This window comes from Methylobacterium pseudosasicola, from assembly GCF_900114535.1.
In the GTDB taxonomy this organism is placed as follows: Bacteria; Pseudomonadota; Alphaproteobacteria; order Rhizobiales; family Beijerinckiaceae; genus Methylobacterium; species Methylobacterium pseudosasicola.
On the sequence record NZ_FOTK01000031.1, the window covers coordinates 1 to 55,286 of the forward strand.

General features: G+C 68.7%; 55 protein-coding genes and 2 pseudogenes (1 of these 57 running past the window's edge). 27 read left to right on the plus strand and 30 right to left on the minus strand.

Going from position 1 to position 55,286, the window contains the following annotated elements; genetic code table 11:
* Window positions 1-116: 116 nt before the first annotated feature.
* The 16 genes from folK to BM228_RS24130 form a co-directional block, all read right to left on the minus strand.
* The gene (gene folK, locus BM228_RS24055) at window positions 117-587 is read right to left on the minus strand and encodes a 2-amino-4-hydroxy-6-hydroxymethyldihydropteridine diphosphokinase (RefSeq protein WP_092044567.1); all 471 of its coding nucleotides are present in this window, start codon (window positions 585-587) and stop codon (window positions 117-119) included.
* Entirely contained in the window at window positions 584-961 is a 378-nt protein-coding gene (gene folB, locus BM228_RS24060) for a dihydroneopterin aldolase (RefSeq protein ID WP_092044569.1), read from the minus strand. The genes folK and folB overlap by 4 nt, the downstream gene beginning before the upstream one ends.
* A 2-nt stretch (window positions 962-963) precedes the next feature.
* Window positions 964-1,800 (minus strand): dihydropteroate synthase, encoded by an 837-nt coding sequence (gene folP / locus BM228_RS24065; protein WP_092044570.1) that lies wholly within the window; start codon window positions 1,798-1,800, stop codon window positions 964-966.
* A 139-nt stretch (window positions 1,801-1,939) separates the two neighbouring features.
* Window positions 1,940-2,302, minus strand: coding sequence for a hypothetical protein (locus BM228_RS24070; protein ID WP_092044572.1), 363 nt, complete (start codon window positions 2,300-2,302; stop codon window positions 1,940-1,942).
* Complete coding sequence (locus BM228_RS24075) at window positions 2,283-2,993, minus strand: hypothetical protein (protein ID WP_092044573.1); 711 nt, start codon at window positions 2,991-2,993, stop codon at window positions 2,283-2,285. The genes BM228_RS24070 and BM228_RS24075 overlap by 20 nt, the downstream gene beginning before the upstream one ends.
* Complete coding sequence (pqqE, locus tag BM228_RS24080) at window positions 2,990-4,135, minus strand: pyrroloquinoline quinone biosynthesis protein PqqE (protein WP_092044575.1); 1,146 nt, start codon at window positions 4,133-4,135, stop codon at window positions 2,990-2,992. Before pqqE ends, BM228_RS24075 begins: the two co-directional genes overlap by 4 nt.
* Window positions 4,132-5,217, minus strand: coding sequence for a pyrroloquinoline-quinone synthase PqqC (pqqC, locus tag BM228_RS24085; RefSeq protein ID WP_092044576.1), 1,086 nt, complete (start codon window positions 5,215-5,217; stop codon window positions 4,132-4,134). Before pqqC ends, pqqE begins: the two co-directional genes overlap by 4 nt.
* A 181-nt stretch (window positions 5,218-5,398) precedes the next feature.
* Window positions 5,399-6,298, minus strand: coding sequence for a pyrroloquinoline quinone biosynthesis protein PqqB (pqqB, locus tag BM228_RS24090; RefSeq protein WP_092044578.1), 900 nt, complete (start codon window positions 6,296-6,298; stop codon window positions 5,399-5,401).
* Window positions 6,299-6,332: 34 nt separating this feature from the next.
* Window positions 6,333-6,422, minus strand: coding sequence for a pyrroloquinoline quinone precursor peptide PqqA (gene pqqA, locus BM228_RS24095; protein WP_007564431.1), 90 nt, complete (start codon window positions 6,420-6,422; stop codon window positions 6,333-6,335).
* Window positions 6,423-6,643: 221 nt separating this feature from the next.
* Complete coding sequence (locus BM228_RS24100) at window positions 6,644-7,348, minus strand: response regulator transcription factor (protein WP_092044579.1); 705 nt, start codon at window positions 7,346-7,348, stop codon at window positions 6,644-6,646.
* Window positions 7,345-8,979, minus strand: a complete 1,635-nt coding sequence (locus BM228_RS24105) for a sensor histidine kinase (RefSeq protein ID WP_092044581.1) — start codon at window positions 8,977-8,979, stop codon at window positions 7,345-7,347. Before BM228_RS24105 ends, BM228_RS24100 begins: the two co-directional genes overlap by 4 nt.
* 46 nt (window positions 8,980-9,025) lie before the next feature.
* Window positions 9,026-9,232 carry a hypothetical protein gene (locus BM228_RS24110; RefSeq protein ID WP_092044656.1) on the minus strand — a complete coding sequence of 69 codons (207 nt, stop codon included), beginning with the start codon at window positions 9,230-9,232 and terminating at the stop codon, window positions 9,026-9,028.
* A 140-nt stretch (window positions 9,233-9,372) separates the two neighbouring features.
* Window positions 9,373-10,167 (minus strand): formylmethanofuran dehydrogenase subunit C, encoded by a 795-nt coding sequence (locus BM228_RS24115; RefSeq protein WP_092044582.1) that lies wholly within the window; start codon window positions 10,165-10,167, stop codon window positions 9,373-9,375.
* Window positions 10,168-10,170: 3 nt separating this feature from the next.
* Complete coding sequence (fhcD, locus tag BM228_RS24120) at window positions 10,171-11,118, minus strand: formylmethanofuran--tetrahydromethanopterin N-formyltransferase (RefSeq protein ID WP_092044584.1); 948 nt, start codon at window positions 11,116-11,118, stop codon at window positions 10,171-10,173.
* 27 nt (window positions 11,119-11,145) lie between these two features.
* Window positions 11,146-12,777: a formylmethanofuran dehydrogenase subunit A gene (locus tag BM228_RS24125; RefSeq protein WP_092044585.1), complete on the minus strand. Its 1,632-nt coding sequence runs from the start codon at window positions 12,775-12,777 to the stop codon at window positions 11,146-11,148.
* Window positions 12,771-13,850 carry a molybdopterin-binding domain-containing protein gene (locus tag BM228_RS24130; RefSeq protein ID WP_092044587.1) on the minus strand — a complete coding sequence of 360 codons (1,080 nt, stop codon included), beginning with the start codon at window positions 13,848-13,850 and terminating at the stop codon, window positions 12,771-12,773. The genes BM228_RS24125 and BM228_RS24130 overlap by 7 nt, the downstream gene beginning before the upstream one ends.
* 301 nt (window positions 13,851-14,151) lie before the next feature.
* Here BM228_RS24130 and BM228_RS24135 point away from each other — a divergent pair, with 301 nt between their 5' ends.
* The 8 genes from BM228_RS24135 (at window position 14,152) to BM228_RS24170 (ending at window position 22,187) form a co-directional block, all read left to right on the plus strand.
* Window positions 14,152-15,138 carry a beta-ribofuranosylaminobenzene 5'-phosphate synthase family protein gene (locus BM228_RS24135; protein WP_208612087.1) on the plus strand — a complete coding sequence of 329 codons (987 nt, stop codon included), beginning with the start codon at window positions 14,152-14,154 and terminating at the stop codon, window positions 15,136-15,138.
* Window positions 15,139-15,230: 92 nt separating this feature from the next.
* On the plus strand, window positions 15,231-16,124 hold the full coding sequence (locus BM228_RS24140; protein ID WP_092044588.1) for an NAD(P)-dependent methylenetetrahydromethanopterin dehydrogenase: 894 nt from the start codon (window positions 15,231-15,233) through the stop codon (window positions 16,122-16,124).
* A gap of 22 nt (window positions 16,125-16,146) precedes the next feature.
* The gene (locus BM228_RS24145) at window positions 16,147-17,295 is read left to right on the plus strand and encodes an ATP-grasp domain-containing protein (protein WP_092044590.1); all 1,149 of its coding nucleotides are present in this window, start codon (window positions 16,147-16,149) and stop codon (window positions 17,293-17,295) included.
* Entirely contained in the window at window positions 17,295-18,269 is a 975-nt protein-coding gene (mch, locus tag BM228_RS24150) for a methenyltetrahydromethanopterin cyclohydrolase (protein WP_092044592.1), read from the plus strand. Before BM228_RS24145 ends, mch begins: the two co-directional genes overlap by 1 nt.
* A 268-nt stretch (window positions 18,270-18,537) precedes the next feature.
* Window positions 18,538-19,446, plus strand: coding sequence for an ATP-grasp domain-containing protein (locus BM228_RS24155; protein ID WP_092044594.1), 909 nt, complete (start codon window positions 18,538-18,540; stop codon window positions 19,444-19,446).
* Window positions 19,443-20,276: a triphosphoribosyl-dephospho-CoA synthase gene (locus BM228_RS24160; protein ID WP_092044596.1), complete on the plus strand. Its 834-nt coding sequence runs from the start codon at window positions 19,443-19,445 to the stop codon at window positions 20,274-20,276. The genes BM228_RS24155 and BM228_RS24160 overlap by 4 nt, the downstream gene beginning before the upstream one ends.
* A gap of 239 nt (window positions 20,277-20,515) precedes the next feature.
* A complete protein-coding gene (gene fae / locus BM228_RS24165; RefSeq protein WP_058190399.1) occupies window positions 20,516-21,025 on the plus strand; it encodes a 5,6,7,8-tetrahydromethanopterin hydro-lyase in 510 nt (169 codons plus the stop codon).
* 343 nt (window positions 21,026-21,368) lie between these two features.
* Complete coding sequence (locus BM228_RS24170; protein ID WP_092044597.1) at window positions 21,369-22,187, plus strand: prephenate dehydrogenase; 819 nt, start codon at window positions 21,369-21,371, stop codon at window positions 22,185-22,187.
* Between the two features lie 75 nt (window positions 22,188-22,262).
* Here BM228_RS24170 and groL read toward each other — a convergent pair whose 3' ends face one another.
* Window positions 22,263-23,906, minus strand: coding sequence for a chaperonin GroEL (gene groL / locus BM228_RS24175; protein ID WP_092044599.1), 1,644 nt, complete (start codon window positions 23,904-23,906; stop codon window positions 22,263-22,265).
* Window positions 23,907-23,978: 72 nt separating this feature from the next.
* On the minus strand, window positions 23,979-24,269 hold the full coding sequence (groES, locus tag BM228_RS24180) for a co-chaperone GroES (RefSeq protein WP_007567860.1): 291 nt from the start codon (window positions 24,267-24,269) through the stop codon (window positions 23,979-23,981).
* A 210-nt stretch (window positions 24,270-24,479) separates the two neighbouring features.
* Between groES and BM228_RS24185 the strand changes: the two genes are divergently transcribed.
* From BM228_RS24185 to BM228_RS24195, 3 genes are all read left to right on the plus strand, one after another.
* A complete protein-coding gene (locus BM228_RS24185; protein WP_092044600.1) occupies window positions 24,480-25,466 on the plus strand; it encodes a CorA family divalent cation transporter in 987 nt (328 codons plus the stop codon).
* Between the two features lie 197 nt (window positions 25,467-25,663).
* Complete coding sequence (locus BM228_RS24190; RefSeq protein ID WP_092044602.1) at window positions 25,664-27,124, plus strand: methyl-accepting chemotaxis protein; 1,461 nt, start codon at window positions 25,664-25,666, stop codon at window positions 27,122-27,124.
* Window positions 27,125-27,301: 177 nt separating this feature from the next.
* Window positions 27,302-27,712 carry a DUF3455 domain-containing protein gene (locus BM228_RS24195; protein WP_342030179.1) on the plus strand — a complete coding sequence of 137 codons (411 nt, stop codon included), beginning with the start codon at window positions 27,302-27,304 and terminating at the stop codon, window positions 27,710-27,712.
* A 7-nt stretch (window positions 27,713-27,719) separates the two neighbouring features.
* Here BM228_RS24195 and pdeM read toward each other — a convergent pair whose 3' ends face one another.
* From pdeM to BM228_RS24210, 3 genes are read right to left on the minus strand one after another with little or no spacing between them, the layout of a single operon-like run.
* Window positions 27,720-28,433: a ligase-associated DNA damage response endonuclease PdeM gene (gene pdeM / locus BM228_RS24200; protein ID WP_092044605.1), complete on the minus strand. Its 714-nt coding sequence runs from the start codon at window positions 28,431-28,433 to the stop codon at window positions 27,720-27,722.
* A gap of 41 nt (window positions 28,434-28,474) precedes the next feature.
* Window positions 28,475-31,159 carry a ligase-associated DNA damage response DEXH box helicase gene (locus BM228_RS24205; protein ID WP_092044606.1) on the minus strand — a complete coding sequence of 895 codons (2,685 nt, stop codon included), beginning with the start codon at window positions 31,157-31,159 and terminating at the stop codon, window positions 28,475-28,477.
* Complete coding sequence (locus BM228_RS24210; protein WP_092044608.1) at window positions 31,156-32,112, minus strand: alpha/beta hydrolase; 957 nt, start codon at window positions 32,110-32,112, stop codon at window positions 31,156-31,158. Before BM228_RS24210 ends, BM228_RS24205 begins: the two co-directional genes overlap by 4 nt.
* Before the next feature lie 201 nt (window positions 32,113-32,313).
* Between BM228_RS24210 and BM228_RS24215 the strand changes: the two genes are divergently transcribed.
* Both BM228_RS24215 and BM228_RS24220 read left to right on the plus strand, forming a co-directional pair.
* Window positions 32,314-32,658 carry a DUF6460 domain-containing protein gene (locus tag BM228_RS24215; protein ID WP_092044609.1) on the plus strand — a complete coding sequence of 115 codons (345 nt, stop codon included), beginning with the start codon at window positions 32,314-32,316 and terminating at the stop codon, window positions 32,656-32,658.
* A 42-nt stretch (window positions 32,659-32,700) separates the two neighbouring features.
* Window positions 32,701-34,077, plus strand: coding sequence for an MATE family efflux transporter (locus BM228_RS24220; protein ID WP_092044611.1), 1,377 nt, complete (start codon window positions 32,701-32,703; stop codon window positions 34,075-34,077).
* A 75-nt stretch (window positions 34,078-34,152) separates the two neighbouring features.
* On the opposite strand, the gene BM228_RS24225 is transcribed toward BM228_RS24220, so the two are convergent.
* Complete coding sequence (locus BM228_RS24225) at window positions 34,153-34,491, minus strand: hypothetical protein (protein ID WP_092044612.1); 339 nt, start codon at window positions 34,489-34,491, stop codon at window positions 34,153-34,155.
* A 220-nt stretch (window positions 34,492-34,711) separates the two neighbouring features.
* On the opposite strand from BM228_RS24225, the gene BM228_RS24230 reads away from it, so the two are divergent.
* The gene (locus tag BM228_RS24230; protein WP_092044614.1) at window positions 34,712-35,605 is read left to right on the plus strand and encodes an HpcH/HpaI aldolase/citrate lyase family protein; all 894 of its coding nucleotides are present in this window, start codon (window positions 34,712-34,714) and stop codon (window positions 35,603-35,605) included.
* Between the two features lie 400 nt (window positions 35,606-36,005).
* Here the strand turns inward: BM228_RS24230 and BM228_RS24235 are convergent, their stop codons facing one another.
* Window positions 36,006-36,917, minus strand: coding sequence for an MBL fold metallo-hydrolase (locus BM228_RS24235; RefSeq protein ID WP_092044660.1), 912 nt, complete (start codon window positions 36,915-36,917; stop codon window positions 36,006-36,008).
* A 174-nt stretch (window positions 36,918-37,091) separates the two neighbouring features.
* Here BM228_RS24235 and BM228_RS24240 point away from each other — a divergent pair, with 174 nt between their 5' ends.
* The 3 genes from BM228_RS24240 to BM228_RS24250 all read left to right on the plus strand — a co-directional run bounded on the left by BM228_RS24240 (window position 37,092) and on the right by BM228_RS24250 (window position 40,315).
* Window positions 37,092-38,432 carry a histidine kinase gene (locus BM228_RS24240; RefSeq protein WP_092044615.1) on the plus strand — a complete coding sequence of 447 codons (1,341 nt, stop codon included), beginning with the start codon at window positions 37,092-37,094 and terminating at the stop codon, window positions 38,430-38,432.
* Between the two features lie 9 nt (window positions 38,433-38,441).
* Window positions 38,442-39,104, plus strand: coding sequence for a response regulator transcription factor (locus tag BM228_RS24245; RefSeq protein ID WP_092044617.1), 663 nt, complete (start codon window positions 38,442-38,444; stop codon window positions 39,102-39,104).
* Window positions 39,105-39,481: 377 nt separating this feature from the next.
* Complete coding sequence (locus BM228_RS24250; protein WP_092044618.1) at window positions 39,482-40,315, plus strand: alpha/beta fold hydrolase; 834 nt, start codon at window positions 39,482-39,484, stop codon at window positions 40,313-40,315.
* Window positions 40,316-40,522: 207 nt separating this feature from the next.
* Here the strand turns inward: BM228_RS24250 and BM228_RS24255 are convergent, their stop codons facing one another.
* Window positions 40,523-41,926 carry an MFS transporter gene (locus BM228_RS24255; protein ID WP_139234177.1) on the minus strand — a complete coding sequence of 468 codons (1,404 nt, stop codon included), beginning with the start codon at window positions 41,924-41,926 and terminating at the stop codon, window positions 40,523-40,525.
* Between the two features lie 80 nt (window positions 41,927-42,006).
* Between BM228_RS24255 and BM228_RS24260 the strand changes: the two genes are divergently transcribed.
* On the plus strand, window positions 42,007-42,921 hold the full coding sequence (locus BM228_RS24260) for a LysR family transcriptional regulator (protein WP_139234178.1): 915 nt from the start codon (window positions 42,007-42,009) through the stop codon (window positions 42,919-42,921).
* 103 nt (window positions 42,922-43,024) lie between these two features.
* Window positions 43,025-43,435, plus strand: a complete 411-nt coding sequence (locus BM228_RS24265; protein WP_092044623.1) for a GFA family protein — start codon at window positions 43,025-43,027, stop codon at window positions 43,433-43,435.
* A gap of 9 nt (window positions 43,436-43,444) precedes the next feature.
* Here BM228_RS24265 and BM228_RS35505 read toward each other — a convergent pair.
* Window positions 43,445-43,736 (minus strand): annotated as a pseudogene (locus BM228_RS35505) (IS6 family transposase); the annotation flags it as partial.
* Between the two features lie 267 nt (window positions 43,737-44,003).
* Here BM228_RS35505 and motA point away from each other — a divergent pair.
* The 3 genes and pseudogenes from motA to BM228_RS24280 all read left to right on the plus strand — a co-directional run.
* The gene (gene motA, locus BM228_RS24270; protein WP_092044624.1) at window positions 44,004-44,867 is read left to right on the plus strand and encodes a flagellar motor stator protein MotA; all 864 of its coding nucleotides are present in this window, start codon (window positions 44,004-44,006) and stop codon (window positions 44,865-44,867) included.
* Window positions 44,868-44,889: 22 nt separating this feature from the next.
* Window positions 44,890-45,750 (plus strand): flagellar motor protein MotB, encoded by an 861-nt coding sequence (locus tag BM228_RS24275; RefSeq protein WP_092044626.1) that lies wholly within the window; start codon window positions 44,890-44,892, stop codon window positions 45,748-45,750.
* Between the two features lie 246 nt (window positions 45,751-45,996).
* Window positions 45,997-46,755, plus strand: a pseudogene (locus BM228_RS24280) (phytanoyl-CoA dioxygenase family protein); the annotation flags it as partial.
* On the opposite strand, the gene ftrA reads toward BM228_RS24280, so the two are convergent.
* A complete protein-coding gene (gene ftrA, locus BM228_RS24285) occupies window positions 46,703-47,776 on the minus strand; it encodes a transcriptional regulator FtrA (RefSeq protein ID WP_208612088.1) in 1,074 nt (357 codons plus the stop codon). The pseudogene BM228_RS24280 and the gene ftrA overlap by 53 nt on opposite strands.
* A gap of 91 nt (window positions 47,777-47,867) precedes the next feature.
* Here ftrA and BM228_RS24290 point away from each other — a divergent pair, with 91 nt between their 5' ends.
* The 4 genes from BM228_RS24290 to BM228_RS24305 all read left to right on the plus strand — a co-directional run bounded on the left by BM228_RS24290 (window position 47,868) and on the right by BM228_RS24305 (window position 49,899).
* Window positions 47,868-48,296, plus strand: coding sequence for a rhodanese-like domain-containing protein (locus tag BM228_RS24290; RefSeq protein ID WP_092044630.1), 429 nt, complete (start codon window positions 47,868-47,870; stop codon window positions 48,294-48,296).
* 163 nt (window positions 48,297-48,459) lie between these two features.
* Entirely contained in the window at window positions 48,460-48,879 is a 420-nt protein-coding gene (locus BM228_RS24295) for a VOC family protein (RefSeq protein ID WP_092044632.1), read from the plus strand.
* A gap of 42 nt (window positions 48,880-48,921) precedes the next feature.
* On the plus strand, window positions 48,922-49,386 hold the full coding sequence (locus tag BM228_RS24300) for an SRPBCC family protein (protein WP_092044633.1): 465 nt from the start codon (window positions 48,922-48,924) through the stop codon (window positions 49,384-49,386).
* Window positions 49,387-49,416: 30 nt separating this feature from the next.
* Window positions 49,417-49,899 (plus strand): VOC family protein, encoded by a 483-nt coding sequence (locus tag BM228_RS24305; protein WP_092044635.1) that lies wholly within the window; start codon window positions 49,417-49,419, stop codon window positions 49,897-49,899.
* Here the strand turns inward: BM228_RS24305 and BM228_RS24310 are convergent.
* The 4 genes from BM228_RS24310 to BM228_RS24325 all read right to left on the minus strand — a co-directional run bounded on the left by BM228_RS24310 (window position 49,884) and on the right by BM228_RS24325 (window position 54,216).
* Complete coding sequence (locus tag BM228_RS24310) at window positions 49,884-50,159, minus strand: hypothetical protein (protein WP_425284988.1); 276 nt, start codon at window positions 50,157-50,159, stop codon at window positions 49,884-49,886. The two genes, BM228_RS24305 and BM228_RS24310, sit on opposite strands and share 16 nt — an antisense overlap.
* Window positions 50,156-52,453 (minus strand): FdhF/YdeP family oxidoreductase, encoded by a 2,298-nt coding sequence (locus tag BM228_RS24315; protein ID WP_092044638.1) that lies wholly within the window; start codon window positions 52,451-52,453, stop codon window positions 50,156-50,158. The genes BM228_RS24310 and BM228_RS24315 overlap by 4 nt, the downstream gene beginning before the upstream one ends.
* A gap of 339 nt (window positions 52,454-52,792) precedes the next feature.
* Window positions 52,793-53,869, minus strand: coding sequence for a quinone-dependent dihydroorotate dehydrogenase (locus BM228_RS24320; protein WP_092044640.1), 1,077 nt, complete (start codon window positions 53,867-53,869; stop codon window positions 52,793-52,795).
* Window positions 53,866-54,216: a DUF952 domain-containing protein gene (locus BM228_RS24325; RefSeq protein ID WP_092044663.1), complete on the minus strand. Its 351-nt coding sequence runs from the start codon at window positions 54,214-54,216 to the stop codon at window positions 53,866-53,868. Before BM228_RS24325 ends, BM228_RS24320 begins: the two co-directional genes overlap by 4 nt.
* Before the next feature lie 614 nt (window positions 54,217-54,830).
* Between BM228_RS24325 and BM228_RS24330 the strand changes: the two genes are divergently transcribed.
* On the plus strand, window positions 54,831-55,286 hold the 5' portion of the coding sequence (locus tag BM228_RS24330) for a S24 family peptidase (RefSeq protein WP_007567824.1). 177 nt of this gene lie beyond the right edge of the window; the window shows 456 of its 633 coding nt (coding positions 1-456); its start codon is at window positions 54,831-54,833; its stop codon lies off the right edge, out of view.

The window sequence follows — 55,286 nt, forward strand, 5'->3', positions numbered from 1 at the left end:
CCAGAACGGCCGACCAGACACACCCCAATCCGTCTGATGATCCTCTCATCCCAACGACTTGGGCACACAACAAACACCTTAAAAGGGCTGGGGCTCGGACCTTTTGAATCCCGAACTCAGACGCGCGTGATGCCGCTTTGATCGAGCTTGGCCAGGGCGTCCACGACGCGCTCGCCGGCGATGACGAGGTCCGGGGCGATCTCCGCCAGGGGCACCAGCACGAAGGCCCGCTCGCGGACGTGACGGTGCGGGAGCACGAGGCGGTCGTCGTCCACGGCCGCGCCTTCATAAGCCAGCACGTCGATGTCGATGACCCGCGGCCCCCAGCGCTCCGCGCGCAGCCGGCCAAGATCGCGCTCGACCGACAGGCACGCATCGAGCAGCCCGTGCGGATCGAGATCCGTGTCCACCGCGACCGCGCCGTTGAGGAACCAGGGCTGATCCGTCTTGCCCCAGGGCGGTGTCCGATAGTCGCTCGACCGCGCGACCACATGGATCCCGGGCGTCGCGGCGAGCCCTGCGACCGCGCGGTCCAGCATCTGCGCCATGTCGCCGATATTGCTGCCGATGCCGAGATAGGCCCTCACGCGCGGTCTCCGCGATGCCGGGTGATCGCGACGCTGACCCCGTCGAGGATCGCCGGAACCGGCGCGCTCGGCTTGTCGATCCGCACCGTGATCGCCTCCACGGGCGCAAAGCGTTCGAGGATCGTGCTCGCGATGGCCTCGGCCAGAGCCTCGATCAGGTTGAAGCGCCGCTCGGTGGCAATCTCCACGGCGATCTGGGTCAGGTCGGCGTAGCTCACCGTATGCGCGACATCGTCGGAGCGGCCGGCCGGCGCGAGATCGAGCCGCGCGTCGAGCGAGATGTAGAAGCGCTGGCCGAGCACGGCCTCCTCAGGCAACACGCCGTGGCGCCCGAAGACGGCGATGCGCGCGACGCCGATGCTATCCGCCGGCATGCTCATCGGGCCTCCGGCCGCATCACCGCATCGACCACCCGCATCGCATCGATATGGGCAGCCACATCGTGGACGCGCACGATGTCGGCCCCGAGCGTCGCCGCCAGGGTGTGCGCGGCGAGCGACCCGAAGAGCCGGTCGGCCGGCTTGGTGTCGCGGTCGTGCAGGCGCCCGAGCAGCGACTTGCGCGAGACGCCGACCAGAATCGGAAAGCCGAGCGCCCGAATCTCAGGCAGGCGCCGCAGCGCCTCCAGATGCTGCGACCACGTCTTGCCGAAGCCCGCCCCCGGATCGAGCACGATGTCGCCCTCCGGAATGCCGGCGCGGCGGGCGATGTCGAGGGAGCGCTCGAAGAAGGCCCGCATGTCGGCGACGATGTCGATCTCGGGGTCGATCGTCTCGCGGTTGTGCATGATCACCACCGGAGCGCCATGCGCGGCAGCCACGGCGGCGATGTCGGGCTCGCGCTGCAAGCCCCAGACGTCGTTGACGATGTGAGCGCCGGCTTCGAGCGCTACGCGGGCCGTGGAAGCCTTGTAGGTGTCGATCGAGATCGGCACGGAGAGGCGTGGCGCCACCGCCCGGATCACCGGCAGGACGCGGGCCTGCTCCTCCTCGGCCGGCACCGGAACGTGGCCGGGGCGGGTCGATTCACCGCCGATATCGAGGATCGCAGCGCCCTCGGCCACCAGCCGCTCGGCCTGTGACACGGCCTCGGCCTCGCCGGCGAACAGACCGCCGTCTGAGAAGGAATCCGGGGTGACGTTCAGGATGCCCATCACCAGCGTGCGGGCCCCGAGGCCGGGCAGCAGGTCGGACAGGCTGGGGGAGGGGGGCACGAATCGGGTCCCGTTCGCACATGCGGTTCGGGACCCGGTGTGATCGAAACGACTGGCCAGCGCAACGCCGGCCATCATCACGGATGCATGCTGATTTCGGAAAATCGGATTCGACGTTTCCGCAGCATGCTTCAAGTCATCAGCCGCGATAGCAGCGGATCTCGGCCTCGGCCTGGGCGCGGCGCAGATCGGCGACCTTGTCGTCGAAGATCTTGGTCGACTTGAACTCGTTCGCTCGGTTGCCGATGCCCTGGCGCATGGACAGGACCGTGCTGGCCTGTACGTACTTGTCGTAGGGCAGGATCGCGGCAAGCTGATCGACCGAGCAGGTGCAGCGCTCCATGCTCTCGCGGGTCTGGCCGTTTGCCGCCATGCAGCCGAACACGTAATCGACCCGCGCGTCGGTGGGGTAATCGTTCTCCTCGGCCGCCCAGCCCGCCATGCCCGACACGGCGAGGGCGAGGGCGGCGAGCGCGCCGCGTTCAGCCAGCCTTCTGATCATAACTCAGTTTCTCCTCGAGCAACTCGCCGCCCTCCTGGTTCTTCGACGACGCCTCGATGGAGACGATCTGGCCGGGAACCTCGGGCGCGGTGATGAAGGTGTAGGTCATGTTGTCCATGCCGCGCATGCGCTGTTCCATGGCATCCTTGGCGAAGGGCTGGATCTCGACCTTCCAGCCATCGACCTCGCGGCCGCCCAGGGCGACCTTCGTCGGCGTCACGGTCGCGCCCTCGCGTAGCCCCTTGCGGATCGCGAGCTTCAGGTAGCGCGGGTTTGCCTCAAGCACCTTCGCGAGCCCCCGGAGATGGTTCTCCAGGAACAGCGAGACCACTGGGTTGCCGCTCATGTCCTCGAACGGGCCGGCCGGCATCCGGTTAAGGCCGGAGAACATCACCACGCTGATGTCGCGGGCCTCCGGACTCTTGCCCGGCTCCAGCTTGAGCGTGACCGTATCCGACAGGGGTGCCCCGAACGGCCCCTTGGAGATACCCGAACGGCGCAGGTAATCGTAGGTGATCGTCGAGCCGGGGGCCGCATTCTTCATGTGCGGCTGGTCGAACAGGAGATCGGCTGCCGAGGGCGGAGCCGCGGCATTGACCTGCGTGACCGCGCCGGGCTTGGGCGCATCCTCGGCAAGGGCCGGCATCGCGGCCAGCACCAGCGCGACGGCTGTCGTGGCGAGAAGCTTCACGAGTTGACGTCCTCCTTGAACGGCGACCGGACGTTGCTGCCGATCGTCCGATACACGTAATCCGGCGGGGTCTCGGCCGCCTCTTCGACCGCAAGCGCCCGCACCTTGGCATGGAGCGGCGAGAGCGAGCAGGCCGGGTCGGTGGCCGCGGCATCGCCGGCCAGCGCCAGAGCCTGGCAGCGGCAGCCGCCCCAATCCTTCTCACGCCGGTCGCAGGAGCGGCAGGGCTCCTGCATCCAGTCGGTCCCGCGATAGGCCGTGAAGGCCGGCGAATCCCGCCAGATCTCGCCGAGCGAATGTTCGGTCACGTGCCAAAATTCGAGGCCGGGGATCGTCTCGGCCGCGTGGCAGGGCAGGACCTTGCCCTGGGGCGTGACGTTCATCAGCTTGCGGCCCCAACCGCCTGCGCAGGCCTTGGGGTATTTCGCGTAATAATCCGGCACCACGAGGTCGATGACGAGCTGACCTTTCAGCCGCTCCCGGGCGGCCTCCACGATCCGGATCGAGGCATCGACCTGCGCCTTGTCCGGCATCAGGGCGGCGCGGTTGACGTAGGCCCAGCCGTAATACTGCGTGTGCGCCACTTCGAGCCGCTTGGCGCCCATCTTCACGGCGAGGTCGATGAAGCCCTCGACCTCGTGGATGTTGCCGCGGTGGATCACCGAATTCAGCGTCAACGGCAGACCGAGCTCGACCACCTTGGCGGCGAACTCGAATTTCTGGGGCTGGGCGTTCTTCAGGCCGCCGATTTTTTCCGCGTTCTGGGCATCGACGCCCTGCACCGAAAGCTGCACATGGTCGAGCCCGACGTCGTACAGGGCCTGGAGCTTGCCCAGCGCGCCGCCCACACCGGAGGTGATCAGGTTCGAGTAGAGACCGAGATCCGCGCAGGTCTTGGTGATCTCGACGATGTCGTTGCGCGCCGTCGGCTCGCCCCCCGACAGGTGGACGTGGAGCACGCCGAGACCGGACGCCTCCGTGAGGACGCGCTGCCACGTCGCCGTGTCCAGCTCGCCGGACCGGCGGTCGAGCTCCAGCGGGTTGGAGCAGTAGGGACAGCGCAGGGGGCAGCGATGGGTCAACTCAGCGAGCAGACCCACCGGTGCCGGCACGTCCGGCCGGTTCGGCGTCAGTGCGTTCATCGCTCCAGAACCCGTTTCTCCGCCAAGCCGTCCAGCATCACGAGGATGTCGGCCTCGATGGCCCGCGGATCGGCCACATAGGTCCGGCCCAGCTCATCCGCGATCGCCGCGACGCTGCGGTTGCCGTCCACCAGCTTGAGTACCGCCACGGCGTTGTCGTCGAGGTCGAAGGTCCGCTCAGGGGCGAGCAGGACGTGTTTGCCGCGGGTCTCGTCGTGCCGCAGCCGCACGCCGCGCGGCAGGCGCGGCCGGTCGTCGGCCACCATCTTGCGGACGCCGCCACTCGCCTGAGCGGCCGGTGCCTCGGCGACGAGGCCGGTTCCGGGCGTCCAGGCATCCGGCGGGATCATCCCGGGAGCAACATAGGCGAAGTACAGGGCGTCGAGCTGGGTCCAGAGCACGTTGCACTTGAAGGTCAGCGCCGCCATGGCCTGGCGCTGCAGCTCCGGGGTCGTCGCGTGCGTCTTCACGTAGTCGAGGGCGAAGTCGGCGTCGCGGGGTGCCTGGGTGAGGCGCTTGTCGAAATAGGCGAGTGTGTCCTTCGTGATGAAGTCGTAGTTCTTCAGCATCCCGGCGACGCGCTCGGAGATGATGGTCGGCGAGAACATCTCGGTCAGCGACGAGGCGATCGCCTCCAGCAGGCTCTTCTCGGCGACGAAATGGACATAGGCTTCCACCGAGAACTTCGTCGCCGAGAGGATGCCGCGGGTGGAGAGCACGTAGTCGCGCTCGAAGCCGACGCCCTCGGCGAGCTTCAGCCAGCGCTCGATGCCACCGTCGCCCGGATGGTCGCCGTCATGGTCGACGATGCGCTGCCGCCAAACCCGCCGCAGGGACGCATCCGTCATCCGGGCGAGGACGGCGGCGTCCTTCACCGGGATCATCGCCTGGTAATAGTAACGGTTGAGCGCCCAGGCCCGAACCTGATCCTTCGAGAGCTTGCCGTCGTGCAGGAGCCGGTGGAACGGATGCAGGATATGGTACCGGCGCGCCCCGATGTCGCGGAGGGCCGCCTCAAGCTCGTCGGGGCTCAAAAGGCGCTGACTGTCGGCGGCATCGGGCGTTGGGAAGACTGCGTTCATGGCGTTTCCGGAATCCGTTCTCGGGTCGCGTTTCCTGTACTCCGATCCCGCCCTCATTGAGAGGCGCGTCCAGAAAGCCAGAGAGGATCTTTCAGGGCGCGGCCCCGGCGGAGCGAATGCCCGGGTTCAGGATCAATATAGGGCCGGCGCGGTCTGCACCCAACGGCCGGTCGAACATGTCTCAGAGGGCGAGGCTCAGCCCGTCATGCGCCACAATCCAGCCGGCCGCCTCGACATCAGCCCGTTCCGGCGAGCCCTCGACCAGGACCGGGTTGGTGTTGTTGATATGGACGAAGACCCGGCGCCCGATGGCGGTCCCGGCCAGTGCGTCGATCGAACCGTTCTCACCGCGCATCGGGACATGGCCCATGCGCCAGCCCGTCTTGGTGCCGACGCCGGCGCGAATCATGTCGTCATCGTGCAGGACCGTGCCGTCGAACAGCAGCGCGTCCACGCCCGAAATCCGGTCCCGGAGACCGTCCGTCACCCGGGCACAGCCAGGAATGTAGGCAAGGCGCCGGCCGTTCGATTCGATCAGGGCGCCCACGGTGGTCTCGGTCTCGGCGCCGATCTCCATCGTCTCGTCTTCGAGCCAGAGCGGCACCTTGCCGGGCACCGGAAACAGCGTGACGGAGAGGCCGGGGAGGGGCTCGAACAGCTGCTCCATGGCGACCGCCTGCCGGGCGACTACTCCCTCGGCCATCACGTCGAACACGCGGTTGGCGTTGACGGAGTCGAGAATGCCGCGGGTGGCGGAGAGCGTGTAAGGCTGGCCCTCGCGCAGGGTCAGCAGGCCCGCCACGTGGTCGACGTCTCCATTGGTCAGGAGCACGGACCGGATCGGCGAGTGGCGCAGGCCCTCTCGGGGATGCATCTGCGGATTGTCGAAGAGTTGCTGGCGGATATCCGGCGAGGCGTTGATCAGCAGCCAGTCGGACCCATCCGCCGAGACCGCGATGCTCGACTGAGTCCGGGGGCGCACCCGGTCGGGCTCGGACCGCGCCAGGGTGCAGATGGGGCAGCGGCAATTCCACTGGGGAAGGCCGCCGCCGGCCGCGGAGCCGAGGATCACGACGCGCATGGTGCGGTTCCCGCGATCCCCGGCCCCTGGAAACTTAGTTGAAGGTGTCGATCTCGGCCGACTCGTAGCTCGTCACTTCCATGCCGACACAGATCTCGGACACAACGGGGGCAGCCCACTTCATGGTATTTCTCCTTGGCGGTTCCTCACCGAGCGTCACGGGTTCCTAAGAAACCTCTAAGACACTGATGGCGCTCTGGTTTCCGGCGCGCCCTCGATATCGGCGATTCAGCTCCGGTCTTCAAGCACTAACTTGCCGGATCCTCCCAAATTTTTCGTGAGACTCCACCTAAAAGCCCAGATCCGCGCCAGAAACGTTACCGGATTCGACTTAAGTACAATCGTTTATTGGCGGAAGTCCGGACCGCGCAGCTCGAGCATGAAACCCTTCCCGCGGACGGTGACCAATCCAGGGCCGCCGTAGCGGACGAAGTCGGCCATCTTCGAGCGCAGATACCCGATGTAGACGTCCACCACATTGAGAGAGAGGCCGCCCTGGCTGGCCCAGAGCCGGTCGAAGATGTCGGCGCGGGAGACCGGCTTGCCGATGCTCTCCATCAGCATGGCGAGGAGGTCGGCCTCGCGCGGGGTGAGCCTGGCGCTGGCCTCGCCGCAGCTCGCTTGGCGAGTGTCGAGATCGAGCAGCAGCCGGCCGGCGCTGAGCCGCGAGCGCGGCGCCTCGGCCTGCTCCCGGCGCATCAGATGCGTGCGCAGGCGCGCCACAAGCTCGTCGAACACGAACGGCTTGACGATGTAGTCGTCGGCGCCGAGGGCCAACCCCTCCGCCCGGTCGCGGATCTCGTCGCGGGCGGACAGGAACAGGATCGCCCCCGGGAAGCCACCCTCGCGCAGCGAGCGACAGACATCGTGGCCAGACCCGTCGGGCAGGTTGATGTCGAGGAGGACCGCGCCGGGCGCCGGGTCATGGGCGGCCTTCAGCGCCTCGTCCACGCAGGCCGCGGTGCCGACCTCGAACCCCTCGGCTTCCAGGCCGCGGGCCAACAGGCCCCGGATGTCGATATCGTCCTCGACGATCAGGATCCGCGTCATGCGGCCGACTCCCTCACCTGCGCGCCGCCAACCGTATCCCCGGCCGTGCCCGTTTCCCATGCCGGATCGAGCGCCGGAATGTCCAGGCTGACCCGGGCCCCGCGCCCATCCGGGCCGGCGCCGAGGCGGATCGTGCCGCCGTGCTGCTCGACGATCCAGCGTGCAAGCGCGAGACCGATACCGAAGCCGGTCTCGTCCGGGCTCGGCCCTGCGCCGCGCCGGAAGCGCTCGAACAGCTCGGCCTCCGAGGCGCCGAAGCCCGGCCCGTCATCGGTTACGGTGATCCGGGCGACAGCGTCCGGCTCAGCCGACAGCGCGACCTCGACGCGGCTCAGCCCCTTGGCGTGACGCAGGGCGTTGTCCACCAAGCTCTCGACGGTCTGGCGGATCCATTCCCGGTCGGCCAGGCATTCCACGTCCTGGGTGCCGGGTTCGAGGCTCAGGGCGACCCGGCGGCGCGCAGCCTCGGAGGCCATGTTGTCGACGGCCTCGGCCAGAACCGCGGCGAGCCCGAGGGGGCGCTTGTCGAACTCGATCTCGCCGGATTCGGAGCGAGCGACGCGCAGCAGATCCTCGACGCGCAGCTTCAGCCGCTGCGCCCGCTTGCGGATGGTGGCGAAGACCGGCCCCGGATCGGCGCCCCGGGACGCGCCGCGCAGCGCCAAGTCGCATTCGCCCAGGATCACGGTGAGCGGCGTGCGCAGTTCGTGGCTGACATCCGCGAAGAAGCGCCGGCGCGAACGGTCGACGGCTTCGAGCCGCTCGTTGGCGGCGCGCAGATCGGCGGTGCGGGTCGCCACCGTATCCTCCAGCGCCGCCCGGTCTGCTGCGACCCGCGACTCCCGGCGGGCCAGCCGCGCGGCCATGCGGTTGACGTTGGTCATCAGCAGGCCGAGCTCGTCCCGGGTCGCCACCGAGAGCCGCGTGTCGAGGGCGCCATGGCCGATGGCGCTCGCCGCGCGCCGGACCTCCTCGATCCGGGCCAGGGTCGGACGAGTCACACCTCGATACAGCACGGCGAGCAGGACGAGGGCGGCCGCGACCGCGGCCGCCGCGGCTACCCGCAGGCGCGCCGATAGGGCCCGGGCCTCCTCGGAGCCCAGCGCCATGCTGCGCCGTTCGGCTTCGATCAAGAACGAGAGCGGCTGGCCGGTCATCGCCCCAAAGCCGTTGAGCGCGCCCTTGATCGCATCCTGGCGCTTCTCCGGCTCGGTCTGGCGGCTGATCAGCGCCACCTGCCGGTCGAGCACGACCCGGGCTGCGCGCAGCTGCGCCATCGGGCGCGTCCGGGCGGCGTATTGCATGCGGTCGGCGGGATCATCGCTCGGCGGGAAGCTCTGGGCCAGGGCCGCATCGACCGTGGTCAGCGCTGTGTCGGCATTGTCGCGGGCGATCGCCATGGCCTCGGGCTGGCCGTCGGGATTGCCCACCGTCTCGACCGCCGCCAGGCCGAACTGGGTGAGGCGGCCGGACAGCTCGGCGAGCAGTTCCAGGCGCCGCTGCGCTTCCAAAGTGCGGTCGACGGTGCGCTCGGCGGCGGCGATCGACGCCAGGGCGGCGATGGCGGCCAGCATCACCACGATGGCGGTGCCACCGAGCAGCAGCGCGAAGCGGAGTTTCAGCGAGCGCATCGACTCTGACTCGCCGGGAGCCGCCCTCCGCGGTCGCGGAGCGTCGTCACAGGTTCTTCGGCAGGCTGCCGCGCGCGGCGCAGCGCCAGCGCTCGACATGCCAGTCCGGATGGGCGGCCTGCCAGGTCGCCAGCGCGCTCTGGGAATGGCGCAGGCAGATGAACGGGTTCGAGCCCTCGTAGGACATCTCGATCTGGTCCTCGCGGCAGGTCGAGGGCTGGGCGATGAGGCAGATCGACAGCAGCAGGAGCATGGGCGCGTCTCCCTGGAGCATCATCCCGAAAGGTCGTTGCCGCCTTTCGGAAAGCGATGATGCCACTTTGAGTACCGGCCTCGTGCGGGCCGGCTTGGACAGAGCATATGCCGCGAACGGCCGCTCTGCCCAGGGCGGCGTCAGGACGCGACCCAGATCTCACCCTTGGCGATGGTCGCGAGGTCGCCGGAATAGCGGCGCAGCGGCCGGCCGAGCAACGCGGCATGCTCGGCGCTCAGACCCGAGAGAGTCTTGCCCAAAAGACGCAGGAACACGAGGTCGTGCGTCCCAGTCTCCACGAAGGTTGGCGACAACCGCCCGTGCGAACCGACCAGCAGGGTGCCCCGGCGCATGCCGTAGCCCGGATGGTCGCCCACCGCGAGCGCCGCCAGAGTCCCGGCGATCATGCGGGAGCCGGCATAGGCCCCCGCCCGCCCGGCCAGGATGATGCCGCGCCGCATCCGGTCGCCGAGATGGGCGCCGGCCGTCCCGCGGATGATCAGGGTCGCGCCGTCGAGACCGGCCTTGGCCGCGTAGACGGCGCCGCCGGCATAGTCGCCGGCATCGCCGTCGATGGTGATGGTGCCGCCGGTGGCTCCGGCGCCGGCATAGGGTCCGGCATGGCCGGTCACGGTCAGGCTACCACCGGCCATGCCTTCGCCAAGGCGCTGGCCGACATCGCCGGTGACCCGGATGGCGCCCTCGGACAGGGACGCGCCGACCCGGTCGAGACGCTCATGGCCGCCCTCGATGGTCAGGGTGTCGGAGCCGTCCAGCGCGACCGAGAAGCAGTCGCCGAGACGCACGCCGGTGCGGGTCGTCCCGACCTCCAGGCGCTCGGCCTCGACCTGCGACAGGCGGCTGAGGGCCAGCGGGTTGATGTTGAGGAAGTCGAGCCGCTCGGGCGGGGCCGCGCGCAGGGTGAGGGTGCTCAAGGCTCAGCCCTCCGTCTTGGAAACGTCCCGCGCGAGCAGGTCGCGCAGGTGATAATGATGGCGGCCGAGATTGCCGCCGTAATTGCCCGCCGTGACGGCGATGAGCCCGTGCTTGGCGCCGATCTCGGTGGCGGCATGGAGGCCGGCCCGCATCGAGTCGGACACGCCCTGCGAGGTCAGGGCATCGATCACGATCTCCAACACGACGCCGCATTCGGCGGGCAGCGCCGAGCCGGCCCGGCCCTTCAGGGTCGGGCAATAGGCGTCGTTGGTGGAGGCCATCATGCCCTTGGTCCGGCCGCCGACCTTCGAGCCGGAGCGGACGATGCCGCCTGGGAACGGCAGGATCGCGCCGGGCACCGCCTTGGCGGCTTCCACGGCCGCCTCGGCGACGATCAGCGTTTCCGCATGGGTCCGCCCGAGGAACAGCAAATTGCCGCCGCCGACCGCGCCGTCCACGGCCCGGACCGAATCCTCGCAGAGGAACTCGCCGTCCATGACCGGGATGCGCCAGTAGCGCCGGTCCTTGCCGGTGGCGTCGGGCAGGCGCTTGGCGATGGCAAAGCCGTCACCGAAATACCGGATCGCGCCGCCGAGTTTGATCTTGTTCGGTCCATCGACCCCTGCGAAGCAGGCGGTGCCCGGGCAGGTCAGGATGCACTGACCGACACGCTTGATCAGCTGCTCCTTGAGGCCGTTCGGCTCGAAGCCGAACAGCAGGATGCGCACACCCGGCCGCCCATCCGGAGTCTCCTCTGGCAACAGCACGGCATCGATGCCGGCCTCGGCGCCGCAGCCGATCACCGACGTGGCGAAGCCCGTCATGGTGGTGGCCGCGATCATGGCCCATTTGGCGGTGTCGTTGGTGACGACGATGGCGGTCCCGGCCACGTCGAACGCCTCCGCGAAGGTGTCGACGATCGGGATGCCGTTGAGGCTGAGCTCAGACATTGTTGTTTCCGCCACTCGCCCCGCTGATCACGCCCGGCATGGCACCGCCTCGAAGGTGTCCGCATCCGCGTCGAACGCCGCATCCGGCACCGTGAAGCTGTCGAGCCCCGCGCCGAACCGGTCCGACAGGTAGGCATCGGCGCGCTTGGCCATGGCCGGATCGGACTCGACCGAGAGCGACAGCGTCCGGCCCGCGCGCCACGCGACCACCTCGCCATCCTCGACGATCGGCACGCCGTCCTTGAGGACGAGCTTGGCGGCGGTGAACATCGCCGTGCGGTTGGTATCGTCGCGATAGACCGCGACGTCGGCGCAGGCGCCCGGCCGCAGGTGGCCGCGGTCGGCGAGGCCCAGAAGCTTGGCCGGACCGGATCGGGTCAGCTGGGCGATCTCCGAGAGGGTGTATTCCCGCTCCAGGCCCGGCAGGCCGGACCGCTCGCCGACGATGCCCGGCAGGGTCGCGATCTCGCGGTCGCGTTCGGACTTGTCCATCAGCAGATGGATGATCCGCGGATACTGGGTGAACGGGCCGCCGTTGGGATGGTCGGTGGTCAGGATCGTGCGCTCCGGATCGGTGGAGAGCAACATGATCTCGAGGCCGATCGCCCATTGCAGCGAGCTGGTCGGACCGCGCGGCCGGTACAGGAACGGCACGACGCCGCCGCCCTCGGCATCGCCGGCATTCAGCACCCACTTCTTCGGGTTGGCGCCCTTACGGCCGGCGAACTGCCGCAGGATGTCGAGCGACACGGTCACGGTCTGGCCGAAGACCACCTGCCCGATATCGAGGGTCGCGTTCGGATTGTCGGCGATCGCCCCGGCAATCCGCTCGGCGGCGGAGCGGAAGCCGCCGCCCTCGGTGGCGCCGTAGGCGTAGAATTGCGCATGGGCGAAGTGGATGCGCCGCCCTTCCGCCGCGTTCAGGGTCTCGACGAACGAATCGTCCGCTCCGGGCAGGCCGAGATTGTTGCAGTGGACGTGCAGCGGATGCGGGACGCCGATCTCCTCGACCGCGTCGAGGAGCGAGCCCATGATCTGCCGGGTCGAGAGACCGTAGACCGGGATCTCGTCGTCCAGGGACAGGCGCAGGGCGCCGTCCTTGAAGGCCGAGGCACCTCCGGCATTGATGCACTTCACGCCGAGGCCGCGCGAGGTCGCCACCGAGAGCGCCACGAGATCGCGCACGGCGTTGCCGCCCTGGCGCTCGCGCAACAGCTGCAGCAGCTGGTCGTCATTACCCATCACGGTGAGGGCACCGCGGTCGAGCAGCGGAATGTCGGCGAGTTCCAGCTGGGTCGCCAGCGCGTGGGTCGGCGGCATCGCCGGCTCGACCGCGGTGGTGTAGCCCATCCGCGCGTAGGTCGACCCGATCCAGCCCGCAGCCCCGCCGGCATGGGCGAAGGGATGGCCCTCGGGCGACGCCTCGCTGACATAGAGGTCTGGCAGGAGCAGGCGCGACGTGATCACGTTGCCGCCGGCGATGTGCGAATGCACCTCGACGCCGCCGGCCATCACGACGCAACCCGCCGCGTCGATCACCCGATCGGGCTGCCGGCCCGCCGGATCGACCACACGGCCGTCCTCGATCCAGACATCGCCGACGGCATCGCGGGACGCGGTCGGATCGACGACGCGCCCGCCCCGGATCACGCTCAGCATGCGGGCTCACTCCTCGACGCGGCGCGACCTTCGGCCAGGCGGTCCTTCAGGGCGCCCAGCACCGACGCGGCGGACGGCAGATCCGTCGGCGCCGTGGCCGGCCAGTAGGTCAGCGCGGCGCGCTGCTCGTTCCACAAGACGCCGCCCAGGTCCCGGCCCGGGCGGCCGACCGCGATCACCACGTCGGCGAAAGAGGCCTCGGCCTCGGCGACCAAACCGACAGACGGCACGGCGGCCAGCCAATCGGGACGCGGCACCGGCAGAGCGGCCAGCCAGATCACGGCATCGACCTCGCCGGCGGCGACCTGCCGGGCGACATCGAAACGCCAGGGATCGTGTTTCGGGACGCGGCGGCCGAACCCGCTGCGCGGCGCCTGCCCGGTCATCCAGGCGGCCACCGGCACCACGGCGCGGTCCTGGTCCGCACCCGACACCGCCAGGGTGAAGCAGCGCGTGGTTTCATTCAGCTCCATGGCGAAGGTCTGAAGCATCTCAACGCCGAGCTCACCGAGCTCGGCCGGATCGTACAGCAGGACGCCGTATTGCGCGGCGGTGAGCTGCGCCACGAGCTTGGCCTGCGGCGTGTCACCGGCGAGATGGACTTTTCCGTAGGCGCGCAGCTCCGCGACCGCCTCGGCCAGGCCACCTTCGGCCGGGGTGGCGAGCGCAGCCTTTGAACCGTCCGAGCCGGCGCCGAGCGCCAGGAGCGCGCGGTCCGATCCGGCAGCACGCCCGCGGGTCGGCTTGGTCTCCGACAGGCGCTTCAGCAATGGCGTGCGCCACGGCGCGGCGCCGACGACGAGCACCGCATCGGCTCGGCCCACCGCTTCGGCCGGCGTCGAGGTCATGGCGCCCACCCGGCTCAGCGCGCCGAGCTCGGCATAGGTGCCGACCGCGCCGGCGGTGTCGATGGAGGCGCCGATGCGCCCCGCGAGATCGTAGGCCGCGCGGATCGCGGCGACGTCGGCGCTGAGGCCGGCGATCACCGGCGCGCGCGCCTTGGCGAGCAAGGATACGGCCGCCTCGATGGCGGTGCCCGCGTCCGTCGCGCCACCCTTCACCCAGGCTGCCATGCTCCCTCACGCGATATTCTTGTTTGGCTTCGGAGCGGGCGACGGCCGTAAGACCGGACGAAGCGGGTCGCTCCCGAAGGAAGGGATCCCGCCGGATCGGAATGGCTCGACCGCCCGGCAGATCCGGGCGGACGGCAACTCGGCACGCCGTCGCTGGCCTAGGTTTGCATTCATCCGGCCGCCGCGGCAAGGGGGGTCGGAGCACACGCCGAGCGATCGGCCGTACGATCCCGTTGCTTCGGCCGCGTCCCGCGTGGGACAAGCGCGCCGTTCGGGCGGTTCGCCGGCGGGTTTCGGGGGCATGGGCGTGGGCGAGGTTCCCGGGCGGAACGAGGCGGGTACGGCACAGGGCGCCATCCAGGTCGAGGCGCCGGCCCGGCTCCATTTCGGATTCCTGGACCTGCATGGCGGCCTGGGCCGTCGCTTCGGCAGCATCGGGCTCGCCATCGACACGCCGTCCTTGGCGCTCACCGCCCGCCGGGCCGCGGATTTTTCCGTGATCGGCGACGAAGCCGAGCGGGTCCGCGGCTACGCCGAAGCGGCCGCCGGCCATCTCGGCAGCCCGGACGCAGTCTCGATCCATGTCGAGCGGACGATCCCGGCTCATGCCGGATTCGGATCCGGCACGCAGCTCGCCCTCGCGGTGGCGGCAGCCGTGGCGCAGCTCAATGGAGCTCAATTTTCCGCAAAAACCTTCTCCGCCAGCCTCGACCGGGGCAACCGGTCCGGCGTCGGCCTGTGCGCCTTCACGGAGGGCGGCCTGATCGTCGATGGCGGTCGCGGTGACGACGGTGCGCCGCCGCCGGTGACGGCACGGCTCGCCTATCCCGAAGCCTGGCGGATCGTCCTCATCCTCGACCAGAGCATGGCCGGCGTCCACGGCACGCGAGAGGTGGAGGCGTTCCGCGATCTCCCGCGCTTCCCCGAGGCGCAGGCCGCCGAGATCTGCCGGATCGTGCTGATGCAGGTCCTGCCGGCGGCGGCGCTCGCCGAGCCGCAGGGTTTCGGTGCCGGCATCACGCGAATCCAGGACCTGATCGGCGACCACTTCGCCCCACACCAGGGCGGCCGCTACGCCAGCGCCGCGGTGGCGGAGGCTTTGGCAAATGCCGCCGCGCAGGGCGTGCCGGGCTACGGCCAGTCGTCCTGGGGGCCGACCGGGTTCGTACTGATGCCCTCCGAAGCGGAGGCGCAGGCCCTCGTGGCTCGTCTCGACCGCGGCGGACCGCTCCGCTTCCTGATCGCTCGGGGCCGCAACACCGGCGCCACGATAACCACGGTGGCCTGAACCGGCGCCCCCGGGCTTGACCGCGGCGTCCGCAGGGCGTTTTGGACGGACAGCAGGCGCGGATCGACGCGCGCCGCACGGGATAGGACGCCATGGCCCGCTCGATCCTCCACATGCTGACGCCGCTCCGGCACATGAGCCCGTTCGACGTGAACATGGCCGTCGATGCCGGCTTCGAGACGGTGGTGACCTACACGGAGGTCAGCCTCGCCGACGTGGTCTCGCTGACCCAGGATTCGATTTTTTCTCGCGCGCCGGCCGACGGCACCCGCACGGGCCTCTTCATCGGCGGCAAGAATGCCGAGGACGCCCTCGACATGGTCGACCGCGCCAAGAAAGCGTTCGTGCCACCCTTCGTAAACCATGTCTTCGCCGATCCGGCCGGCTCGTTCACCACCGGCGCCGCCATGGTCGCGCAGGTTTCCCGGGCGCTCCGGCAGAAGTTCAACACCGACTTGACCGGCAAGCGCATCGTGATCTTCGGCGGCGCCGGCGTCGTCGCCTACGTGGCTGCGGTGATCGGCGCGCTTCAGGGCGCGCAGACCGTCCTGGTCGGCCATGACGGCGAGGAGCGGGTCTCGAAGATCGCCTTCACGATGAAGTGGCGCTTCGGCATCGAGGTCGGCGCCGTCGACGGCACGACGCCGGAGGATCGCCGCATCGCGATCCGCGACGCCGACGTGATTCTTTCCGCCGGCCCGGCCGGCATCCCGATCCTCTCGGCCGAGGACCTGAAGTCCGCCCCAAAGCTTCTCGTCGCCTCCGACGTGAATGCCGTGCCGCCGGCCGGCATCGCCGGGATCGACGTCAACGCCGTCGATGTGCCCCTGCCGACCGGGAAGGGCGTCGGCATCGGCGCCTTGGCGGTAGGCAACGTGAAGTACCAGACGCAGCGCCGCCTGTTCGACCGGATGCTCGCCTCCGACACGCCGCTCTGCCTCGATTTCCGCGACGCCTACACCTTGGCGGTCGAGATCGCCGGCTGAGCCGGCACCGGCGCATCCCGGCATGGCCCAGGCGATCCTGATCGCCGCGCAGGCCGGGCGCGCCCTCGCCGAGGCGGCCCGGCGGGCGGGGCTGCGCCCCTACGTGGCTGACCTGTTCGGCGATTCCGATACGCTGGCGCTGAGCGAGGCCTACCGGTCGCTCCCGGGCCGCTTCGGCAGCCCGATCGCCGCTGACGCCACCCTCGCGGCCATCGACGCACTGGCCGATGCCGCCGGATCGCCGATGGGCATCGTCCTGGGCAGTGGCTTCGAGGACGCCCCCGGCCTCGTCGCCCACATCGCGGAAAACCATCGGCTGATCGGCGCCGATGCCGGCGCCATCGCGGCGCTCAAGGATCCGTTCACGTTCGCGGCGCTCTGCGCCCGGCTCGGCGTGCCGTATCCGCCGATTGCGACGAGCGCGCCACCCGATCCGTCCGTCTGGCTGCTCAAGCGTGTCGGCGGCAGCGGCGGCAGCCATATTCGGTCGGCGACACGCGGCCCCGCGCCGGAGGGCCATTATTTTCAGGTTCGGGTCCCCGGCCGGCCCTACGCGCTGAATTTTTTGGCCGATGGTCGCACGATCCAGGTGCTGGCCTGCACCGAGCAATGGTGCGCGCCGTCGCCGATCCGGCCCTATCGCTACGGCGGCGCCCTGGCCACCGGCGCTGCTGAGGTCCCGCTTCTCCCCGATGCGCTCTTGTCTGCGGTCACAGAAGCCGTTGCAAAAATAGCTGCGGCGACCGGCCTGCGCGGGCTCGCCAGCGCCGATTTTCTGGCCGACGAATCCGGCTGGTGGCTCACCGAGATCAACCCGAGGCCCGGCGCGACCCTGGATATCCTGGATCGGCGGAGCACGCCCCTGCTGGCCGCCCATATCGAGGCCAGCCTCGGCACCATGCCGACGCTCGGCGCGCAACCGGCGGATGCGGCCGCCGCGCAGATCTGTTACGCGGAGCGCGAGCATGCGCCCGTCCCGGACTTCTTTTGGCCGGATCACGTGCGCGACCGCCCGCGCCCCGGCACGGTGGTCCTCCGCGACGGGCCCCTCTGCACGGTGCTTGCCCTTGGGGCCGACCGGCAGGCGGCGCTCGACAGTCTGAACACGCGGACGGCGCGGCTGCGCGCTGCCCTGTCCGCAAAGAAAACGCACCCCGAGGAAGCCCTGTGATGAGTGCCAGCCAATCCTATCCCAGCGTCAACGCGCTGACGGCGCCGCTGATCGAGCGGTTCGTGGCCGACGCCGCGACCCTGCGCCTGTCGGTCTCGCAGGCGGCCGGCGGTGCCCGGATGGTCGATGCCGGCGCGCAGGCGCGGGGCTCCATCGAGGCCGGCCGGCGCATCGCCGAGATTTGCCTCGGCGGCCTCGGCACCGTCACCATCGCCCCGAGCGGCCCGATCGCCTCCTGGCCGTATTCCGTGATCGTCCACGCCGCCGATCCGGTGCTCGCCTGCTTGGGCAGCCAGTATGCCGGCTGGAGTCTGGCCGACGAGGCCGGCGATTCGGGCTTCTTCGCCCTCGGCTCGGGTCCGGGCCGCGCGGTCGCGGCCGTCGAGGACCTGTATCAGGAGCTGGGCTACCGGGATTCGGCCACGAAGACCGCCCTGGTCCTCGAAGCGGCCGGCGGGCCGCCCGAGAGCGTCGTCGCCAAGGTCGCCGAGGCCGCCGGTTTGCGCCCCGAGGATCTGACCTTCATCTTCGCCCCGACCCAGAGCCTCGCCGGCTCGACCCAGGTGGTCGCACGCGTGCTCGAAGTCGCCCTGCACAAGGCTCACACGGTCGGGTTCGATCTGCACGCCATCGTCGACGGCATCGGCTCGGCGCCGCTCTCGCCCCCGCATCCGGATTTCATCAAGGCGATGGGCCGGACCAACGACGCGATCATCTATGGCGGTCGGGTCCAGCTCTTCGTCGACGCCGACGATGCCGACGCCAAGCAGCTCGCCGAGCAGATCCCGTCCACCACGTCGAGCGACCACGGCGCCCCGTTCGCCGAGATCTTTTCGCGGGTGAACGGCGACTTCTACAAGATCGACGGCGCCCTGTTCTCGCCGGCCGAAGCGATCGTCACGTCGGTGCGCACCGGCGCCACCTATCGCGGCGGCCGCCTGGAGCCAACGCTGGTGGATGCGTCGTTCGCGTAGGTCGTTCGGGTCCCTCCGGCTAGGCTTTATGAGAGCGCGGCGTGAACCTCGTCACGTCGTCGATCCTGTGAAGCGCGGGTCCCCTCTCCCGTGCGGGAGAGGGACAGGGTGAGGGGTGCGACCTCTCCGGAAAGTTCAGGTCCCTCACCCCAACCCTCTCCCGCACGGGAGAGGGGGCGCGTCGTGGCAAGCGTCCACCATAACGCCTTGAAACTGCAACGACCGTAGCCTTTCCCCGCGGGGAAGCACCGTCGAGAGTCTTCCATCCATGCGCATCGCCCTCGCGGCCGATAACGGCAACTGGCACAAGGCCCGACTCCTGGCGGCCCTGCGGGCACAGGGGGTCGAGCCAGTGCTGTTCTCCCTGGCCGACGTGATCGTCGCCACCGGCGGCGGCGAGCCCCTGCGGGTCCCGGGCTTTTCCGGCGCGCTGCCCGGCGGCATGCTGCTGCGGACCATCGCGGGCGGCACCTTCGAGGCCACCACCATGCGGCTCGGCGTGCTGCACGCCCTGGTCTCGGCCGGCGTCACCGTCTGGAACGCGCCGACCGCCATCGAGCGCTCGGTGGACAAGGCGGCGACCTCGCTGCTCATCGCCCGGGCCGGCCTGCCGACGCCGGAGACCTGGGTGGTCTCGAAGCGCGAGGCAGCCGCCGAGATCGTCGAGCGCGAAGGCCGCCCGGGCGCACCGCTGGTCCTGAAGCCGCTGTTCGGCTCGCAGGGGGAGGGGCTCGCGCTGATCGAGCGTCCGGAGGACCTGCCCGACGAGGAGGCGGTCGCCCGGGTCTACTATCTCCAGCGCTACGTGCCCCGGCGCGACGGCTTGTGGCGCGACTATCGCGTGTTCGTCTGCGACGGCCGGGCGATCGCCGGCATGATCCGCGAGGGCGACGGCTGGATCACCAACGTCCATCGCGGCGGCCGGCCGCTGCCCTGGGCGATGCCACCCGCCGCCGCCGAGATGGCGGAAGCCGCCGCAGCCGCGGTCGGGGTCGATTACTCCGGCGTCGACCTCGTCGAGGACGGGGAGGGCAGCTTCGCGATCCTCGAAGTCAATTCCATGCCGGCCTGGTCGGGCCTCCAGACCGTGTGCGAGACCGACATCGCTGCCGCCGTGGTGCGGGGTTTCCTCGCCGCCGTCCGAGGCGCAAGCGTTCCGCGGCTCGTGGTGGCATGAGCGCCCTTGAGCCCAGGCTGATCGGCACGCTCTACCGCGCCGCCTGCCTCGCGGAGCTCGACGCGCTGAAGCCCGGTAACGTCCACGCCTACGCCGCCGGCCACCGCATGGTGGTGGCCGATTTCGTCACCAGCGCCGATGTCTCGGCGCCGGAGCTGGCCCGGGCCGGGGCAGGAACCGGCGAGCGGGTCCGGGCCGGGATCGCGGCGACCCTGGCTGCAGTCGCCCAGAACACGAATCTAGGGATTTTTCTGCTCTGCGCGCCCCTCGCGGTCGCGGCCGAGCGCGGCCTATCGGTCGGCGCGGTGCTGGATGATCTCGACGCGGCGGATTCGGTTGCGGTGTTCGCGGCGATCCGACTCGCCAACCCGGGTGGCCTCGGCCGGGCCGCGAAGCACGACGTGGCCGCGGAGGCCCCCGCTTCCCTGCGTGCCGCTATGGCGGAGGCGGCCGACCGGGACCGCATCGCCCGCGCCTACGGGACCGGCTTCTCGGACATCGGCTTGATCGGGCTGCCGGCGCTCGCCGAGGCGCGTGCCCAGGGCCTCGATCCGTCCTGGTGCACGACGGCGATCCATCTCGCCTATCTCCGCTCCGTTCCGGACAGCCACATCGCCCGCAAGGCGGGCGCATCGGTGGCCGAGGGTGTTCGCCTGGAAGTGGAAGCTGTGCTCTCCGGGCTTGACCTCGCCGCCCGGCCGGCGGAACCGCTGCTCGCCCTCGACGCGTCGCTCAAGGCCCGCGGGCTCAACCCCGGCACGAGCGCGGATTTCACGGTGGCCACCTTGTTCTGGGACGCACTCGCATCGGCCGGGGCCGCCCTGGCGTGAAACGTCGAAAAGTTCCCGCATTTCGAGGCCCCGCGCCAAAGAAATTCCTCACCATCAGGGTGTTGCGCGGGTTGTGAGCCGCTGGGCCTCACTGTAGGGTCCGGCGCGCTGTCCGGCCCAACCGGCTCGGCCCATCCGGCACGGCCGGATGGTCGGGCGCCGATAACAAGGATGGCTTCCCGGCCGCTGGCCTCGTCCGGCGCCGCGGCCCTATTTCGGAATCCAGGGAGAGACACCGAATGGCGAAGATCACCAAGGTTCAGGTTGGCGAAGCCCTCGTCGGCGACGGCAACGAAGTCGCTCACATCGACCTGATCATCGGACCGCGCGGCTCGCCCGCCGAGACGGCTTTCTGCAACGGCCTCGTGAACAACAAGCACGGCTTCACCAGCCTGCTCGCGGTCATCGCGCCGAACCTGCCCTGCAAGCCGAACACCCTGATGTTCAACAAGGTCACCATCAACGACGCCCGTCAGGCCGTCCAGATGTTCGGCCCGGCCCAGCACGGCGTTGCCAAGGCCGTCCAGGACGCCGTTGCCGAAGGCATCATCCCGGCCGATGAGGCCGACGACCTGTTCATCCTGGTCGGCGTGTTCATCCACTGGGAAGCGGCCGACGACGCCAAGATCCAGAAGTACAACTACGAGGCCACCAAGCTCTCGATCCAGCGCGCCGTGAACGGCGAGCCGAAGGCCTCGGTCGTCACCGAGCAGCGCAACTCGGCTCAGCACCCCTTCGCCGCCAATTAGATCGGGGACGGTCCTGGGCAGAGTGAGCCTCCGCCCGCACCGCGGGGCCTGCTCCAGCGACTGGCCTCGATCTTCTTAGGTCGATAACGACACCCACCGACGGGACGGCGCAAGCCGTCCCGTTTTTGGTTTCAGGCCCCCTCGAACCTGCCCGTCGCGGCGGTCCGGTTGACGCGCCAGGTGGCACGACCTAGAGGCTTCCCACCATGCCAAGCTCGCTCCGCACAGGATCGTATTACCCGCCGCTCCCATAGCGGCGGCCTGCTTGTCATGCCCAACCGCTGCGTCGTCGGCGGTTGCTCATGTTCATGATCCGCCGACCTCGCTCCTGCCCGAGGTCACCGTGTCATCCTCCCAAGTCACTCAGCTTCGCCCGACCATCGGGATCATCGGCTTCGGCGCCTTCGGCCGCCTGATCACCCAGTACCTCGCGCCGCATGCGGCGTTGCGCGTCTACGACCCGCGCTCGGCTGAGCCCGATGCCCAGACCTACGGTGCCGTGCGGACGGACCTGGCGGCGGCGGCCCGCTGCCCGGTCGTCATCCTCGCCGTTCCGGTTTCCCGCTTGGCCGAGGTCGTGGCCGCGATCGCCCCGCATCTCCGGCCCGGAACGCTCGTGGTCGATGTCGGCTCGGTGAAGATGGAGCCCGTCGCGATCATGCGGGCGGGACTACCCGCCGACGTCGAGATCCTCGGCACCCATCCCCTGTTCGGACCCCAGAGTGCCGCCGACGGAATCGCCGGTCTGAAAATCGCCGTCTGTCCGGTCTCGGGGCGGCGCGGGCGGCGTGCCGCGGCCTTCCTTAGGAAGGTGCTGAAGCTCAAGGTGATCGTCACGACGCCGGAAGCCCACGACCGCGAGGCCGCAGCCGTTCAGGGCCTGACGCATCTGATCGCGCGGGTGCTCGTCGCCATGGAGCCGCTTCCCACGCACATGACCACGCGGAGCTTTTCACTGCTCATGCAAGCGGTCGACATGGTCCGGCATGACGCGCCCGAAGTCTTCGAGGCGATCGAGCGGTCGAATCCGTTTGCCGCCGAAATCCGCCAGCGCTTCTTCGAGCTTGCCGCGCAAGTCGAGGCCGATCTCGCGCGGGACGACGATGCCGTGCCCCCCGGACAGCCGTCCATAACGATCGCCCGGACCCACGCCGGAGCGTGAAAGGATTGGATCGCCCAACGGAAAAGGGGCCGCCTCGCGGCGACCCCCTTCCTCATTTCGGCGCGTGGCTTGGACTTAGAAGTCCATGCCGCCCATGCCGCCGCCGCCCGGCATCGCGGGGGCGCCGCTGTCCTTCTTCGGGGCGTCGGCGACCATGGCCTCGGTGGTCACCAGCAGGCCGGCGACCGAAGCCGCGTCCTGCAGTGCGGTGCGCACGACCTTGGCCGGGTCGACGATGCCGGCCTGGATCATGTCGACATACTCTTCGGTCTGGGCGTTGAAGCCGTAGGTCTCCGAGGAGGTGTTGTCGGTGATCTTGCCGACGACGATCGAGCCTTCCACGCCCGCGTTCTGGGCGATCTGACGGATCGGGGCCTCAAGCGCCTTCAGCACGATCTTGATGCCGGCCTGGACGTCCGGAACGTCGGACTTCAGTTCGGCAACCGCCTTCTTGGCGCGCAGCAGCGCGGTGCCGCCGCCGGGAACGATACCCTCTTCCACCGCAGCGCGGGTGGCGTTGAGGGCGTCGTCGACGCGGTCCTTCTTCTCCTTGACCTCGACCTCGGTGGCGCCGCCGACGCGGATCACCGCGACACCGCCTGCGAGCTTGGCCAGACGCTCCTGCAGCTTCTCGCGGTCGTAGTCCGAGGTGGTCTCCTCGATCTGCGCCTTGATCTGGCTGATCCGACCCTCGATGTCCGACTTCTCGCCGACGCCGTCGATGATCGTGGTGTTTTCTTTCTCGATCCGCACCCGCTTGGCCCGGCCGAGCATCGGCAGCGTGACGTTCTCGAGCTTGATGCCCAGATCCTCGGCGATCATCTGGCCCTTGGTCAGGATCGCGATGTCCTCGAGCATCGCCTTGCGACGGTCACCGAAGCCCGGCGCCTTCACGGCCGCGACCTTGAGGCCGCCGCGCAGCTTGTTCACGACGAGCGTGGCCAGCGCCTCGCCCTCGATGTCCTCGGCGATGATCAGCAGCGGCTTGCCGGTCTGCACCACGGCTTCGAGCACCGGCAGCATCGCCTGGAGCGAGGACAGCTTCTTCTCGTGGATGAGGATGTAGGGGTCTTCCAGCTCGGCGACCATCTTCTCCGCGTTGGTGATGAAGTACGGGGAGAGGTAGCCACGGTCGAACTGCATGCCCTCGACGACGTCGAGTTCGGTCTCGGCGGTCTTGGCCTCCTCGACGGTGATGACACCCTCGTTGCCGACCTTCTGCATGGCGTGGGCGATCATCTCGCCGATCTCCTTGTCGCCATTGGCGGAGATCGTGCCGACCTGGGCGACCTCGTCGGAGGTCGAGACCTTCTTGGCGCGCGCGATGATGTCCTTCACCGCAGCCGCGGTCGCGAGGTCGATACCGCGCTTCAGGTCCATCGGGTTGATGCCGGCGGCGACGTACTTGGCGCCTTCGCGGACGATGGCCTGGGCCAGCACGGTCGCGGTGGTGGTGCCGTCACCCGCGATGTCGTTGGTCTTCGAGGCCACTTCGCGCACCATCTGGGCGCCCATGTTCTCGAACTTGTCGGCGAGTTCGATCTCCTTGGCGACGGTGACGCCGTCCTTGGTGATGCGCGGGGCGCCGAAGCTCTTCTCGATCACGACGTTGCGGCCCTTGGGGCCCAGCGTCACCTTCACCGCGTCGGCGAGGATGTCGACACCGCGCAGCATCTTATCGCGGGCGTCGGCGGAGAAACGAACGTCTTTCGCTGCCATGGTTTGCCTCTTGTGGTTGGATGGAACCCCAAGGCCTCAGACGGCCTCAAAGGGCTGGGACGGGTGAACCGATCAGAGGGCGACGACGCCCATGATGTCGGATTCCTTCATGATCAGGAGGTCCTGACCATCGATCTTGACCTCTGTGCCGGACCACTTGCCGAACAGGACGCGGTCGCCGGCCTTGACGTCGAGCGCGTTGACGCGGCCCTGCTCGTCGCGAGCGCCGGGGCCGACGGCGACGATCTCGCCCTCCTGCGGCTTCTCCTTGGCGGTGTCCGGGATGATGATGCCGCCCTTGGTCTTTTCCTCGCTCTCGATGCGACGGACGACCACGCGGTCGTGCAGCGGACGGAACTTCATGAGCTGCCCTCTTGCTTCAAGTCTGCAGTTGGCGTTGATGCGGCCGGCGAGGCCGCGTCCGAGCCGGACTGTTAGCACTCTGTCTTGGCGAGTGCCAATGACGGCGGCGAGATAGCCCTCGCGCGGTCTCGAGTCAATGCTGTCGCACCCTCGCGCGACGGCGCGATGACGTGGCATCGCTCGCCTTTTCACAATGGATGACGCGCTCTCATGCTGAGCCTGCACGGACCCGAGGGCGCGGTGACGCTCGACCCGGGCGGACCGATTCCGCGCAACGCGGTCTGGCTCGATCTCAACGATCCGAGTTCCGAGGAGGCCGCCGCCGTGGAGGCGGCGACCGGCCTGCGCGTGCCGTCCCGGGCGGCCCTGTCGGAGGTCGAATCCTCAAGCCGGCTGCGCCGGGTGAAGGGCGGCCTGTCGCTCTCGACGCCAATGATCACCTTCGAGAGCAGCGAATCGCAGCTGAAGCCGCTCGGCTTCCTCCTGTCGAAGGACCATCTCGTCACCATCCGGTTCCACGACCTGCGCGCGTTCGATTCGTCCGAGAAACGGGTCGCCGACGGGGACGGCAGCGTGACCCCGAGCGAGATCTTCCTGGTGATCCTGGAGGAGCTGGTCGACAGCCTCGCCGACGCTCTGGAAGATATGGGCTCCGAGCTCGATACGCTCTCCACCCGGATCTTCGACTTCGACGTGCGCGGCGCGAACCGGCGGCGGCTGGAGAGCCCGCCGCCGCGCCGACGCGATCTGGCGCTGCGCCGGATCCTGCGCGGCATCAGCAACCGCGGAAAGGTGTTGGGGAAGATCCGCGCCAGCCTGCTCGGCCTGGAACGGATCGTGCCGTTCGTGTCGGCGGCCTGCGACGGCCTGGGGCTGCCCGAGGACGGCCGCTTCGAGACGATCCGGCGGGATATCGAATCCCTCGACGAGTTCGAGACGCGACTCGCGGAGAACGTCCAGTTCCTCCTCGACGCGACGCTCGGGCTCATCAACATCGAGCAGAACAACGTTTTCCGCGTGCTCACCGTCGTGTCGGTGGTGGGCGTGCCGCCGACCCTGATCGCCTCGATGTACGGCATGAACTTCAAGCACATGCCGGAGCTGGACTGGGCCTACGGCTATCCCTACGCCCTCGGCCTCATCCTATTCAGCGCTCTCGCGCCGATCGTGTATTTTCGGATACGCGGCTGGTTCTGATATTCATCACTCAATACGGATCCTTCTAAGCGACCAAACGATCGAGAACGAAATACATGTGCGTTTAGCCACAGAGCTGCGGAAGCGATATATTTTCGAGCTCCGGATATTGTAAGAGACTGTCGAGACCCTACCAAATTAGATAAAAATTAACGCAATATGGGCTACGTGCTGGGTCGAGCAGCGCGAGCACTGAAATGTTCAAGAAATCCGGATATAGCGAGTCACAGGCCAAGCTTGACGCCCTGAATCGGTCGTTGGCGACGATCGAATTCTCCATGGACGGGCAGGTCCTCGACGCCAACCAGAATTTTCTTAGCCTGATGAAGTACACCCTGGCGGATGTACACAACAAGCATCATCGCATCTTCGTCGATCCCGCCTTTGCCAAGAGCGCCGACTACGCGGCGTTCTGGGCGAAGCTGAAGGACGGCCAATACGTCACCGGTGAGTTCCTGCGCCTCGACAAGAACGGCACGGAGGTCTGGCTGGAGGCGACCTACAACCCCATCCTCGATGCACGCGGCCGCCCGGTGAAGGTCGTCAAGTTCGCGGCCGACATCACGGCCAAGAAGAACGAGATCGACCGCCTGATGTCGATGATCGACAACATGCCGGTGGCGGTGATGACCGCCGATCCGCACAATGAGTTCAAGATTAATTACCTGAACGCCACCTCGCGCAGGACCCTTGGGCCGCTTGAGCAGTACCTGCCGATCAAGGTCGATCAGATGCTCGACCATTCATTCGACGTGTTCCACAAGAACCCGCATCATCAGCGCAATATGCTCGCGGATGCGAGCCGGCTGCCGCATCGGACCAAGATCAAAGTCGGCCCGGAGACGCTCGACCTGCAGGTCACGGCGGTCAACGACCGAAAGGGCAATTATATCGGGCCGATGCTCACCTGGGGCATCGTCTCGGCTCAGGTGAACATGGCGACCGACGTGAGCCGGGTGGTCGATGCCGTCGGGTCGGCGATCCGCGACATGCAGCACTCGGCCGAAGGGCTGACGCAATCGGCGGATTCGGCCCGGCAGAAGGCCTCATCGGTCGCGGTGAATTCCGAGCAGATGAACAGCGCCATCCAGGAGATCTCCGGCCAGGTCGGACGGGTCTCGGAGCGCGCCCGGCAGATCGCGGTCCAGGCCGAGACCACGGACGCCACGATGCGGCGGCTGGCCGAGAATGCCCGCGAGGTCGATGCGGTGGTCGGCATGATCAAGTCGATTGCCGGCCAGACCAATCTCCTGGCGCTGAACGCCACGATCGAGGCCGCCCGGGCCGGCGCCGCCGGACGGGGCTTCGCGGTGGTCGCCAGCGAGGTGAAGGCTCTCGCCGAGCAGACCGCCAAGGCGACGGGCGACATCACCCAGCAGGTCGCGGCGATCCAGAGCGCCACCGGCGAGGCCGTTGGGGCGATCGAGATGATCACCGCCGCGGTCGCCGAGCTCTCGAATCTGACCCTGGCGATGGCGAGCGCCGTCGAGGAGCAGGCGGTCTCGACCCATGAGATGTCGGGCAATATCGGCGGCGTCTCGCAGGCCGCCAACGCCACCGGTCAGCTCGCCGAGGCCGTGCTGGGCGTCGCCGAGAGCCTGGCCGGCCACTCGTCGGACCTCTCGGAGAGCGTCGAGCGGTTCATGAAATCCGCCTGATCGTTTGGTCGGTTTGAGGCGAGGCCGCGAAACGCGTTCGCGGCCTCGTGCGTATCCCTGGCACGCGGCCTCGGAGGAGTTGAGCTGATCTCCCACGCCTTCAGGATTTACCAGCGGACGGTCCTCGTCGCCCTGGCCTGCTGCGCCTCGGTTCTCGCCGAGGCCGAACCGGCCCCCCTGGCGCCGCCCCCCGGCACTACGCCGATCGTCAGCCTCGCCGCCCGGGGCGTGCAGATCTACGCCTGCGTTACAGCGGACGGGGGGTCGGCCTGGGGCGCCGCCAAACCCGAGGCCGAACTGTCCCAGGCTGACGGGCGGGTCGTCGGACACCATTTCGAGGGGCCGACCTGGGAGGCGCAGGACGGCTCTCGGGTGGCCGGATCGGTCATCGACCAGGCGCCGGCACCAAAACCTCACGCCGTCGCGTGGTTGCTGCTCTCGGGCCGAGCCTCCGGGTCCGGCATGCTCGCCGGAACGCGCTACGTGCTGCGCCGAGACACCGACGGCGGCGAGAAGCCGGCGGGCGGATGCACGCCCGGCCAGACCACGCGCGTGCCCTACACCGCGACCTATACGTTCTATCGCTGAGGGCGGTTCAGTCCCGGGCGAGCTGCGCCCGTCCGATGGAAAAAACTCGTCCGTCCCCGAGCAGGTGGGCCGTGAACCCGTTCGGGAACAGGCCCTCGATCGCCCGGTCGCGGACGTTGAGGCCACCCGCATAGGCGCCGAAAGCCGGCATCACCAGGCGGGTGCCGTCCGTGACGAAGCAGCGTCGACGCACCGCCCGGCCGCGCATCGCGACCTTGCCGCAGGGATGGAGATGGCCGGCAATCTCGCCGGGCACGGGCTCTGGGCTCGGCTCGTGGCGCAGGACGAGGCCGCCGAGGGTCAGCGCGTCGGCGTAGCGACCGCCGACCCCCTCGCTCACCGCCGCATCGTGGTTGCCGGCGATCCAGACCCAGTCCCGGCCTTCCTGCAGGGCCGCGACCATGGCCCGGTCGCCCGGCTCCATCCGCTCGGGTCCGCGGTGATCGTGGAAGGAATCCCCCAGCGCGACCACACGGGCCGGATCGTGGCGGATCACGGCTTCGTGCAGGCAGGCCAGGGTCTCGCGGGTGTCGTAGGGCGGCAGGAACTGGCCGGTGCGGGCGGCGTAGGACGAGCCCTTCTCCAGGTGGAGATCGGACACGATCAGGGTGCGATGCTCCGGCAGCCACACGCCGCCGCACAGATCGAGCATCAGGGTCTCGCCCGCCAGCAACAGGGTCGGGTGCTTGTGAGTCTTCTCGAGTCTCAGGCCGGCCGCCAAGATCGCATCCTCGGTCTTAAAGGAGGAGGGCGGATCGCCGGTCAGGACAGAGCCTCCTGAAGAAGCTCGGCCTCTGCCTCGGCTAGAATCTCGTCGGCCCCCTCGCCGTAGACCCGCTCGCGCCCGATCTCGAGCATGACGGATACGGAGAGCGGCGAGACCCGATCGAGAGCCCGGTGAATGATTCGCCCCTGGATGCGCTCTAGCATCATGCCGAGGCGCCTCACGTCGAGGAGTCCGGTTGCCGCATCCTGCCGCGCGGCCCTGAGCAGGAGGTGGTCGGGCTGGTGCTTGCGCAGCACGTCGTAGATCAGATCGGTGGAGATTGTGACCTGCCGGCCCGACTTCTTCAGGCCCGGGTGATGGCGCTCGATCAGGCCGGCGATCACGGCGCATTGCCGGAAGGTGCGCTTCATCATCGCCGATTCATCGAGCCACGCTTCCAAATCGTCGCCCAGCATGTCGACCGCGAACAGGTCGCCGATGAAGTCGGGGTCGAGCGCGGCCCGCTCGGACACGTCCCGGGTCGTCCAGATCGCGATGCCGTAATCGTTCGCCGCGAAGCCGAGGGGGCGCAGGCCGTCGCGCTCCAGCCGGCGGGTGAGCAGCATGCCGAGGGTCTGGTGCGCCAGCCGCCCCTCGAACGGGAAAGCCGTAAGGTAATAGCGCTTGCCCCGCGGAAAGGTCTCGACCAGCAGGTCGCGCTCGCCCGGCAGGACCGAGCGGCGGCGCTGCTGCTGCAGGTAGTCGCCGATCTGCTTCGGCAGGCGGTCCCATTCGAACGGGTCGGCGATGATCGCCCGGACCCGCTCGGCCAGAAAGGTCGAGAGCGGGAATTTCGCGCCGGCATAGGACGGGATCGCCGGGTCGGTACCAAGCGGCGCGCGCGTCACCAGGGCTTCGTCCTCGGACAGGCCCTCGAAGCGCAAAGTCTCGCCGGCGAACAGGAAGGTATCGCCGACCGTGAGCGTCTCGGCGAAATCATCCTCGATCTCGCCCAGCACCCGGCCGCCCTTCGGCAGGACCGTGCCGGGCTTGCCGCGCAAGGATCGGCCGAGCCGCACGCGCACCCGTGCCGCCTCGACGATGGTGCCGACATTCATCCGGTAGGCCTGGGCGGTGCGGGCGTCGCGCACGCGCCACAGCCCGTCGGGCCCGCGCAGGATCTTGGCGAAGCGCTCGTAGGCCCGCAGGGCGTAGCCGCCGGTGGCGACGTAATCGACCACCTGCTCGAACGACTCCCAGGTCAGGCCGGCATAAGGCGAAGCGGAGACGATCTCCTCGTAGAGGCTGAGCGGATCGAAGGCGTCGGCGCAGGCCATGCCGAGCACGTGCTGGGCGAGGACATCAAGTGCACCGAGCCTTGCGTCGGGGGTGTCCTGCGCGGCCTCCTCGACGGCGTCGAGGGCCGCCTGGCACTCCAGCATCTCGAAGCGGTTGCCCGGCACCAGATAGGCCTTCGACGGCTCATCCATGCGGTGGTTGGCCCGGCCGATCCGCTGCATGATCCGGCTCGCGCCCTTGGGCGCCCCGACATTGACCACGAGATCGACGTCGCCCCAGTCGATGCCGAGATCGAGGGTCGCGGTGCAGACGATCGCCCGCAACTGGCCCTCCGCCATGGCCGCCTCGACCCGGCGGCGCTGCTGCGCATCCAGGGAGCCGTGATGGATCGCGATCGGCAGCGCGTCGTCGTTGAGCCGCCACAGCTCCTGGAAAGTGTACTCGGCCTGGAGCCGGGTGTTGACGAAGACGAGCGTCGTGCGGTGCTCGCGGATCAGGTCGTAGATCGCCGGCATCGAGTGCCAGGCGGTGTGCCCCGAAATCGGCAGCGACCGGCCGAGATCGAGCATGCGCAGATCGGCTTTAGCGCCACCTTGGACGGTGACGAGATCGGCCATGGCAAGCTGAACATTCCCTCCCCCCACTGCGGGGGAGGGTGGGCCGGCCGTCAGGCCGGGTCGGGAGAGGGGAGCGACGCTGCCGGAAAGGGCGTGACGGACGCGAAGTTCTGCATCGTCGCGCTGCCCCTCTCCCGACCCCCTTCGGGGGCCACCCTCCCCCGCAGTGGGGGGAGGGGAAAGCTCGAACTGCGGCACCAGATATTTCCGCAGCTCGTCCGGCTCGCGCACCGTCGCGGAGAGCCCGATTGCCGGAAGCCCCGGGCTGAGGCGGTGCAGCCGGGCGAGCGCGAGGGAGAGCAGGTCACCGCGCTTCGAGGTCACGAGGGCGTGCAGCTCGTCGAGGATGACGTAGCGCAGGCCCGAGAAGAATTCCGCGGCGTCGCGATGGGCGATCAGCAGGGCCAGCTGCTCGGGCGTGGTCAGCAGGATGTCCGGCGGCCGGCTGATCTGGCGAGTGCGCTTGTGCGCGGGGGTGTCGCCGGTCCGCGTCTCGACCCGCACGGGCAGCGCCATCTGGGCGATCGGCGCGTCGAGGTTGCGGGCGATGTCGACGGCCAGCGCCTTCAGCGGCGAGACGTAGAGGGTGTGCAGCCCCTTCGCGGCCTTCGGAGCGGGTTTTGCGGCCGCTTGCTCCGAGAGGGCGACCAAGCTCGGCAGGAAGCCCGCGAGCGTCTTGCCGGCCCCGGTCGGCGCCACCAGAAGGGCCGAGCGGCCGTCGCGGACGATCCGCAGCAGGTCGAGCTGATGCGACCGAGGCGTCCAACCACGCGCGGCGAACCACGCCCGGAAGGCCGGCGGCAGGATCTTGGATGCGTCGCTCAGGCCAGAGCCATCAGGAAACGGTCAATCAGTTCCAGAGCACGCTCGCTCATCGGGCTGGGGTAGCGGGCGAAGACGTGGCAACCGCCGGGATAGATCGCGGTGTGGCCGCCATTGCCGGCCGCCGCCCAGCGCGCCGACATGTACAGCGTGTCGTCCAGCAGCGGGTCGGCGGTGCCGATGGTGAACAAGGCCGGCGGCAGGCCCTTCAGGTCGGCGTAGATCGGCGACACGTCCGGGCGACGGCGGTCGATTCCCTCGCGGACGTAGCCGTCGGCGAACTTGGTGAGGTCGAGGGTGTTCACGACGAGACGCTCGTCACCCCAGTTGCGCACCGAGGGGGTCAGGCCGAGGTCGTAGAACCCCGCATTGAGGTTCGCGCCCCGGAACGCCCGCGGCTGGTTGTGCCGGTCGCGCAGGCGCAGCAGCACCATCACGGCAAGATGGGCGCCGACCGACTCGCCGCCGATCGTCAGCGCATGGATGCCGAACTCGGCCCGGCCCGGCCCTGCGAGCCAGAGGGCCGCGGCCTCACAATCCTGGAGGGCGGCCGGGTAGGGATGCTCGGGGGCGAGCCGGTATTCCACCGACAGCACCACGAAGCCGCAGGCATCGGCGATGCGCTCCAGCCACGGATCCTGCTCGTCGGCGGCGCCCCAGACCCAGCCGCCCCGGTGGATGTGCAGATAGGCGCCGCGCAGCTTGGTGGTGGCCTTCGGGCGGATCACCCGGAGCTTCAGCGGGCCGCCGGGGCCCTCGATCGTCAGCCATTCCGCCCGGGCACTGTGCGGCATCGCCGGCGCGGCCTTGGTGCCGGCGCGGCGGCGGGCACGCACCTCCTCGATCGGCAACGACCAGGGGTCGGGCAGGGCGGCGTGCGCCGCGACGATCTCGGCGTTGAGCCGAAGCGTCTCGGGATCGATCGTCGCCGGGTCGAACAAGGCGTGGTCGATCATGCTGGGTCTCGTCCCGTCGGCAATGTCCCGCGGCCATTCCCGGCATCTTGGCGGGACGGGCCTCGCTTGCCATCTCGGGTCCGTGGGTGAAACCCGCTAACGTTTGATCCGGGATCCGGTTTCGACGCGGTGTGGTGCGCCGGCCACGGTTCCGCCCGTTTCCTCGCCGATCCGGACGGCTCCAGGCTTCATGAGGACGCGATGCTCGTCGATCACGACCGGCGCCGACACGGTGCCCCGCCGCCGAACGACGCCTATGGGGCGGAAACCTACCCGCCGCGCGCCTCCGCGCTGCGCCGATTCCTCGGCGGCTCCCCCGCCGGCGTGTTCCTGCGCCTGCTGTTCCTGTCGATGCTGGTCGGCGCCTTCATGTCGATGCTCGGCCTGACGCCGGGCCGGCTGTTCTGGCGCGTCTACGATTCGGCCCGGGCGCTGCTGGAGCTCGGCCTCGCCTCGCTCAACGAGTTCGGCGGCTGGATCGTGGCCGGTGCGATCGTCGTGATCCCGCTTTGGCTGATCTCGCGCCTGTTCGCGACCTCGCGCTGACAAGGCGGTTCCCGAACCGTTCCCATGCCTTAAGCTCACGGCATGAATCCTCCGCCCCGCGCCTCAGTCCTGCCGACGCATCGCCGCGTGCTGGCTCTGGCCCTTCCAATGACGTTGGCCAACGTCACGACGCCGATGCTCGGCTTCGTCGGCGCCGCCGTGATCGGCCGGCTCGGCGACGCGGCCCTGCTCGGGGCGGTGGCGCTGGGGGCCGTGGTCTTCGACGTGATCTTCTGGGCCTTCGGGGCGCTCCGCATGGCGACCGCGGGGATGACCGCCCAGGCGGTCGGCGCCAAGGACGAAACGGATGTCGACCGCATCCTCGCTCGGGCGCTGGGGGCCGGTGCCGTGATCGGCTTGAGCCTCGTCGTGCTGCAAGGGCCGATCGCCCAGGCCGCCTTCGCGGTGAGCGGCGCCAGCGAGGCGGTGACCGCAGGGCTCGCCACCTATTTCCACATCCGCATCCTGTCCGCCCCCTTCGTGCTCGCGAGCTACGGCGTGCTCGGCTCGGTGGTGGGACGCGGCCGGACCGATCTCGGCCTGCTGCTGCAGGTGGCGATCAACCTGGCCAATGTCGGGCTGACCCTGGCCTTCGTGCTTTGGCTCGGGATGGGGCTCGCCGGCGCGGCGCTGGCGGCCGTGTGTGCGGAAGCGGTTGGGCTCGGTCTCGGGCTGATCGTGCTGGCGCGGCTCGGCTCGCGGCCGTTCCGGGTGCCCCTGCGCGACTTGCGGGACGCCGCGGCTCTGCGCCGGACGTTCAGCGTCAACCTCGACGTGATCCTGCGCACCCTGGCGTTGATCACCGCCATCGTCCTGTTCTCGGCGCTGGGCGCCCGGCAGGGCGACGTGGTGTTGGCGGCCAATTCCGTCCTGTGGAATTTGTTTCTGATTGGCGGGTTCTTCCTCGACGGGTTCGCCACGGCGGCGGAGACGCTGTGCGGGCAGGCGGTGGGCGCCCGGGACGCGGAGGCGTTCCGACGGGCGGCAACCTTGAGTTTGCGCTGGTGCCTGGGCTTCGGGATCGGCGTCAGCCTGCTGGCCTTGGGCGGGGGCGCGGCCTTCATCGATTTCGTCACCACCAGCGAGCCGGTGCGCGCGACCGCGCGAGCGTATCTGCCGCTCGCCGCCCTGGCGCCCCTCGTCGCGGCGGCGCCGTTCGCCTATGACGGGATCTATGTCGGCGCCACCTGGACCCGGGCGATGCGCAACCTGATGTTGGGCGCGCTGGCGGCCTACGGCGCGGTCCTGGTGCTGGTCCAGAGCCTGGGTCTCGGCAATACCGGGCTGTGGCTGGCCTTCGTGGCGTTCCTCGGCGCGCGGGGCCTGTTCCAGGCCTTCGCATTTCCGGGCCTGGCCCGGGCGACGTTCGGCAATTCTTCGCCGGTCCCGGTCCGCAAAACCGCGTCAGACTTCGCATAGCCTTCGCAGGCTAAGGGCCCGTTGGTGATTCTTCGAAGAGGAACCGCCCGAATCTTCGATCGAACAGCGACTCGGTCAGTGCGGGTCCTTCCAGGTCGTCGCGGCCGGCGGCGCGGCCCGGGCGACGGTCCCGGTGGTGCGCGGCAGATCGGCCTCGGCGCGCCGCTGCGGCGCCCGCCGGAGGCTGCCGTAACGCCGGCCCCGGCGGACATGGCGGCGGCCGCGCTCGGTGGAATTGCCGACGAACCCGCCGACCACGGCACCAGCCACCGCCCCGATCGGACCGGCGACGAGGGCGCCTGCCACCGCGCCGGAGCCGACCCCGAGGGTGGTCCGGCTCTGGGCCCGGGCGGGATCGGGCGCCCCGGCCAGGACCAGGCCGGCCAGCAGGAAGACGGTCGAGACGAGGCGCATGGTATCGGATCCCGGGATCCAAGGATTGGACATCAACCGTCCTTATCCGGGAGAACATGACCAAAGCACGGCTGGATATTGCAGCACGCCGGACAGTATCAAACGCCGCGGGCTCTCACCGATCCCGGCGGACGCGGTGTGGCCTGGACGAGCCCATGCTCTAGGGTGCACCGCAACGAAAGCCGGCCGCGCAGAGCGGCCGCACGAGGGAGATGCCCATATGGCCACGACGACCGACCTGCGCCTGCGCCGGAGCGTGCTCTACATGCCCGGCTCGAACCAGCGGGCGCTCGACAAGGCCAAGACCCTGCCGGTCGACAGCATCATCCTCGACCTCGAGGACGCGGTCGGCCCCGAGGAGAAGGAGATCGCCCGGGAGCAGGTCTGCGCCGCGGTCAAGAGCGGCGCCTATGGCAGCCGCGAGCTGGTGATCCGGGTCAACGCCCCCCAGACGCCCTGGGGCGAGGCCGACCTCCACGCCGCCATCGAGGCCAAGCCCGACGCGATCCTGATGCCGAAGGTGTCGTCCCCGGCGGTGCTGGAGAGCATCGCCGACCGGCTCGAATCCCTCGACGCCCCGGAGGGCATCGCCGTCTGGGCGATGATCGAGACCCCGGCCTCGATCCTTAACATCCAGGCGATCGCCCAGGCCAAGCGCGACCCGCGCAAGCGCCTGACCTGCCTGGTGCTCGGCACCAACGACCTCGCCAAGGACACCTGGGCCAAGATCGTCCCGGGCCGCGTGCCGATGCTGCCCTGGATGATGATGGCGCTGGCCGCCGCCCGGGCCGAGGGCCTGGCGATCCTCGACGGCGTCTACAACGACATCGCCGACACGGAGGGCTGCCGCGACGAGTGCCGCCAGGCCCGGGACCTCGGCTTCGACGGCAAGACCCTGATCCACCCCACGCAATTGGAGCCGGCCAACGCCTCGTTCGCGCCGACCGAGGAGGAGGTACGCCGGGCCAAGCTGGTGATCGAGGCGTTCGAGCGCCCGGAATACGCCAAGCGCGGCGCGATCAAGCTCGAAGGCCGCCTCTACGAACGCCAGCACCTCGGCGTGAACCGCCGCGCCGTGACCTGGGCCGAGGCGATCAAGGCGAAGGGGTTCTGACAAAGAGAGCCGCCCTCGCCAACGTTGGGCGCGGGCGCGGCTCCAGGCCCTCAGATGCAATACCCCCGCCGCCGTACCGGTATCCGCTTCGGCGGCGGGCGCGTTCGGGTCTAACTCCGGTCAGCTTTTGCGTCGGCTGGCCGCTTTCGACCGACGCTGTGTGAAAACGTGGACGCGGTAGAAGGACCTTCTCTCCGGCTCCCCGCCCGATATCGAAAAGGGCACCCTACTGGCTTCAAGGCCGCCATTTGGCGGGCAGGGATGCCTCGCGCAGAGAAGATTGTTCTGCAATTCCAGAGCGCGCCTGCGTTTTCACACAGCCTGGACCCGATGCGGTCGCCAATTATCCATTGGAGGGAGCCCGAAAGCAGACAGTTGCAGCCCCCAAGGTCTGGCGCAGCTATACCAGCGCGTAACCCGCATCCACGCGTTTGATTTTTCCAGTTGTGGCGAGGTGCATCCCGGTCACCCTCAAGCCGTCTACTGCCGCACGGTCGAGGATGCGCCGCCGCGTCGTGATTGCCTCCGCTGGATCGGTGTCCCAGATCACCGTCCAATCCGGATGCGGCATCTGCAGGATCCGCGAGTGGACGATATCGCCCCAGATCAGCAGCCGGTCGGAGCCGTCCGCGATCAAGACGCCCATATGTCCCGGCGTATGACCGGGCAGCGGCAGCGCATGGATACCGGGAGCGAGCTCCGCCTCGCCTGAGATACGCCGGATCCGGCCGGGATAGGCCGCCAGCACCGCCTGTGCGGTCTCGAACATCGGGCTCAACGCCGCGGGAGCGGGGGCTCTGGCGGCCGCGTCCGACCAATAGGCCACCTCACGTTCCTGCAGCACGAGTTCGGCGTTCGCGAACCGAGCGAGGCGGTTCGGCGTCAAGAGGCCGCCGGCATGATCGGCGTGCAGATGGCTGAGCCAGATGGTCTCGACCTCATCCGGCCGCACGCCCTCCGCCGCCAGGGCCGCCGTCACCCGGTCGAAGCCCGGCCCGAGCACGGTGCCGCAACCCGCATCGAGCAGCCAGTGCCGGTCCCCGCGTCGGATCAGGAACGCGTTGACCGGCTCCGGCGATGGGCCCTTCGCCGGAAGACCGGCCCCCTTCAACAGGGCCTGTCCGGCCTGGCTTTCGGCGGCCGGGATCATGCTCGGCTCCAGTGGAAACAGGCCATCGCGCAGCGGCGTCACCGTGAACGCACCGACGCGGTACGGGCCATTCACGGGCGCGGCCATTGCAGGGAGGTGAAATCCCAGCGGGAGCAAGGCGGACGCAGCCAGGAGGTTCCGGCGGGAGAGGTGAAGCGGCATAGTCGGCTCCGTGAAGGGGGGCGGCACCATCCTCCGGATCGTGCCGGGTTCAGACCAGGGAAGTCCTCCTGCGAAAGCCCGGGCATTCTTCCCGTCCGAGTGAGCCATGGCTTGCGCACCCCGACGGTCCCGGTGCCAAATCACAGCCTCGCTTCGAGCCCGGCTGCTTGATCCATGAGCCTGCCCACGCATCTCGGTCTGCGCCTTCTCGTTGTCGCCGCGCTCTGCCTTGCCGGGGCGATCGCATGGGCCGCTTGGGACGCTCGCGCGAGCCTCCGCTGGGAGGCTGCCATGTCGGCAGATCGGATCGCCGGGCAGCTCGCGCGTCAGCCGGGCCTCGGAAGCGGCGGACCAGCGGCCATGCCCGCCAGCGCACCACAGGCGACCCCGGCCATCGTTACGCTCCTGCCGGGCATCTGCGCCGACATTCATCTCGGCGTAGAATTGCCGCGCCGCTTCTGCGGTGACTGGGACGGCCTCGATGCCGCCCCTACGTGGTTCCGCGAAGCTCTCATCGGGGAGGCCGCTGCCGCGCCGACGATCCGGGCGATCGTATATCGCGAGCGGACCATCGGCAGTGTCACAGCATGGCCCGATCCGATGGCATCGGCGGCTCAACTCTGGCGGCGCATGCGCCTCGCGGGCGGACTAGCCCTTGGTGTGGCGGCGGCGACGCTCCTCCTCAATTGGCTCGCCGTGGCGCGCCTGGTCGCACCGGTCGGGCGGATCGTGCATGGGCTGGAAAACCTCGACACGGCCGGCGCCCACCCGCCGCTGCCACGCTTTGCCGCCACAGAGTTCGACCGGATTGCCCGCGCCTGCAACGCCCTCGCCGAACGCCTCGCTTACACTGAGGCCGAGCGCACGGGCTTGATGCAGCGGCTCGTCACGGTTCAGGAGGAAGAACGGCAGGCCCTCGCGCACGACCTGCACGATGCCTTCGGCCAGTGCCTCGCCGCCGTGGGGGCACGCGCCGCAGCGATCGAACTGGCGGCGCCGCCAGAGCGCGACGATCTTCGCGAGGACGCCCAGGGCATCGAAGCCATCGTCGCGACCATGCGGGAGAGCCTGCGGGGAGCCCTGACCCGCCTCGAACTGCCCGATCTCGCCGAGGCCGGATTGGAGGAGGCGCTGCGTGGTCTCGTGGCGGACTGGCGAGGACAACTCAGGTCCGGCCCGACCCTGCATCTCGATATCACGGGCGATCTCACCGGCATGCCCACGAACGTGGCGGCGAGCCTGTATCGGATCGCGCAGGAACTGCTGACGAACGCCTTGCGCCACGGCCGACCGAGCCGGATCTTCCTGCGGCTCGGTCGGTCGGAGGCTGGACCACGAACGGTGACGCTGACGCTCGACGATGACGGCGGGGGCGATCTGTCCCGCACCGTGTCTCACACGGGCCGTGGGCTCGTCGGCATCCGGGCGCGGCTCGCCGCCCTGGGCGGCAGCTTTTCGCTCACCGGCACCGGTTCAGGCATCCGTGCCTGCGCATCTGTGCCAACTGCCGGCTGAGATCGCCCCATGGCCACGACCATCCTGCTCGTCGATGACCATCCCGTCGTGCGTGAGGGCTATCGCCGCCTGATCGAGCGACAGCCGGGTCTGGTCATCGTCGCGGAAGCCGAGAACGCGGCCGAGGCCTATTCCCGATACAAGGCTCACGCGCCCGATCTCGTGATCCTCGACCTGTCGTTGCCCGGCCCGAGCGGCATCGAGGCCATCCGTCATATCCGCCAATGGGATGGGGCCGCCCGCATCGTCGTGTTCAGCATGCGCACCGGGGCGATGATCGCACGCCAAGCCTTCGCCGCCGGGGCGAGCGGGTATGTCAGCAAGGCGAGCCCACCCCGTGAGCTGCTGGCGGCGGTGGCGACCGTGCTCCGCGGCGAGCGGGCGATGAGCGCCGACATCGCCCACTCGATCGCCCAGGACGAGGTGGCTGGCGGGCGCACGGCGCTCTACGACCTCAGCCCGCGGGAGCTCGAAATCCTAAGCCTGACCGTCGGCGGGATGACTGCCCAGGCCGTCGCCGAGACCCTGTGTTTGAGCCTCAAGACGGTGCACAACAACCTCTCGGTGATCCGCGCCACGCTCGGGGCGCGCACCGATGCTCATCTCGTCTGGATCGCGATCGGGGCTGGGCTTGTATCGCCCTCGGAAGAACTCCCGCTGACGGAGCCTTAGGACTTCGTCCGCTTTGACGACCTCTCGACCAGAAGCGGACAGGCAGAGATCCACCCCAAACGGCCATTCGGCTTGCGACCGAGCCTGTAGAAGGATCTTCCTGCGGATACTCTGAGCAGCGCCGGAACAGTCATTCCGGGGGGCAAAACGGCCATCCGGCATGCCTGCATATCCACCCCGTAGTGGATTATTCTACGATTTCGAAAGGCTCCAGCACTTTCACAAAGCCTGCACCCATATCGGACGTATAGGTCAACGCCAGAGCTTCCCGAGAGCGGCCATAAGTCGACCGTCGCTCAGAGCCAGCTCAGGGGGGCAGTGGGCATTTCTAACAGCTATGGTTTGGCGTTGCGCAAGACTCGGGGCGGCTTACTCACATGCACCATGAGCATCGGATCGCCTCCGGCAGGGCCAGCCTAGCGGCCTTCCGGACCGGTCAAGGGCAGCCCGTTATCTTCCTGCATGCCAATGTCTGTGACAGTCGGATGTGGCGCGATCAGATGAAGGCCACCAGTACCAGTGCTGCGGCGATTGCCTACGACCGTCGAGGGTTCGGCAGGACATCAGCGGAGAGCGAAGATTTTTCATCCGTCGCAGACCTCATGGCGGTGATCGAGGCTATGACTGACGGTCAGGCCCCGATCCTCATCGGCTGCTCCCAGGGAGGCAAAATCGCTCTCGATTTCATCCTTCAGCACGCCAGCCGCGTCCGGGGCTTGATCCTTATCGCTCCCAGCGTGGGTGGTGCCCCAGAACCGGTGTATTCGCCGAATGTCAAAGAGCTGATGGTGCGCCTGAAGGATGCCAAGGATGCGGGAGATTTGGATGAAATGAATGCGGTCCAGGCACGTCTCTGGCTGGATGGTCCGTTGGGCTCCGAAGGACGGGTTCAGGGACAGGCGCGTCAGTTGTTCCTCGACATGAACAGCATAGCGCTCCGGTCTCCCCCGATTGGCTCAAATCTCGACACTGCGCCTGTCTTTGACCATTTGAATGAGGTCCGCTCGCCCACGCTCGTCGTTTGGGGCAACCTAGATTTTCCGCACATCCAAGATCGGTGCTGCAAAATCGTAGCGAAAATACCGGGAGCACTGGCTTACGAGATACCCGGCGCTGCACATGTTCCAAGTCTTGAGCAACCGGCAGTGGTCACTGCCGCGATCGTCACGTTTATGCAACGCCTGGTCAGCATTCGCGCAGCATCTGCCTGAAGACCCGCCTGCAGTCAGCTGCATATGAAACGAAGGCATCCGATTCCTACAAATTCTTCTCAGAAGCGGATTGGAAGAAAATCATCTCAAGTGATCGTGTAGTTTCCAGAACCCTTATGTTGGCAGAAGCGACGGTTTCCCCGACAACCAAGACCGGCTGTTTCCGACCTCAGTAGCCATAGACTGGTCATCAAAGCCACTCCTGGATCAGCGCGCGCTTCTACGACCCGCTGAAGTTGGGAGCAGACTACAGGCTAGCATGCCGCACAACGCTGCAACGGCTGCGGCGCCAAAAAGCCAAGCGAAGCCGGTAATAGTGAGGGTCGTGGGCGTCAGGGCGCCGAGCGCGGCGACGCCGAGCGCGAAGCCGGCCTGCCGTGCGATGACGGTCAGGGCCGAGGCCATGCCGCTCGCCTCCGACGGCGCGAGCGCGATCACGGCTCCGGAGAGCTGCGGGTGGGACATTGCGGCTCCGACCCCGATCAACGCCATCCCGGCGAAGGCGGACGCGCGGGCTAATGCCGAGTCCACGAGCGCTGAGAGCGCGAGGGCAGCCCCGCCGATCGCGATCAGCGCCAGCGCCGCCGCAAAGAGCCGTCGCCAGCCCAGGCGCGGCGCGAGGCGACCGCCGAAGGGAGGCACGATGAGCATGGGCAGCGTCGCGGCCAGCATCGCCAGTCCAACCGCCTCGGTGGTCCAGCCGAAGGCGGTGCCCAAGAACAAGGGCAAGTAGACGAGGATGGCCCAGTAGCCGACCGAAACGGCCATCAGCAGGGCCGTCACGCCGATCATCGATCGGCTGGCGAAGATGGCCGTGTCGAGCATTGGCCGCGGCTGCCGGTGTCGACGGACGGCGAACCATGCGACGAACCCGGCGCCCACCACCAGCCCGATCACCATACGGACCGGCGCATGACGAGCTTCCAGGATCGCCTGGATGATCAAGCCGAGTGCGAGGGCCAGGATCGCGACCCCGAGCAAGTCCAGCGGCTTGTCCGTCCTGTCGCGCTTCTCCGCCACGAGGCTAGGCACGAGAAGCGTGATCAGCACGCAGACCGGCAGGTTTGCGAGGAAGATCCATCGCCAGCCCAACCCGGAGCCGATGAGACCGCCAAGGCTCGGCCCCAGCGCCATGGCGACCCCCGATGCCACTCCGGCAATACCGAAGGCGCGCGCCCGCCCTTCCGGTGCCGGAAAGGCCGTGGCGATCGAGGCAAAACCACCGGTCACGAGGAAGGCCGCCGTAGCGCCTTGTGCCGCACGCGCTGCCAGAAATAGCGCGCTGTTCCAGGCTAAGCCGCAGGCAAGGGACGTCACGAGGAACCCGGCGTTACCCATGAGGAGCGTTCGACGGCGGCCAAAGCGGTCGGCCAGGGCGCCCGCCATCAGCAGGGTTGCGGTGAAAGCGATGCTGTAGGCGTCGATGATCCAGGCCCAGCTCGCCACGTGGATGTCGAGGCTCGTGCCGATCGACGGCAGGACGACCACGACCGAGGTCACATCGAAGTTCGTCAGGGCGGCGGCGAGGCCGATCGTGCCTGCGATCAGGCGGGTCCGGCCGTTCCAGGCCTGGTGTTCGGCAGCGTCTTCCATGGCCATGGCATGGGTCAACACTCGGCTCGACGGCAAATGAGCATTGCTCTTCACCGCATGAAGCGCATTAATGCGGTGTGCCCTCAACCTCGCGCCAGATGCCGCCCTTCGCAGGCCTGCTCGCCTTCGAGGCGGTGCTGCGGCACGGCAGCATGACGCTGGCCGGCGACGAACTCGGTCTGACGCAGAGCGCCGTCAGCCACCGGATACGGGCTCTTGAGGACTTCTTCGGCGTCGCCCTGCTCGAACGGCTCAACCCCGGCTTGCGCGTGACCGAGGCAGGCGCGCGGCTGGCCCAGGAACTCAGTCCGCTGCTGGGTACGCTCGCGGGCATGCGGCGGAGGATCGCCGGGCGATCGGGGCCGCGCAGCTTCCGGCTCGGCCTCAGCGCACCGCTGCTGGCCTGGTGGCTGTCGCCCCGCCTGCCCGCCCTTTGCGGTGCCTTCCCAGATCTCTCCGTCGAGGTCGTGACGTGGGACACGGCGGCCGAGGCCGCACGCGCCGTGGTCGATCTCGCCTTGCTGTGGCTGCCGCACCTGAGCAGGAGTGCTGGCGCCTGCGAGTTGCCGTTCCCGATCGAGAGGGTCTTCCCCGTGGCTGCACCGGGACTGCTGGAGACCATCCCTCCGGGGCAGGGCTGGCAGGGACTACCGCTGCTGGCGAAGGGCCGACGGGGCGAGGAGACGGGACCGGAATGGTCCTGGGCAACGTGGCTGCGGGTAGGCCCTGGTCAGGAAGCGATCCGCTTCCGTGACATCGGAAGTTCTCTTCAAGGGGCCGTGGACGGCAACGGCGTGGCCCTGGCGCGTTCGCTCCTTGCAGCGGATGCACTACGACAGCGTCGCTTGGTGCGACTGATTGAGTCGGATGAGGCGCAACCCTGCTCCAAGATGCAGATTGCCCGCTGGCGTGATCCTCAGGACCAGACCGCAGAGCGCATAGCCGGATGGCTCGTTGCATCAGCAGGACAGGCCGTCACCGCGAGCGACCTGATGTCGGTTGGCGCAGATTAGCACGAGGGACTGCAACGCCATCGCGCCAGGTCCGCACAACACTCTTCTCAGACATCACCATGCCCATGCTGATCGCGTTCAGACCATAACAGTGGGGGAGACCATGCTCACCGGCGGATGCTTCTGCGGTGCGGTTCGCTACGAGGCCCGGGCCGCGCCGTTCCACGAGACGATCTGCCATTGCGCCGATTGCCGGCGGATGGTCGGGGCGGCGCAGGTCGCCTGGTTCTCGGTGCCGCGCGCCGCGTTCCGGTTCGTCGCCGGGACGCCCAGCGCGTTCCAATCCAGCTCGGCGGTGCTGCGCCGGTTCTGCGGCACCTGCGGGACTTCCCTGACTTACGAGGTCGATGCCGCCCCGGACGCGATCGACGTGACCATTGCGAGCCTCGACGAACTGGACCAGGTTCCGCCGCGAGACCACACTCGGATGGGCAGCAAGGTGAGCTGGGACCCGGTCGGCGACGGCCTGCCTGCCTTTTCGGGGGCGCGAGACAGCGACAGCCCCTCGGGCTGATCCGGCCGTCTTATAGATGGCGCGGTCCAGGGAGCGCCACGGACCGCGCACCCAGTGTCGGGCACGTCCACGAGGATCAAGCCACGACGAGGCTTGCGGAGCCGGCGCAGGCGGCGCTCAATGGCGAGGCCAGGCCCCAGCGATTGACGGCGGCGTGATCGACCTCCTTTCCGCGCTCCAGGAGCGTCGCCTCACGATCGCGGTCGCGCGACGCGTCGCGCAGGGACCGGGAGGCAGCTTGGACGATCACGGTGGCCTGGACGTGCCGGCCCAGGACGGCGCGGCGCGCGTCTCGCGTCAGCGTCGGCGTTGCGGATCATAGGCCGGCTGAGGCTGGAGCGTCAGGTTCGCCGGCGATGCCTGACGAGGCGTGAAGGCCGGCGTGATCGTGTTTGCGACACGCCCGCGCCTGTCACGCCAGGTCGAACCCGCTCCGCCAGACCCCGGGACCAAACATCGGCCAATGCTCCGGCCGCGGCTCGAAACCCACCGTTAACCTTAATCAGTGATGTGCAAGATTATTAGTGGCTTCGTGCGGACTCTGCCTCCCGCGCTAGGATGACAAATTATGCGGCTGATCGTCGGCACATTGATCGTCTTCGCCTGCGTCTTCGGCAGCTATGCGATGATGGGCGGACACCTGCTCGTCCTTTGGCAGCCGTTCGAGTTCGTCATCATCCTCGGTGCCGCGATCGGGGCCTTCGTCATCGGCAACGTCGGGCCGGTGCTCAAGGCCGTGCCCTCCATGCTGGGGACGCTCGTGAAGGGCCCCAAATACACGCAGAAATCCTATGTCGAGCTGCTGGGGATGCAGTACTCCTTATACAAACTTGCGAAGTCGAAGGGCGCGATGGCGCTCGAGCCGCATATCGAAGATCCGGGCGCGTCGACGCTGTTCAACGCCTTCCCGACCTTTGCAGCGAACCATCACGCGGTCGAGTTCGTCTGCGACTACATGCGGATGGTGACGCTGGGCGCCAACAACGTCTACGAGATCGACGCGCTCATGGATGAGGAACTGCAGACGCACCACCAGGAGCAGGAGCGTGTCGTGTCGGCCATGCAGTCGCTCGCCGATGGTACGCCGGCGCTCGGCATCGTCGCCGCGGTGCTAGGCGTGATCAAGACGATGGGGGCGATCAAAGAGCCGCCGGAGGTGCTGGGCCATCTGATCGGTGGCGCGCTCGTCGGCACCTTCTTCGGCGTCTTCATCGCCTACGGCTTCTTCGGGCCCATGGCACAGTCGCTCAAGAGCCTGTTCGAGGCCGAGTCCAAATACTTCCTGTCCCTCAAGGCGGGTCTGCTCGCCCATATCGGCGGCCAGCCGCCGGTGATGGCGGTCGAATTCGCCCGCAAGTCCCTGATGAGCGACGTCCGCCCGACCTTCAACGAAGTGGAAGCGGCAACCGCCGCTCTCCCCGCCCAGAACTGACCCGGTATCGAGCAGGGATTCGATGACCACGATCATCATCAAGAAGGTCAAGAAGGCCGCTCACGGGCACCACGGCGGGGCCTGGAAGATCGCCTATGCGGACTTCGTGACCGCGATGATGGCGTTCTTCCTGTTGATGTGGCTGATCAGCATGACGACGCAGGAGCAGAAGGTCGGCTTGGCGGAATACTTCGCGCCTTCGGCTTCGAGCCCTGCGACCAGTGGCGCCGGCGGCATGCTGTACGGCACCTCCCTGGACACGTCGGGCAACAAGGCGTCCACGCCCCGCGACGCTGCGCGGGGCTCTGCCGAGCCGGAGGATAGAACGCGCGAGACCAGTCCGGGCCGCACCAGCGAACGCGATGCCAGCCGCCCCGCCGCCAGCGTGCAGGCTGACTTCAGCGCCATAGCCAGCCTCCGGCAGGCGCTCCAGACGCTGCCCGACATTGCCGAGTTGTCGAAGAACATCGTGATCGAGCCGACCAAGGAGGGCGTGAACGTGTCCCTCGTGGACGAGGACGGCCGCTCCATGTTCCGCGAGGGCTCCGTCGATCCCTACGACCGCACCCGTCGCGTGCTGGAGGCGCTCGCGCCCACCCTGCGCAAGCTGCCCAACCGCCTGTCGATCACCGGCCACACGGCCGCCGCGCGCCCGGGCTCGGCGCGGGCCGTCGAACCCTGGAACCTCACGGCCGGGCGTGCGCTCGCCGTGCGCGAGATCCTGTCGGGCGCCGGGGTTCCCAACGACAACTTCATGTCCGTGGTGGGACGCGCCGACACCGAGCCGGTTTTCCCCGACAATCCCTATCTCGCGCCGAACCGACGGGTGACGATCACGCTGCTTCACGCGAACCCGCCGGCGCCCCCGAACATTTTTCGCTGACGCCGCACGCTCCGCGATCAGGGCCGGCCGAATACGAGCCGCAACCTGTCTGAGCGGGCGGGATCCTGACGGGTCGCCGGATCGGCAGGGCGAGCGCCTGGATGACGATCAGGAATCTCTTCCCGAGGCAACTGCGTGAGGCTATTCTCAGCGCAAGAATGCCTCTGGCTGAGACATGTCATGATGAGATTGTTCAAGCGCTCGGTCCTGGCTGAGTAATAGCGCCATGTTTGGGCCAGAGATGGGTTTCTAATACTGCGCGCTTATTTCGATCAACAGACCGTCCAGGCAGTCAATTCGGAAGTGGCGGGCCTTCTCCGTAACCGAGAGGCCTATCCCGATGTCAGCATCGACGTTCTGAGCGGCGCGAATGTCGGGAAGCGCATGAAGATCACGGAGGTGCCGGCGGAGGCCTTCTCCGGTCCGATCAAGATCAACGACCTGTTCCTGAACTCCGATATCGTTCGCGCCTGCACCCTCGACGAAAGGCTTTCCACCATCCTGGGCGAGTTGCTGGATGGCGACCCGATGGTCTGCAATTCGCTGAACTTCATCTACGGAAGCACGCAGGGGGCGCATTACGACAGCTGGTTCATGGCGCCTCCGGTCAAGGACAAGATAGTCGCCGCTTCGATATGCTTGGACGAAAATGCCGAGGATAACGGGCCGGTCTTCCTGTACCCCGGCTCGCACACGATACCGCCGTACATCTTCCCGCACGGCAAGATTGCCAAGCTCGATGCCGATCTCGGCCCCGCCTTGCGCTATGTGGAAGAAACGTCGCGGGATATCGAGCCCGTGACGTTCTACGGGCAGCCCGGCGATGTGTTGATCTGGCACGGGCAGGTTCTCCACGGCGGATCGCCGATCAAGAACCCGTCCCGCACGCGGCGCAGCCTGGTCACGCATTACTGGCGGGCGAAAGATTATCGATCGTCCCTTCGAACGAAGATCACGAAGAACGGCTATGTGATAAAGCGGGCGCATCAAGAAGCGGCCTCTTGAGAGGCGGAACGTCGGATCGCGAACACGTGCCATCGGACAGGGCTCCCGCCCGGTAAGCCGCCGGGCTCACCCCGAGTCGCGTCCGGAAGTGGTGCCGCAGACTGGCCGCCGTGCCGAAGCCGCAGGCGGCCGCGATCTCCGCGATCGGCATCCGTGAGGTGTCCAGGAGATCCCGGGCGCGGTCGAGGCGGGTCGCGACGATCCAGTCGCCCGGGCTCTGGCCGGTCGTGGCTCGAAAGTGGCGATGGAGCGCCCGGGGGCTCAACGCGGCCTCGGCGGCGAGGCGGGCGAGGCTCCACGGCTCGTCCGGGGCGGCGCGGACCCGATCGAGGAGGGCGGCCAGCCGCGAGCCGAGGGCGCGCTCCCGCGGGACCGGCGCCTCGACATACTGCACCTGTCCGCCCTGCCGGTGCGCCGGCAGGACCAGCCGCCGGGCGACGGCGTTGGCGATGGCAGGGCCGTGGTCGCGGCGCACGAGATGCAGGCACAGGTCCAGCCCGGCGGCGCTGCCGGCGGCGGTGAGCAGGCGGCCCCGGTCGACATAGAGCACGTCGGGCACGAAGGTGATGGTCGGGTAGCGGGCGACCAGCGCCTCGGCGTAGCGCCAATGGGTCGTGGCGTCGTGGCCGTCGAGGAGCCCAGCCGCGGCCAGCACGAAGGCGCCGGAGCACAGCGAGACGATCCGGGCACCGGCCGCGTAGGCGGCGCGCAGGGCTTCACAGAGGGATCCGGGCACCGGCGCGTCGACGCCGCGCCAGCCCGGCACGATCACGGTGCCGGCCTCCGTCAACAGGTCGAGCCCGCCATCGACCTCGACGCGCACCCCGCCCACGGCCCGCAGCGGCCCCGGCTCGATGCCCGCAACCGCGAAGCGGTACCAATCTGGCCCCAGTTCCGGCCGGGGCAGGCCGAACACCTCCACGGCGCAGCCGAACTCGAAGGTGCAGAGCCCGTCATAGGCCAGCACCACGACGGGGCGTCGCGCAGCGGGGATCGCGTCGGATTCGGTCGGGTCTGGCACGATCTTGACGCTATGCGGCCGGCCGGCGGCTCACAAGCTCGACGGCAGCGCCGGTAGGTTCGCCTGGCATCGAGACGGGGAGCTTTCTGAGATGGCGAGCTTGGTCACAAACAGTCCGGCGGCGGCGGAGGTCGCGCGGCGCCATTTCGCAGGGCGTCTCGCCCTGGAGACCGATTGCGCCGACGTTCAGGCCAGCCTTGCGGCTGGTACGGCGGATTTCGTGTTGCTCGACGTGCGCGGGCCCGGGGCTTACGCGCGGGGGCACGTCCCGGGAGCGCTCAACCTGCCGCACCGGGACATCACCGAGGCGCGCCTCGCCTCCTGGCCGCGGGAGACGCTGTTCGTGGTCTATTGCGCCGGCCCGCATTGCAACGGCGGCGACCGGGGCGCTCTGCGAATCGCCGAACTCGGGCGCCCGGTGAAGCTGATGCTCGGCGGCGTGGCCGGATGGGCCGACGAGGGCTTTTCGTTCGCCACCGGGCCGGACCCGGGACGCCTCGAAGAATGCTGCGCCGCGTAGCAAGTCCGACGCCTGCCCCTGCCCAGAAATAGGCGTCCCCTTCAATATTCGCATGCGTCTCGACTGATCGATCCCGTGATGTCACACTATTCGATCGGCAGCGCCGGAGGCCGTCCGCTTCGCACAGCCTTTGGCGCCAAGACCGCAAACGGGAAACGCCAGAATGAGCAGCGGGAATCCTGAGATGTCGGCCCCGGCCCCGGTGAAGGGCGGGCTTGTGGCCTACCTGACGGTGGACGGCGCCTTGAAGGCGGCCGAGTTCTACGTCCGCGCCTTCGGGGCCGAGATCGTCACCGCCATGCCGGCCGACGAGCAGGGGCGGACCATGCACGTGCATCTCCACGTGAACGGCTCGTCGCTGATGCTGAGCGACGCCTTCCCGGAGCACGGCCATCCGTTGCAGGCGCCGCAGGGGTTCACCCTGATGCTGATGGTCGAGGGCATCGACGCCCGCTACGCCCAGGCCGTCGCGGCGGGCGCCACCGCGCTGATGGAGCCGGCCGAGATGTTCTGGGGCGACCGCTACGGCCAGCTGCGCGATCCGTTCGGGATCGTCTGGGCGATGAACCAGGGCAAGCGCTGACCGCCCCAGCCCCCTCCGCACCCCCTGATACCGAGCGCGACCATGACCGACACGAACGGGCGGGACCTCGTCCTCACGCGCATCATCGCCGCATCCCCGGCCGCGCTCTACCGGGCCTGGACCGAACCGGACCTGCTGAAGCAGTGGTTCGCGCCGAAACCCTTCACGGTTTCGGAGGTCGAGACCGACCTGCGGCCCGGGGGCGCCACCCGGATCGTCATGCGCGGCCCCGACGGCACCGAATTCCCGAGCGCGGGCATCTATCTCGAGCTCATCGAGAACGCCCGCATCGTCTTCACGGACGCCTATGTGCGGGCCTGGGAGCCCTCGGCGAAGCCGTTCTTCACCGGCATCATCACATTCGAGCCCGAGGGTGAGGCCACCCGCTACACCGCGCGCGTGCGGCACTGGTCGGAAGAGGACCGCGCCGCGCACGAGGCCATGGGCTTCCACGACGGCTGGGGTCGCTGCGCCGATCAGCTCGCGGCACTCGCCGCTACCCTGTAGCCCCAATACCGGCCACACGGAGCGCCCGCCATGTCTAAGGTCAGCACCTGCCTGTGGTTCGCCGGCGACGGCGAGGCGGCGGTCCGCTTCTACGTCTCGCTCGTGCCCGGCTCCAGCCTCGGACAGATCCTGCGGGCGCCGGGGCCCTGGCCCGGGGGCGAGCCCGGCGACGTGATCCTGATCACCTTCACCCTCGGCGGCCAGAGCTTCCAGGCGCTGAACGGCGGCACGCCGGCCGAGTACGGTACCGCCGCATCGATTGCCGTCGCCTGCGCCGACCAAGCCGAAATCGACCGCCTTTGGGACGCCCTGATCGCGGAGGGCGGGACGGAGATCATGTGCGGCTGGCTGCGTGACCGCTGGGGGGTGCCCTGGCAGATCGTTCCGGACCTGCTGCCGCGCCTGCTCGCCGACCCCGATCCCGCTGTGGCGGCCCGGGTGTTCGTGGCCATGCAGGACATGGTCAAGCTCGACGTCGCGGCGCTCGAAGCCGCCGCCTACGCCGCGTCGTAGCGCGTCCGCTGGGTGCGGGCGTCGCGGGCCGTCACGGTGACGTGGCCGGCCTCCTCCAGAGCGGCGACGGCGCGGAGCACCAGGGCGTGCTCCACTGCGAAGGTGCGGGCGAAGGCGCGGCTGTCGCCGGGCAGGCCGAGATCGAGAGCCGCCAGCAGCCCCGCCTCCAGTGCATCGATCCCTGGATGGGCCGCCGTGATGCGGTCGAGAGCGGCGACGAACGCCGCCTCGTCGAGAGCCTGATCCACAGGGAGACTCACGCCGCCGCGCGGGCCTCCAGCGAGACCAGCACCGATTTCGAGGTCGGCGTGTCGCTCTTCTCACCGAAGGTCGAGAGCGGCACCAGCACGTTCAGCTCCGGGTAGTAGCCGGCCACCGCCCCCCGGGGCATGTCGAACGGCACCAGCCGGAAATCCTCGGCCCGGCGGGTCACGCCGTCGGCGTGCAGCCCGACGATGTCGACCCGCTCGCCGAGCCGGTCGCGGATTTCGGCCAGATCGTCGGGATGGGCGAACAGCACCTTCCGCTCGCCGTAGACGCCGCGGTAGCGGTCATCGAGGCCGTAGATCGTGGTGTTGTACTGGTCGTGGCTGCGGAAGGTCTGCAGCACGAACGTGTTCCGCGACTTCTTCGCGACCTGGTGCTCGGTCTCGGCCGGCAGGGCGTCGGCGGAGAAGTTGGCCCGGCCGGAGGCGGTCTCGAACACCCGCTCGGCGGCGAGGTTGCGCAGCATGAAGCCGCGCGGTTTGCGCACCCGGGTGTTGTACTCGGAGAAGCCCGGGATCGTGGCGGCGATGGCCTCGCGGATCCGATCGTAATCGGCCGCGAGCCCGGCCCAGTCGATCGCGGCCGAGCCGACGGTGGCCTGGGCGATGCCGGCGATGATCGCGATCTCGGAGCGCAGTTCCTTCGAGGCCGGCTTGTTGATGCCGCCCGAGCCGTGGACCATGCTCATCGAATCCTCGACGGTCACGATCTGGGTCTTGCCGGCGGCGTTCCGGTCGATCTCGGTGCGGCCCATGCAGGGCAGCAGGTAGCCGATCGCGCCCGGCACCAGATGGGCGTGGTTGAGCTTGGTCGCGATGTGCACGGTGAGGCGGCAGGAGGCGAGCGCCTGCGCCACCACGGGGGTATCCGGCGTCGCGCGTAGAAAATTACCGCCGAGGCCGATGAAAGCCTTGGACGTGCCGTCGCGCATCGCCCGGATCGCCGCCAGGACGTTGTGGCCGTGCTTGCGCGGCATGGCGAGGCCGAAATGCCGCTCCAGCGAATCCAGGAAAGCCGCCGACGGGCGCTCGTTGATGCCGACCGTGCGGTCACCTTGGACGTTGGAATGGCCGCGCACGGGGCACAGGCCGGCGCCGGGCCGGCCGATATGGCCGCGCAGGAACAGCAGGTTGGCGATCTCGCGCACGGTCGCCACCGAATGGCGGTGCTGGGTCACGCCCATGGCCCAGGTGGCGATCACCCGCTGCGCGCCGAGATAGACATCCGCCATGGCGGCGATGTCGTCGTAGGTCAGGCCCGACTGGTCGAGGATCGCATCCCAGCTCGTCGCCTCCACGGCGGCGCGATAGGCGTCGAGCCCGGCGGTGTGGTGCTCCAGAAAGGCGCGGTCGAGGAGCGACGGCCGGCCGGCCGCGATCGCCTCGGCATCGCGGGCAAAGACGATCTTGGCGATGCCCCGGAAGGCGGCCATGTCGCCGCCGGAGCGCGGCTGGAGATAGTGGCTGGCGATCGGCTGGCTCGAGCCGCGCAGCATCTCGACGGTGTTCTGCGGATCGGCGAAGCGCTCCAGCCCGCGCTCGCGCACGGGGTTCAACACCACGATCTGGGCGCCGCGCTCGGCCGCCCGACGCAGGTCGCCGAGCATGCGCGGATGGTTGGTGCCGGGATTCTGGCCGACGCAGAAGATCGCGTCCGCCTTCTCGAAATCCTCCAGCAGGACCGTGCCCTTGCCGATACCGATGGCGTCGATCAGTGCGACGCCGCTGGCCTCGTGGCACATGTTCGAGCAGTCGGGGAAGTTGTTGGTCCCGTAGGCCCGGGCGAACAGCTGGTAGAGATAGGCGGCCTCGTTCGAGGCGCGGCCGGAGGTGTAGAATTCGGCCTGGTCCGGATGGTCGAGGCCGCGCAGCGTCGCGCCGATCTCGGCGAAGGCCTCGTCCCAGCTCACCGGCAGGTAGCGGTCGCTCGCGGCATCGTAGCGCATCGGGTGGGTGAGGCGGCCCTCGCCCTCCAGGGCGTAGTCGCTCCAGCCCCGCAGCTCGGTCAGCGTGTGGCGGGCGAAGAAGCTGGGCGGCGTGCGCTTGTCGGTGGCCTCCCAGGAGACCGCCTTCACGCCGTTCTCGCAGAACTCGAAGGACGAGCCGTGCTCCGGGTCGCCCCAGGCGCAGCCCGGGCAATCGAACCCGTCCGGCTGGTTGGCCTTCAGCAGGGCGCGCGCGCCCGACAGCGGCGCGCGCGAGCCGAGCAGGTGCTTGCCGCAACTCTTCAGCGCACCCCAGCCGCCGGCGGCGGATGAGCGCTTCGGAGCCCCGTCAGACTGGGCCATGGACGATCCTGGATGTTCTCTGAAAGCGAGATCGGCTCGCCAATTCGCAACCGCGAGATAAGCGGCTTGACGGGCCCCTCACAATGGAGGGCGCGTGCAGGCCCCTCATGCGCGGGGCACAGGCTAAGTCACCGCTTGCGAAAGTCTTTCTCAATTGGCGGGTGAAACGCACGGTTGCGATCGGACGGGGTCGCCGAAAGCTCGATTCCGATCCGTCATTGCGAGCGAAGCGAAGCAACCTAGGGATACGCTACGTTCGGGACTTGCGCGCCGCACTGGGTTGCTTCGCTGCGCTCGCAATGACGGCGAGCGGGTGGGAAGAGCCCGAACGAACGGCCCTCACGCCGCGCGGGCGAGCGCCTCCGCGTCGCGGCCGACGACCTGGCTCAGCGCGGAGGCGCCCTCCGCCGCCATGCGCTGCAGCAGGCCGGCCTTGATGCGATCCATAAGACCCGGCCCGTCATAGACCAGCGCCGAGTAGAGCTGGATCAGGCTCGCCCCGGCCAGAATCTTGGTCCAGGCAGCCTCGGCGGAATCGACGCCGCCAACGCCCACCAAGGGCAGCCTGTCCACGACCCGGAGCCGGGTCTGCGCCAGCATCCGGGTCGCCGGCCCGAACAGCGGCCGGCCGGAGAGGCCGCCGGTCTCGCGGGCAAGGCTTTTCTCCTGCAGGCTCTCCGGCCGGGCGACCGTGGTGTTCGAGACCACCAGCGCCTGGACGCCGCGCTTCAGCGCCGTGGCACAGATCGCGTCGAGGGCATCGAGGGCCAGGTCGGGAGCGATCTTCAGGAACACCGCGGCCTTGGCGCCGGTCGCGTCCCGGGCCTCGACCGTGCGGGCGAGCAGCTCGTCCAGGAAGGCCTCGCCCTGGAGGTCGCGCAGGCCCAGCGTGTTGGGCGAGGAGACGTTGACGGTGACGAAATCGACCAGCGGCGCCAGGGTTCGGGTGCAGGCGACGTAATCGGCCAGCCGGTCGGTGGATTCCTTGTTCGCCCCGATATTGACCCCAACGATGCCGGGCCGTCCCGCCCGGGCCCGGAGTCGCCCGGCCACCACGTCCAACCCCTCGCTGTTGAGGCCGTAGCGGTTGATCACGGCCCGGTCGGCGGCGAGGCGGAAGGCCCGCGGTTGCGGGTTGCCCGGCTGGGGCCGCGGCACCACGCCGCCGACCTCCACGAAGCCGAAGCCGAGGCCGAGCATCGCGTCCGGCACCCGGGCGCCCTTGTCGAAACCGGCCGCGAGGCCGACCGGGTTGGGAAACCGCCGCCCGAGCAGATCGACGGCCAACCGTGGATCGTCGGCGGCGGGCTTGCCCGGCGGCAGCAGCGACAGGGCACGCAGGGTCAGGTCATGGGCGCGCTCGGCGTCGAGCCGGTGCAGCAGCGGGCGGACCAGCGGGAAGGCGGCGGCGATCATGCGCGCGGGATCCCGGCGGGCAGGACATGCTGCCCATCCTGGCCCAGAGGCATCGCCTCCACCGATGCTACCGCCGTAAGCGGCAGGTCGCCGTAGAGATGCGGGAACAGGGCGCCGCCGCGCGAGGGCTCGTAGACCAGGGCCGAGCCCAGGCTCTCGGCCTCGACGGCGATCAGCAGCAGGTCGTCCTGGCCGGCGAAGTGACGGGACGCCGTCTCGGCGGTCTGCTCGGCGGTGGAGAAGTGGATGAAGCCGTCCGCATAATCGACTGGCGCACCCGTGAACCGGCCCACCGCCTCGGCCTCGCGCCAAAGGGCACGCGGACAGATCTTGTAGATGAGCGGCATCGTCATTCCCCGGGGATCGGCGCGTCCATAGCCCATCGCCCCGGGGACCGGAACCAGGGCGGATGGAGTGTGTCGGCCGAGGGCTTCTCTTGGCCTTTCAACCTGCAGTCTCGGATGTTCACACGTCAGGTTGGCCAGGCTGCAAACGCACGCGCTTTCTCTGCGAGTTACGCTGTTCCCACAGCACTGGATGTGGCGCGGATCCCCTCTCCCGTGCGGGAGAGGGACAGGGGTGAAGGCACAGGTCTTTCCGGAGAAGGCGTATTCCTCACCCCAACCCTCTCCCGCACGGGAGAGGGGGCCTGTCGCGCTCCGACACAAGCCTCAATGCCGAACCTTTGAAGCCGGCAACACCCGGAAACCAGATCGATTCCAAGGGCGATTGCATTCTGCAGGTTGTAGTTCTACTTTCCTACGACTAGGCTGAGCGTCATAGAACCGCGTCCGAAACCGCTGATTCGGACGGGCGCGTGACGGTTTTCAGTATTCCGCGCTTCTCCGGCGGGTTCGGTCCGCATCCTCCGGGGAGACTGCCTCCGTGCCCCCGAGGCAGCCGGGTGCCGGCTGGCGAGACGGGGGCGCCGGCCCGACGAGGTTGAGCCGCCGAGCCCGACATGCTGTCTCACGAGCAGATCTGGAACGCCATCGACCGTCTGGCGGAGCGCCACGGCTATTCCGCCTCCGGGCTCGCCCGGCGTGCCGGCCTCGACGCCACGAGCTTCAACCGCTCCAAACGGATCGGCGCCGACGGGCGCAAGCGCTGGCCCTCCACGGAATCCGTCTCGAAAGTCCTGGCCGCCACCGGCGCTAGCCTCGACGAGTTCCTGCGCCTGATCGAGGCTCGCGAGATCCCGGCCCGCACCATGGTGCCGCTGATCGGCCTGACCCAGGCCGGGGCCGGGCGCCTGTTCACCGACGAGGGCATGCCCACCGGCGGCGCCGGCTGGGAGGAGATCGAGTTCCCCGATCTCGGCGAGGAGCGCGCCTTCGCGCTGGAGATCCAGGGCGATTCCATGCAGCCGCTGTTCCGCGACGGCGACGTGCTCATCGTCTCGCCCACCGCCAGCGTG

Bases quoted from the DNA above. Each gene is read 5' to 3' on its own strand.
- BM228_RS24160 (WP_092044596.1), top strand. From the start codon at position 19,443: ATGAGCGCCCTTGAGCCCAGGCTGATCGGCACGCTCTACCGCGCCGCC.
- groL (WP_092044599.1), bottom strand. From the start codon at position 23,906: ATGGCAGCGAAAGACGTTCGTTTCTCCGCCGACGCCCGCGATAAGATG.
- mch (WP_092044592.1), top strand. From the start codon at position 17,295: ATGAGTGCCAGCCAATCCTATCCCAGCGTCAACGCGCTGACGGCGCCG.
- pqqE (WP_092044575.1), bottom strand. From the start codon at position 4,135: ATGAACGCACTGACGCCGAACCGGCCGGACGTGCCGGCACCGGTGGGT.
- pqqB (WP_092044578.1), bottom strand. From the start codon at position 6,298: ATGCGCGTCGTGATCCTCGGCTCCGCGGCCGGCGGCGGCCTTCCCCAG.
- BM228_RS24325 (WP_092044663.1), bottom strand. From the start codon at position 54,216: ATGCCGCTCATCTACAAGATCTGTCCGCGTGCCCTTTGGCGCGAGGCC.
- BM228_RS24290 (WP_092044630.1), top strand. From the start codon at position 47,868: ATGGCGAGCTTGGTCACAAACAGTCCGGCGGCGGCGGAGGTCGCGCGG.
- BM228_RS24235 (WP_092044660.1), bottom strand. From the start codon at position 36,917: ATGCCGCTTCACCTCTCCCGCCGGAACCTCCTGGCTGCGTCCGCCTTG.
- BM228_RS24225 (WP_092044612.1), bottom strand. From the start codon at position 34,491: ATGCGCCTCGTCTCGACCGTCTTCCTGCTGGCCGGCCTGGTCCTGGCC.
- groES (WP_007567860.1), bottom strand. From the start codon at position 24,269: ATGAAGTTCCGTCCGCTGCACGACCGCGTGGTCGTCCGTCGCATCGAG.
- BM228_RS24220 (WP_092044611.1), top strand. From the start codon at position 32,701: ATGAATCCTCCGCCCCGCGCCTCAGTCCTGCCGACGCATCGCCGCGTG.
- BM228_RS24275 (WP_092044626.1), top strand. From the start codon at position 44,890: ATGACCACGATCATCATCAAGAAGGTCAAGAAGGCCGCTCACGGGCAC.
- BM228_RS24155 (WP_092044594.1), top strand. From the start codon at position 18,538: ATGCGCATCGCCCTCGCGGCCGATAACGGCAACTGGCACAAGGCCCGA.
- BM228_RS24215 (WP_092044609.1), top strand. From the start codon at position 32,314: ATGCTCGTCGATCACGACCGGCGCCGACACGGTGCCCCGCCGCCGAAC.
- BM228_RS24105 (WP_092044581.1), bottom strand. From the start codon at position 8,979: ATGCGCTCGCTGAAACTCCGCTTCGCGCTGCTGCTCGGTGGCACCGCC.
- BM228_RS24245 (WP_092044617.1), top strand. From the start codon at position 38,442: ATGGCCACGACCATCCTGCTCGTCGATGACCATCCCGTCGTGCGTGAG.
- BM228_RS24295 (WP_092044632.1), top strand. From the start codon at position 48,460: ATGAGCAGCGGGAATCCTGAGATGTCGGCCCCGGCCCCGGTGAAGGGC.
- BM228_RS24140 (WP_092044588.1), top strand. From the start codon at position 15,231: ATGGCCCGCTCGATCCTCCACATGCTGACGCCGCTCCGGCACATGAGC.
- motA (WP_092044624.1), top strand. From the start codon at position 44,004: ATGCGGCTGATCGTCGGCACATTGATCGTCTTCGCCTGCGTCTTCGGC.
- BM228_RS24265 (WP_092044623.1), top strand. From the start codon at position 43,025: ATGCTCACCGGCGGATGCTTCTGCGGTGCGGTTCGCTACGAGGCCCGG.
- pqqA (WP_007564431.1), bottom strand. From the start codon at position 6,422: ATGAAGTGGGCTGCCCCCGTTGTGTCCGAGATCTGTGTCGGCATGGAA.
- BM228_RS24210 (WP_092044608.1), bottom strand. From the start codon at position 32,112: ATGATCGACCACGCCTTGTTCGACCCGGCGACGATCGATCCCGAGACG.
- BM228_RS24070 (WP_092044572.1), bottom strand. From the start codon at position 2,302: ATGATCAGAAGGCTGGCTGAACGCGGCGCGCTCGCCGCCCTCGCCCTC.
- fae (WP_058190399.1), top strand. From the start codon at position 20,516: ATGGCGAAGATCACCAAGGTTCAGGTTGGCGAAGCCCTCGTCGGCGAC.
- BM228_RS24230 (WP_092044614.1), top strand. From the start codon at position 34,712: ATGGCCACGACGACCGACCTGCGCCTGCGCCGGAGCGTGCTCTACATG.
- BM228_RS24305 (WP_092044635.1), top strand. From the start codon at position 49,417: ATGTCTAAGGTCAGCACCTGCCTGTGGTTCGCCGGCGACGGCGAGGCG.
- BM228_RS24250 (WP_092044618.1), top strand. From the start codon at position 39,482: ATGCACCATGAGCATCGGATCGCCTCCGGCAGGGCCAGCCTAGCGGCC.
- BM228_RS24240 (WP_092044615.1), top strand. From the start codon at position 37,092: ATGAGCCTGCCCACGCATCTCGGTCTGCGCCTTCTCGTTGTCGCCGCG.
- folB (WP_092044569.1), bottom strand. From the start codon at position 961: ATGCCGGCGGATAGCATCGGCGTCGCGCGCATCGCCGTCTTCGGGCGC.
- BM228_RS24145 (WP_092044590.1), top strand. From the start codon at position 16,147: ATGGCCCAGGCGATCCTGATCGCCGCGCAGGCCGGGCGCGCCCTCGCC.
- BM228_RS24320 (WP_092044640.1), bottom strand. From the start codon at position 53,869: ATGATCGCCGCCGCCTTCCCGCTGGTCCGCCCGCTGCTGCACCGGCTC.
- BM228_RS24130 (WP_092044587.1), bottom strand. From the start codon at position 13,850: ATGGCAGCCTGGGTGAAGGGTGGCGCGACGGACGCGGGCACCGCCATC.
- BM228_RS24315 (WP_092044638.1), bottom strand. From the start codon at position 52,453: ATGGCCCAGTCTGACGGGGCTCCGAAGCGCTCATCCGCCGCCGGCGGC.
- BM228_RS24125 (WP_092044585.1), bottom strand. From the start codon at position 12,777: ATGCTGAGCGTGATCCGGGGCGGGCGCGTCGTCGATCCGACCGCGTCC.
- BM228_RS24185 (WP_092044600.1), top strand. From the start codon at position 24,480: ATGCTGAGCCTGCACGGACCCGAGGGCGCGGTGACGCTCGACCCGGGC.
- BM228_RS24190 (WP_092044602.1), top strand. From the start codon at position 25,664: ATGTTCAAGAAATCCGGATATAGCGAGTCACAGGCCAAGCTTGACGCC.
- pqqC (WP_092044576.1), bottom strand. From the start codon at position 5,217: ATGAACGCAGTCTTCCCAACGCCCGATGCCGCCGACAGTCAGCGCCTT.
- BM228_RS24300 (WP_092044633.1), top strand. From the start codon at position 48,922: ATGACCGACACGAACGGGCGGGACCTCGTCCTCACGCGCATCATCGCC.
- BM228_RS24110 (WP_092044656.1), bottom strand. From the start codon at position 9,232: ATGCTCCTGCTGCTGTCGATCTGCCTCATCGCCCAGCCCTCGACCTGC.
- fhcD (WP_092044584.1), bottom strand. From the start codon at position 11,118: ATGTCTGAGCTCAGCCTCAACGGCATCCCGATCGTCGACACCTTCGCG.
- BM228_RS24260 (WP_139234178.1), top strand. From the start codon at position 42,007: ATGCCGCCCTTCGCAGGCCTGCTCGCCTTCGAGGCGGTGCTGCGGCAC.
- BM228_RS24100 (WP_092044579.1), bottom strand. From the start codon at position 7,348: ATGACGCGGATCCTGATCGTCGAGGACGATATCGACATCCGGGGCCTG.
- BM228_RS24135 (WP_208612087.1), top strand. From the start codon at position 14,152: ATGGGCGTGGGCGAGGTTCCCGGGCGGAACGAGGCGGGTACGGCACAG.